Source organism: Saccharothrix coeruleofusca (genome assembly GCF_014648515.1).
In the GTDB taxonomy this organism is placed as follows: domain Bacteria; phylum Actinomycetota; class Actinomycetes; order Mycobacteriales; family Pseudonocardiaceae; genus Actinosynnema; species Actinosynnema coeruleofuscum.
Genome location: NZ_BMRG01000004.1, coordinates 620548 through 664521, shown reverse-complemented (window position 1 = coordinate 664521; position 43974 = coordinate 620548). Strand labels below are relative to the sequence as shown.

34 protein-coding genes (1 of these 34 only partly in view) are annotated in these 43974 nt (G+C 72.0%); 15 read left to right on the top strand and 19 right to left on the bottom strand.

Annotated features, from left to right (window positions below):
* The 9 genes from IEZ00_RS15210 to IEZ00_RS15170 form a co-directional block, all read left to right on the top strand.
* A partial coding sequence (locus IEZ00_RS15210) for a non-ribosomal peptide synthetase (protein WP_189223853.1) occupies positions 1–895 on the top strand: 895 nt, incomplete at its 5' end.
* Positions 892–6621 carry a type I polyketide synthase gene (locus IEZ00_RS15205; protein WP_189223852.1) on the top strand — a complete coding sequence of 1910 codons (5730 nt, stop codon included), beginning with the start codon at positions 892–894 and terminating at the stop codon, positions 6619–6621. The genes IEZ00_RS15210 and IEZ00_RS15205, both read left to right, overlap by 4 nt.
* Before the next feature lie 64 nt (positions 6622–6685).
* Positions 6686–7990, top strand: coding sequence for a condensation domain-containing protein (locus IEZ00_RS15200; protein ID WP_189223851.1), 1305 nt, complete (start codon positions 6686–6688; stop codon positions 7988–7990).
* The gene (locus tag IEZ00_RS15195; protein ID WP_189223850.1) at positions 7984–10509 is read left to right on the top strand and encodes an amino acid adenylation domain-containing protein; all 2526 of its coding nucleotides are present in this window, start codon (positions 7984–7986) and stop codon (positions 10507–10509) included. The genes IEZ00_RS15200 and IEZ00_RS15195 overlap by 7 nt, the downstream gene beginning before the upstream one ends.
* Positions 10490–11659 carry a cytochrome P450 gene (locus IEZ00_RS15190; protein WP_189223849.1) on the top strand — a complete coding sequence of 390 codons (1170 nt, stop codon included), beginning with the start codon at positions 10490–10492 and terminating at the stop codon, positions 11657–11659. Before IEZ00_RS15195 ends, IEZ00_RS15190 begins: the two co-directional genes overlap by 20 nt.
* The gene (locus tag IEZ00_RS15185; RefSeq protein ID WP_189223848.1) at positions 11656–12765 is read left to right on the top strand and encodes a 50S ribosomal protein L11 methyltransferase; all 1110 of its coding nucleotides are present in this window, start codon (positions 11656–11658) and stop codon (positions 12763–12765) included. Before IEZ00_RS15190 ends, IEZ00_RS15185 begins: the two co-directional genes overlap by 4 nt.
* A gap of 71 nt (positions 12766–12836) precedes the next feature.
* Positions 12837–14132, top strand: a complete 1296-nt coding sequence (locus IEZ00_RS15180; RefSeq protein WP_189223847.1) for an MFS transporter — start codon at positions 12837–12839, stop codon at positions 14130–14132.
* Positions 14125–15231: a MupA/Atu3671 family FMN-dependent luciferase-like monooxygenase gene (locus tag IEZ00_RS15175; protein ID WP_229795685.1), complete on the top strand. Its 1107-nt coding sequence runs from the start codon at positions 14125–14127 to the stop codon at positions 15229–15231. Before IEZ00_RS15180 ends, IEZ00_RS15175 begins: the two co-directional genes overlap by 8 nt.
* A 229-nt stretch (positions 15232–15460) precedes the next feature.
* The gene (locus IEZ00_RS15170; RefSeq protein WP_229795683.1) at positions 15461–16996 is read left to right on the top strand and encodes an amino acid adenylation domain-containing protein; all 1536 of its coding nucleotides are present in this window, start codon (positions 15461–15463) and stop codon (positions 16994–16996) included.
* 62 nt (positions 16997–17058) lie between these two features.
* On the opposite strand, the gene IEZ00_RS15165 is transcribed toward IEZ00_RS15170, so the two are convergent.
* The 10 genes from IEZ00_RS15165 to IEZ00_RS15120 form a co-directional block, all read right to left on the bottom strand.
* Positions 17059–18741 (bottom strand): aminotransferase class V-fold PLP-dependent enzyme, encoded by a 1683-nt coding sequence (locus IEZ00_RS15165; RefSeq protein ID WP_189223845.1) that lies wholly within the window; start codon positions 18739–18741, stop codon positions 17059–17061.
* Positions 18742–18987: 246 nt separating this feature from the next.
* Positions 18988–20046 carry an alpha/beta hydrolase gene (locus tag IEZ00_RS15160; protein ID WP_189223844.1) on the bottom strand — a complete coding sequence of 353 codons (1059 nt, stop codon included), beginning with the start codon at positions 20044–20046 and terminating at the stop codon, positions 18988–18990.
* Positions 20043–21152 (bottom strand): serine hydrolase domain-containing protein, encoded by a 1110-nt coding sequence (locus IEZ00_RS15155; RefSeq protein WP_189223843.1) that lies wholly within the window; start codon positions 21150–21152, stop codon positions 20043–20045. The genes IEZ00_RS15160 and IEZ00_RS15155 overlap by 4 nt, the downstream gene beginning before the upstream one ends.
* Positions 21149–21952, bottom strand: coding sequence for a WXG100 family type VII secretion target (locus IEZ00_RS15150; protein WP_229795681.1), 804 nt, complete (start codon positions 21950–21952; stop codon positions 21149–21151). Before IEZ00_RS15150 ends, IEZ00_RS15155 begins: the two co-directional genes overlap by 4 nt.
* Entirely contained in the window at positions 21949–22275 is a 327-nt protein-coding gene (locus IEZ00_RS15145; RefSeq protein WP_189223842.1) for a type VII secretion target, read from the bottom strand. The genes IEZ00_RS15150 and IEZ00_RS15145 overlap by 4 nt, the downstream gene beginning before the upstream one ends.
* Entirely contained in the window at positions 22272–22616 is a 345-nt protein-coding gene (locus IEZ00_RS15140; RefSeq protein ID WP_189223841.1) for a YbaB/EbfC family nucleoid-associated protein, read from the bottom strand. The genes IEZ00_RS15145 and IEZ00_RS15140 overlap by 4 nt, the downstream gene beginning before the upstream one ends.
* A 36-nt stretch (positions 22617–22652) precedes the next feature.
* Complete coding sequence (locus tag IEZ00_RS15135) at positions 22653–23444, bottom strand: ESX secretion-associated protein EspG (RefSeq protein WP_229795679.1); 792 nt, start codon at positions 23442–23444, stop codon at positions 22653–22655.
* Entirely contained in the window at positions 23438–23800 is a 363-nt protein-coding gene (locus tag IEZ00_RS15130; RefSeq protein WP_189223840.1) for a hypothetical protein, read from the bottom strand. The genes IEZ00_RS15135 and IEZ00_RS15130 overlap by 7 nt, the downstream gene beginning before the upstream one ends.
* Positions 23797–24909, bottom strand: coding sequence for a hypothetical protein (locus tag IEZ00_RS15125; protein WP_189223839.1), 1113 nt, complete (start codon positions 24907–24909; stop codon positions 23797–23799). Before IEZ00_RS15125 ends, IEZ00_RS15130 begins: the two co-directional genes overlap by 4 nt.
* A 122-nt stretch (positions 24910–25031) precedes the next feature.
* On the bottom strand, positions 25032–27302 hold the full coding sequence (locus tag IEZ00_RS15120; RefSeq protein ID WP_189223838.1) for a helix-turn-helix domain-containing protein: 2271 nt from the start codon (positions 27300–27302) through the stop codon (positions 25032–25034).
* A gap of 238 nt (positions 27303–27540) precedes the next feature.
* Between IEZ00_RS15120 and metG the strand changes: the two genes are divergently transcribed.
* Positions 27541–29037 (top strand): methionine--tRNA ligase, encoded by a 1497-nt coding sequence (gene metG / locus IEZ00_RS15115; protein WP_189223837.1) that lies wholly within the window; start codon positions 27541–27543, stop codon positions 29035–29037.
* Here metG and IEZ00_RS15110 read toward each other — a convergent pair.
* Together IEZ00_RS15110 and IEZ00_RS15105 are read right to left on the bottom strand one after the other, a co-directional pair.
* Positions 29032–32031 (bottom strand): alpha-mannosidase, encoded by a 3000-nt coding sequence (locus IEZ00_RS15110; protein ID WP_189223836.1) that lies wholly within the window; start codon positions 32029–32031, stop codon positions 29032–29034. The two genes, metG and IEZ00_RS15110, sit on opposite strands and share 6 nt — an antisense overlap.
* A gap of 59 nt (positions 32032–32090) precedes the next feature.
* The gene (locus tag IEZ00_RS15105; RefSeq protein ID WP_229795678.1) at positions 32091–32747 is read right to left on the bottom strand and encodes a pentapeptide repeat-containing protein; all 657 of its coding nucleotides are present in this window, start codon (positions 32745–32747) and stop codon (positions 32091–32093) included.
* A 151-nt stretch (positions 32748–32898) separates the two neighbouring features.
* Between IEZ00_RS15105 and IEZ00_RS15100 the strand changes: the two genes are divergently transcribed.
* Complete coding sequence (locus tag IEZ00_RS15100; RefSeq protein WP_229795676.1) at positions 32899–33834, top strand: glycosyl hydrolase family 18 protein; 936 nt, start codon at positions 32899–32901, stop codon at positions 33832–33834.
* Between the two features lie 119 nt (positions 33835–33953).
* Here IEZ00_RS15100 and IEZ00_RS15095 read toward each other — a convergent pair whose 3' ends face one another.
* Positions 33954–35228, bottom strand: a complete 1275-nt coding sequence (locus IEZ00_RS15095) for an MFS transporter (RefSeq protein WP_189223835.1) — start codon at positions 35226–35228, stop codon at positions 33954–33956.
* A gap of 101 nt (positions 35229–35329) precedes the next feature.
* Here IEZ00_RS15095 and IEZ00_RS15090 point away from each other — a divergent pair, with 101 nt between their 5' ends.
* Together IEZ00_RS15090 and IEZ00_RS15085 are read left to right on the top strand one after the other, a co-directional pair.
* The gene (locus tag IEZ00_RS15090; protein ID WP_229795675.1) at positions 35330–35908 is read left to right on the top strand and encodes a TetR/AcrR family transcriptional regulator; all 579 of its coding nucleotides are present in this window, start codon (positions 35330–35332) and stop codon (positions 35906–35908) included.
* A 273-nt stretch (positions 35909–36181) separates the two neighbouring features.
* The gene (locus tag IEZ00_RS15085) at positions 36182–36856 is read left to right on the top strand and encodes an HAD family hydrolase (protein WP_189223834.1); all 675 of its coding nucleotides are present in this window, start codon (positions 36182–36184) and stop codon (positions 36854–36856) included.
* Positions 36857–36871: 15 nt separating this feature from the next.
* Here the strand turns inward: IEZ00_RS15085 and IEZ00_RS15080 are convergent, their stop codons facing one another.
* Both IEZ00_RS15080 and IEZ00_RS15075 read right to left on the bottom strand, forming a co-directional pair.
* Complete coding sequence (locus IEZ00_RS15080; RefSeq protein ID WP_189223833.1) at positions 36872–37075, bottom strand: hypothetical protein; 204 nt, start codon at positions 37073–37075, stop codon at positions 36872–36874.
* 547 nt (positions 37076–37622) lie between these two features.
* A complete protein-coding gene (locus IEZ00_RS15075) occupies positions 37623–38828 on the bottom strand; it encodes a helix-turn-helix domain-containing protein (protein ID WP_189223832.1) in 1206 nt (401 codons plus the stop codon).
* A 79-nt stretch (positions 38829–38907) separates the two neighbouring features.
* Between IEZ00_RS15075 and IEZ00_RS15070 the strand changes: the two genes are divergently transcribed.
* Positions 38908–39630, top strand: a complete 723-nt coding sequence (locus tag IEZ00_RS15070) for a haloacid dehalogenase-like hydrolase (protein ID WP_189223831.1) — start codon at positions 38908–38910, stop codon at positions 39628–39630.
* Between the two features lie 83 nt (positions 39631–39713).
* Here the strand turns inward: IEZ00_RS15070 and IEZ00_RS15065 are convergent, their stop codons facing one another.
* Positions 39714–40127: a winged helix-turn-helix transcriptional regulator gene (locus IEZ00_RS15065; RefSeq protein WP_189223830.1), complete on the bottom strand. Its 414-nt coding sequence runs from the start codon at positions 40125–40127 to the stop codon at positions 39714–39716.
* A gap of 100 nt (positions 40128–40227) precedes the next feature.
* Here IEZ00_RS15065 and IEZ00_RS15060 point away from each other — a divergent pair, with 100 nt between their 5' ends.
* Positions 40228–41085, top strand: coding sequence for an alpha/beta fold hydrolase (locus IEZ00_RS15060; RefSeq protein ID WP_189223829.1), 858 nt, complete (start codon positions 40228–40230; stop codon positions 41083–41085).
* Positions 41086–41092: 7 nt separating this feature from the next.
* Here IEZ00_RS15060 and IEZ00_RS15055 read toward each other — a convergent pair whose 3' ends face one another.
* The 3 genes in view from IEZ00_RS15055 to IEZ00_RS15045 are tightly spaced (at most 9 nt apart) and all read right to left on the bottom strand, a layout consistent with a single transcriptional unit that may run on beyond the window.
* Positions 41093–42073, bottom strand: coding sequence for an alcohol dehydrogenase catalytic domain-containing protein (locus IEZ00_RS15055; RefSeq protein WP_189223828.1), 981 nt, complete (start codon positions 42071–42073; stop codon positions 41093–41095).
* Between the two features lie 9 nt (positions 42074–42082).
* Positions 42083–43351 carry an aspartate aminotransferase family protein gene (locus IEZ00_RS15050; protein ID WP_189223827.1) on the bottom strand — a complete coding sequence of 423 codons (1269 nt, stop codon included), beginning with the start codon at positions 43349–43351 and terminating at the stop codon, positions 42083–42085.
* Positions 43351–43974, bottom strand: the 3' portion of a protein-coding gene (locus IEZ00_RS15045; RefSeq protein WP_189223826.1) for a trehalose-6-phosphate synthase. The gene runs 804 nt beyond the window's last position; only the last 624 of its 1428 coding nucleotides appear in the window; its start codon lies beyond the right edge, outside the window; the stop codon is at positions 43351–43353. The genes IEZ00_RS15050 and IEZ00_RS15045 overlap by 1 nt, the downstream gene beginning before the upstream one ends.

Here is a 43974-nt window from a genome sequence, read left to right as displayed (position 1 = left end):
GGTCAGGCCCGCCGCGGACGACGCCAGGCTGCTCGTGTCGTGCGGCCGCCCGGTGCCGGGGCTGGAGGTGGCCATCGTCTCGCCCGACACGTACGACGCACTGGGGGACGACACCGTCGGCGAGATCTGGATCGCCGGGTGGGCGGTCACCACCGGTGTGCACGGCGACCAGGGCAACGTCCGGGGCAAGCTCTACGGGCACTTGAGGGGCGACCCGGAGCGGCTGTACCTGCGAACCGGGGATCTCGGGTTCCGGCACGGCGGCGAGATCTACATCAGCGGCCGTCTGAAGAACGTGATCATCGTCCGAGGGCAGAACTACGACGCGATCGACCTGGAGCACGTCGCCGAGCGGGCGCACCCGGCGATCCGGCCGGGTGGAGCCGCCGCGTTCCCCGAGGAGGGCGCGCTGGGGGAGGAGGTCGGTGTGGTCTGCGAAGTGGTGGACTCCTGCTCCGACGAGGAGTTGCCCGCGGTGGCCGCGGCCGTGCAGCGCCGCCTCGGTGAGACCTTCGAGCTCAGGGCCCAGATGATCGCCCTGGTCCGGCCGAGGAGCGTGCCCAAGACCTCCAGCGGGAAGGTCCAGCGCGCCGAGTGCGCCCGCAGGCTGCGGAGCGGGGCGATCGAGGTGCGCCACCGGTACCCGCTCGCCGAGGACCGGCCCCGCGCGAGCGGCCCCGAACTGCGCCCGATGGTCAGGTGGCTGGTGGCCAGGACCGTTGGAGTGCAGGCGGCGGAGATCGACGACCACGCGCCGCTGTCCGAGTACGGGCTGGATTCGCTGCGTGCCGAGCAACTGGCCGGTGAGCTGGCGAAGGTGCTCGGGATCAGCGTGCCGGAAACCCTCGTCTACGACCACCCCACCATCGCCGACCTCGTGCAGGCGCTGGAATGAACGCCGAGCCCATCGCGATCACGGCCATGTCGTGCCGGTTCCCCGGTGACGTGTTCGCACCGGAGGACCTGTGGCGGGTGCTGATGGACGAGACCGACGCCATCACCGAACTGCCCGGCTCCACGGGACCGCTCGACCAGTACGTCCCAGCGGGGATCTCCGCACCGGGCACGACCGGCACCCGTTGGGCCGGTCGGGTGCCCAGCGCGGCCGACTTCGACGCGGGGTTCTTCGGGATCTCGCCCGCCGAGGCCGAGAGCGTGGATCCCCAGCAGCGGATGCTGCTGGAGGTCTCGCACGAGGCGATGGAGCGGGCAGGTCTGCCCGCTCGCGGTGACGAAGCCCGTGACTGCGGTGTTTTCGTCGGTATCAGCGGCAGCGACTACGGGCGGCTGCTGGGCGCCGACCTCGCACGTGTCGGTCCGTACTTCAGCACTGGTCAGTCCCCGGCCATCGCGGCCAACCGGTTGTCGTACGCGTTCGACCTCCGAGGGCCCAGCCTGGCGGTCGACACCGCCTGCTCCTCCGGCCTCGTCGCCCTCGACCTGGCCGTGCAGCACCTGCGGCGGGGCACGTGCGGCCGGGCGCTCGTCGGCGCGGTGAACCTCGTGCTGGCCCCGGACAACTGGGTGTCGCTCTCGGAATTCGGCATGATGGCGTCGGACGGTCGTTGCCGGCCCTTCGGCGCGGACGGCGACGGTTATGTGCGCTCGGACGGTTGCGCGGTGCTCGTGCTGGAGCTCTTGACGTCGGCGCAGCGGCGCGGCAGCGAGGTCCTCGCGGTGATCCGTGGAACAGCGGTCAACCAGGACGGCAGGAGCAACGGCCTCACCGCCCCCAGCGGGCCCGCGCAGGAGGAGGTCATCAACCGCGCTCTGGTGGATGCCGGATTGCCCTCCTCCGCGGTGACCTACGTCGAGGCGCACGGCTCCGGCACTCCGCTGGGGGATCCCATCGAGTTCGGAGCGCTGCTGCGCACGTACGGCAAGCGGCAGCCCGCGGACGGGCCGTGCTACGTGGGCTCGGTCAAGTCCAACATCGGCCACACCGAGGCGGCGGCGGGCCTCGCCGGCCTGGTCAAACTGGTCCTGTGCCTCCGCAACCGGAAGCTGCCCGCCTCGCTGCACACCGAACGGCTCAACCCCCGGCTGCCCGCGACCGGTGGCTCGGTCGAGATCGTCACGAGCACGCGCCCGTGGGACACCGGCAAGGAGCTGGTCGGAGCTGTCAGCTCGTTCGGGTACGGCGGCACCAACGCGCACGCCGTCGTCTCCGAGGGCGTGCCCGCACCGACCACGACGATCCCTGACCACCCCGCCCTCGTCCTGCCCCTGTCGGCTCGCAGCGCCGCGGCCCTGCGTGCGCTGGCGGGCCGCTACGCCGACACGCTGGAAGCCGGGGACGGCCCGTCGGTGGCGGACGTGTGCTACACGGCAGCGGTCCGACGCGCGCACTTCGACCACCGTCGGGGTTTCGTCGCCGTTGACCGGGACGGACTGGTCGCCGAGCTGCGCCGTGCCACGGCGGACAACGAGCGGCGCGAGAAGCGGTTCTGGCGTGAGAGCGTTCTGGTGTTCCCCGGACAGGGCGGCCAGCACGCCGCCATGGGGCGCGAACTGCTCGCACAGCCCGCGTTCCGGCAGGTGGTCGACGCGTGTGAGCCGATCTTCGCCGAGACGCTGGGAGTGTCGGTACACGGGTTGCTGGCGGGGTGGAACCGCGGCGGGGCGGAGCGTTTGCGGAACACGGCCGTGGCCCAGGCCGCGCTGTTCGTCTACCAAGCCGCGCTCTACGCGGTGTGGCGATCGTTCGGCGTGCGGCCCGCGGCCGTCATCGGCCACAGCGCGGGAGAGGCCGCGGCGGCCTTCGCAGCGGGCTTGTTCGACCTGGAGTCCGCGGCCCGGTTGGTGGCGGAACGCGGTACGGCGATGGCTGACCTGCGCGGGTCCGGTGGCATGCTGGCCGTCACCGGGCAGTCCGCGGACTCGCAGGACATCAGGCGAGCCGCTGAGCAGGCCGGACTGGTGCTGGCGGCGGAGAACAGCCCGCGCGGCTGCGTCCTGTCCGGGCCGGAGGAGCGACTGGCCGTCGCGGCCGGGGTGCTGACCGGGGCTGGTTACCGCTGCACGCGCTTGACCATGGACTACGCCTTCCACAGCCCGGCCATGCGTCCGGCCGCGGACCGGATGCGGGCGATGGGGGTGGGGGCGGCCACCGGTTCCGGCACAGCCCTGTTCTGCTCCAGCGTCACCGGTGACGTCCTGGACCCGGCGGCGCTCGGGCCGGATTACTGGGCTCGCGGCGTCGTCCAGCCGGTGCGGATGCGGCAAGCCGTGGAGGCGCTGCTGCGCCGGGGTTTCACCAGCTTCCTCGAGATCGGTCCGGCCTCCGCCCACGCCGTGGACATCGCCGTCACCGCGCGGTGGGCAGGCACGACGCCGGTGGAGGTCGTCCACGCGGGCGGCGACCTCCCGGAAACCCTCGCGCGCCTCTACTCGGTCGGGGCCGACCTGGACTGGACGGCTGTGTACCCGCACGGCCGGTTCGTCCAGGGCCTGCCCACCTATCCCTGGCAGCGGCAGCGGTACTGGGGCCTCGATCCGACCCCGAAGGGGAGCGAAATGACACACCCGGCGGTCGAAGACCTCGGTACGTGGGTGAAGGGCGAACTCGCCGGGCAGTTGGGCCTCGACGTCCGGGAGATCTCCGACGACGACCGGTTCCTGGAGCTGGGAGCGGACAGCCTGGTGATGCTCAAGCTCGTGGCGCGGCTCAACGCGCGTTACGGCACGCAGATCGAGGTCAGGCAGCTCCTGGAGGAGTACATGACCATCCGTGAGCTGGCTGGGGGGCTCAGCGGCGTGCGGGTGCTCGACGGTGCAGACGCCCAGGAGGGGGAAACCGCGCCTACCACCGCTGAGGAAATCGCGGTTCCGACGACGAGTGCGCCGGCCGTGGACGTCGCGCCACTTGACGCGAGGCCGGTCGACGGCTTGCCCGCCGTAGTCGCCGAGCAGTTGAAGCTCATGCGCGATCAACTCACCCTCCTCGGTGCGCGAGCGCGGATCTCCGCCGATCCACCGGCGAGCACGGCCACGTCAGCGAGTGCGGGCGCCAAGCCCGCCGAGGGCGTTCCAGCGGGCGGGACGCGGACCGGTTCGTCCGCAGGGCGGCCTCCCGAACCGCCGAAGTGGCGGCCGAGCAAGTTGACACCCGCCCAGGAGCGCTTCGTCAACGACCTCGCGTCGCGGACCAGTTCCCACGCCCGGCAGCTCGTGCGGCGGTACCGTCCTCGCCTGGCCGAGAGCAGGCCGTTCAGCCACTTCCGCCCGGAGCTGAAAGACCTGCACGTCCCGCTGGTCGCCGAGCGCACGGCAGGCGCGAAGATCTGGGACGACTCCGGCCGCGAGTACATCGACTACGGCATGGGCTTCGGTGTTCACCTGTTCGGGCACAACCCGCCGTTCGTCACCAGTGCCATCCGACGGCAGCTGGACAGGACGTATTCGCTGGGCGTCCAGCTCAAGCAGGCATACGAACTGGCCGAACGGCTGGGCGACCTCACCGGCCACGAGCGGGTGACGTTCTGCAACACCGGGTCCGAGGCCGTCATGGGAGCGATCCGGCTTGCCCGGCTGGCCACCGGACGCCCCAAGGTGGCCTACTTCGACCGGTCCTACCACGGGTTGACCGATCTCGTGCTGGCCAGAGCGGATGCCGGTGGCGCGACCCCGATCGCGCCCGGCCTGTCCGCCGCGGCGGCGAGTGAGGCGGTTGTCCTGCCGTACGGGCAGGAGTCGGCGCTGGAGTACCTGCGGGCAGCCGACGATGTCGCGGCCGTGGTCGTCGAGCCGGTGCAGAGCCGCAACCCCTCGTTGCAGCCTGCCGCTTTCCTCGCGGCACTGCGCAGGCTTACCGGCGAGCGCGGCATGGTTCTCGTCTTCGACGAGATGATCACGGGGTTCCGCATCGGTCCGGGTGGTGCCGCCGCGCACTTCGGCGTCACCCCCGATCTGGCCACCTACGGGAAGATCATCGGTGGTGGCCTGCCACTCGCGGTGATCGCCGGGAGGGGCGACCTGATGGGTGGGATGGACGGCGGCGTGTGGCGTCCGGGCGACGGCAGCATGCCGACGCACACCACGACGTTGTTCGGCGGCACCTTCCAGAAGCACCCGCTCGCCGTCGCGGCGGCCACTTCGGTCCTCGACCACTTGGCCGATTCCGGTCCGGGGCTCTACGAGGACCTGAACGCGCGTGCGGACCGCCTCGTCGAGGGGCTGCGCGAGATCTTCCGCGAAGCGGCCGTCCCCTACACCGTCGCGTCCTTCGGGTCGATGTGGCGGTTGGAGTACCGCGGTAACCCCAGCCTCCACCAACCGCTGGAGATGGAGCTGCTGTACCACACGCTGTTGTCGGAGGGAATCCACGTGCAGGAAGGGCGGACGTTCTTCCTGTCGACGGTCCACGAGGACACCGACGCCGAACGGTTGCTCGACGCGGTCGACGCGAGCCTGCGGCGCCTGCGCGAGCCGGGGTTCCTGACGGCCGCGCAACCCGCTCCCCGGCTGGAGTGGGCGATGACGCCTCAGCAGAAGCAGCTGTGGCAGCTGCAGCGCCACCACGGTCCTCAGTGGACTGCCTACCACGAGAGCGTGCTGGTTGACCTCCGCGGTGATCTGGACCGCGACGCCCTCCGCAGGGCCTGGCGGGATGCCGGGCGCAACCACCCAGCGCTACGCGCCGCGGTGACCGCTGATGGCGAGTGGTTGAGGTGCGACCGGAGCACGGATCTGACGATCCGGGTTTCCGATGTCCCGCCGACGCCTGAGGCCATCGCCGACGACGCCGCCGCGCCGTTCGCCCCCCTCGACGGCTCGTTGTGCCGCGCGACCCTTTTCGAACACTCGCCACAGCACCACGCGCTGCTGGTGTCCGCGCACCACCTCGTGATGGACGGCACGAGCTTGTCCTTGCTGCTCGACGACCTGGCGGGGTTCTACAGCGGGCACGTGGCGGGGGAATCCCTTCCGCCGAGTCGGCCTGCTGTGCCCGTACGCCTGCGGCAGCAGGTCACCTCGGTCGCGGAACCGCTTCCCCGCACGCCGGACGCCTTCGACCCGGCGCGTCGGCACACCGTCCCGCTGGCTCCGGATCTCTGGGCCGCTCTGCGCACCGGGGCCGCTGAACTCGGTTGCACCCCTTTCGCGCTGGCGTTCAGCGCGTTCGCCTACGCCCTGCACCAGGTCACCGGTGAGGCCGAACTGGGCCTGGGTGTCCACGTGGACCAGCGGCCGCTCGACGAGCACGACTTCGCGGGCCACTACGTGCTGGTCGCCGGGGTGCGGACAGCTCTGTCCAGGGGAGAGTCGTTCCGCGATCTCGAGGCCCGGACGCGACCGCACCTGGTGAACCTGCTCGACCGCCCCGCGGCCGCCGGAGAACCGGACGCCGTCTTCAACCTCAACCCCGCTGTCCCCGAGCCGCGCATGAGCGGCCTCGACGTCTCGATCGACCTCCCGCCGGTCAGGCATGCCAAGTACCCGTTGTTCTTCGACGTCATCAGCATCGGCGAGAACCGGTTCGTGGACATCGTGCACCGGCCGTCGTTCGACGCCGAGACGGTGGAGAAGCTCCACCTCTGCTGGGAGTCGTTGATCAGGCACGTGGGTGCCGAAGGGAGCGACTTCGCAGAACAGCCGCACTCCGATCCCAGGGAAGGTTGAGTTCCATGGTCCTCCACCCCATCCGGGCGACGGCACCCGGCGGCGCCGAGCCCCACCGCCGGTCATGAACGTATCCCCTGCCCAGCACCGGCTGTGGTTCCTGCAGCAACTCGATCCGGGCGCGACCGAATACAACGGGTGCGTCGCGTACGAACTGCGCGGTGCGCTCGACCGGCGTGCCCTGCGCCTCGCGGTCAGTGATCTGGTGGACCGGCACGAAGCCCTGCGCACGAGTTTCCCGGCCCAGCGCGGGGTGCCCAGGATGGACATCGCTCCGCCCGGTGGAGGCGTCGACATCCCGGTGGTGGACATCTCGGACGCCGAGGCCGCCCTCTTCGTCGAGGAGCGGATCAGCACGCCGTTCGAGCTCGCCGCCGGGCCGCCGATCCGGATCTGGTTGCTGTGCCTCGACCGCGACAGGCACGTCCTGGTCATCGTCGTGCACCACATCCTCATCGACGCGTGGTCGATCGAAATCATGGCCGAGGAGCTCAAAGTGCTGTACACGGCTCACTCGAGTGGCACTCCGGTGCGGCTCCCGGCCCCCGAGGCGCAGTACTCGGACTTCGCGGCCTGGCAGCGCGCCACGCTCACGCGGGAGCACGTCGAACGGGAGTTGTCCTTCTGGCGGGAACGGCTCGACGGTGCGCCCGCGCTGCTGGATCTCATCGCCGACCGGCCACACCAGGTGGATTCATCCGCGGCCGGTGAGGAGCTGCTCCGTCCCATCCCGCCGGATCTGGTCGAACAAGTGCGATCACTGGCTGCCCGGTACCGGCGCACGATGTTCGTCACCGCGTTGACGGCGTTGACGGCGCTGCTGTCCCATGTCTCCGGAACGGATGACATCGTCCTCACCGTCCCGGTCTCCGGGCGATCCCGCGCCGAGTTCCAGTCCACGGTGGGGTTCTTCGTCAACACCGTCCCCCTCCGCATGGACATCCCCCGTGGGCTGCCGTTCGACCGGATCGCCGAACGGGTGAGCGCGGCCACCTTCGACGCGATGGAGCACTCGTCGGTCCCCTTCGACGTCCTGGTGAGCGAAAGCCGCGATCGGCGTGGTGAGGGGAGCACACCACTGGCGGACATCGCGTTCCAGCTGCTGCACACGGGAGCGGGCCGCACGCGCTGGGGCGGTCTCGAAGTGGCCGAGTGGGGTGGCGCGCGCCAGGCGGTCACGCGATTCGCACTGGAACTGCACGTGCTGGACCGAGCACCACGGGCAATGGATCAAGCGCTGTGCTACCGCACCGACCGGTTGCTGCCCGGTACCGCTCGACGGCTGCTCGACGGCTACGAAGGAGTCCTCTGGGCAGCAGCGGCCGATCCGGGGGCCCCGCTGTCCGAACTGGGGAGCCGCGCGTGGTGACCGGCAGCCCCGCCGATCCGGCCGATCCGTCCACCGTCCCGGCCCCGCGCCTGGCAGGGGAGTGGTTCTGGCTCCCCGCTCCACGGCCCGCGAGCAGGCTGCGCCTGTTCTGCCTGCCCCACGCAGGCGGCGATGTGGCGGCATTCGGGGAGTTCGGTCGGGCGTTGCCCGACGACATCGAGTTGTGGGCCGTGCGGCTTCCCGGCCGAGGGGGCCGGACGGGGACACCCATGCCCGCGACGCTGGACGAACTGGTCCAGCGGATCCGGACAGCCATGCACCCGCACATCGAGCACCCCTACGCGATCCTCGGTCAGAGCCTCGGCGCGCTGGTCGCGTTCAACGTCGCCGCCTGCCTCGACCGCCCGCCGGTCGCCTGCGTGCTGGCCGCACTCCTGCCGCCCCGGTGCTGGCAGGAACCCCCCGGCCCGGCCGCTGGGCAGGATCTGCTCCCGTTCCTGGAGGCCACCGGCGGGTTTGACGCCGCGGCGCTCGCCGAGGCAGGCCTCCTCGAACGATCCCTGGCGGTCACGGCAGGCGACCTCGACCTGTGCGCGGGCTACCGCCACCCCGAGCAGACGCTGCTCGACTGCCCGGTACTGGTCCTGTCGGGTGAGGACGACCCCACCGCGAGTCCCCCCGAGATGGCCGAGTGGCGCCACCACGTCGGCGGATCGTTCACCCAGGCCACGCTCCCCGGCGGCCACCTGGTGATCGGTGAGGCTCCCGCGGCCGCGGCCGAGCTGGTTTCCCGGTTCCTGACCTCTGCCCAAGGATTCGACATGACCGCAGTGCCCACCGATCGCCCGGCCGTCCTGTCGGCAGAGGGCGTGCTGACCCGTGCCGAACTCGACGACCGGACGGCCCGGTATGCCACCGCCCTCAGCGAGGCCGGACTGCGGCCTGGCGATGTCGTCGCCATCTCCCTCCCCGACGGCGCGGACGCCGTGTGCGCGCTGTTGGCCGCGCGGCAAGCAGGCGTCGCATTCGTCTGGCTCGACGAGAACCAGCCCGGCGAGCGGCGAGCCGCGACCGTCGCCGACTGCGCTCCGTCCGGGCTGATCGCGCGCCCGAACGGCATGACGTCCGTTTCCGAGGGCGCGGCTCTGTTGTCGGTGGACGGAGCGGCGGTCGAGGTACTGCGCCCCAAGGCCCCTGGCTTAGCCAGGCCGAGCGTGCCTACGGACACCGAGTACCTCGTCTACACGTCCGGGTCCACCGGCACGCCCAAGGGCATCGTCCAACGCGCGGGCAACCTGGCGCAGTTCGCCGAATGGCTCGCCGCCGAGCTGGCGCTCGACGAGCGGGCCCGCGTTCTGCAGTGGGGCAGCCTGGTCTACGACGGTGCCTACGTGGAGATCGCGATGGCCGTGCACGCCGGTGCGACGCTTGTCGTGCCGCCAGCCGAGGTCAAGGCGGACCCCGCGAAGGTCCATGCTTGGATGGCCGAGCACCGGGTTACCCACCTCCTGGCGGTCCCCAGCCTGTGCCGTCCGCTCGTCCAGTGCGGTCCGCTCCAGCACGTGCGCGCGGTCTCCCTGCACGGTGAGGCGCTGCGGGCCGACCTCGTGCACGAGGTCAGGCGGAACTTCCCAGGGGCAGTGGTCCGCAACCTCTACGGTCCGAGCGAGTGCATCTCGGCGACCGTCCACGTCGTCGCCGATCCCGCCGAGGACCCCATCCCGCTGGGGACGCCCATCCCCGGCAGGGAGATCGACCTCACCGACGAGTCCGGCCTGCCTGTGCCGACCGGCGAGGTCGGGGAGGTCAGGATCCGCAGTCCGCACCTCGCGCACGGCTACCTGAACCGCCCCGCGGAGACGGCGAGCGCGTTCCTGGCGGGCGACGTCTACCGCACCGGCGACCTCGCCCGTCGCACGGCCGACGGCAGGCTGCTGTTCTCGGGCAGAGCCGACGACCAGGTCAAGATCCGGGGAGTCCGGGTGGAACTGGGCGAACTGGAGGCCGCACTGGGCAAAGCCGCGGACGTGGCCAGGACGGCCGCTCGGACCTACGGGGACGACCCGGAGAACCCGAGGCTGGCGGCCTACCTGCAACCGCGCCGGGGACGCCGTGTGGACATCGCGGCGGTGCACCGGCAACTGATCAACACCCTGCCCACCTACCTGGTGCCCGGCGCCTACGTCGTGCTCGACGAGTTCCCCCTGGCGGCCAGCGGGAAGATCGACCGCCGTCGGTTGCCGATCCCGAACGCCGCCGAATCGCCCTCGGAGCCGTACTTCGCGACCGAGACGGAACGACGCCTCGAGGCCATTTGGCGGGAGGTCATCGGCTGTGCCAGGGCGCGGCCCGATGACGACTTCTTCACCGCTGGCGGTCACTCCCTGCTGGCCCCGCGGATCGTGGCCGAGGTGGCCGTCGAGTTCGGTGTCGAGCTGCCCGTACGCGCGGTTTTCGACCATCCGACAGTGCGCGAGTTCGCCACGCGCATCGACCTCGGGACGGAGGCCGTCGCCGAGCGGGCCGAAAGGAGCTCAGGTGCTGCTGGACCAGCATGACATCACCAGTCCGGAGTTCTGGGCGAGGCAGGATGCGCACGCGCTCGTGGACGAAATACGCCGTGAAGGCACCGTCCAGCGCCATGAGACACCCGACGACGGCCCTGTTTGGTCGGTGCTGGCCCATCGTGAGGCACTGGCGGTCCTCGGTGATCCGGTCGCGTTCAGCTCCCAACGCGGGTCGCTGCTGGGATCGGGCCGACGGCCTCCGGCGGGGGCGGGGAAGATGATGGCCCTCACCGACCCCCCGCGACATCGCGCCTACCGCGAGTCAGTCGCCCCGTTCTTCTCCACGAGTGGCGCCGCGGCGCTCGAGCAGCACGTGGTTCACTTGACGCGGCGTGTGTTGCGAGAGCTGCCCGAGGGCGAGGACATCGACTTCGTGCACGAGATCGGTGCGGTCGTCCCCTTGCTGGTCATGTGCGAGCTGATGGGTGTCCCCGCCGAAGATCGCGACGATGTCGTGGCCATGTGCGACGAGGCTTTCCTGGGTGACACCGCGCTGCGGCGGCAGAAGGCCCACCAGAAACTCCTGCCGTACCTGTTCTCGCTGGTCACCAGGAAGCGGCGGGAGCCGGGGCGAGATGTCGCCAGCGCGCTGGCTGGTGACCTGGACGTGGAAGAAGCAGTGCTCAACTGCGACAACATCATCGTCGGCGGCGTCCAGACGGTGCGGCACACCGCCGCGATGGCGATGCTGGCCCTGACACAGCACCCGGACGCTTGGCAGACCCTGCGCGCAGGCGCCGACATGGGTGTTGCCGTCGAGGAACTGCTGCGCTGGACATCCGTCGGGCTGCAGGTGCTGCGCAGCGCCACCCGTGACGTCGAACTCGCGGGTTGCCACATCCGGGCGGGGGATGCCGTGGTGGTCTGGACACCTGCGGCCAACCGCGATCCGGCCGTTTTCCAGCGGCCCCACCACCTGGACCTGCGACGCAGTCCGAATCGGCACGTGGCCTTCGGCTGGGGAGCGCACTACTGCATCGGTGCCCCGCTGGCGCGCATCGAGTTGCGCGCGTTGTTCACGGCGCTGGCCACGACGCTGGAGTCCGTGGAGGTGGTGCGCTCTCCGGTGCACAACCGCTCGATCATCAACTTCGGGCTCGACCGGTTCACCGTCCGACTTCGTCGAAAGGTCCGCGGATGAAGCTGCCATGGGCCCCCGAGGACCTCCCGAACGCCGCAGCGGACCGGTTCGGCTCGCTGAAGCCCGCCCTGCGGGAGGCGGGCTTCACCGATGACGTCGTCGCGCGCAGGCTCGGCGCGGCGGACGCCATCGACCTGCTGAGCCACTCGGCGATGTACGCGGTGTACTCCGCCCTCGACGTCGAGTCGCTCACCACGGACACCGCCGGTGCGCTGATCCAGTTGTTCGTCCGGAACGGCCCCCTGCCGCGGGACCGCTACGAACACGTCGTGTCCGCTCCGCTCGCCCGTGTCCTTGAGGCGCTCGCGCTGGTGCGGATCGACGAAGGCCAGGTGTCGCCGACGGTCTCCATCTCACCGGTGCGGTCCTTGTACCTGTTGTCGGACGCCCTGTTCACCACCGGGCCCGGTGATGTCGCGATCACCATGGCCACCGGGGCCGGGCTGGTGATGCCACCACATGCGTCGAGCTTCACCCTCCTCGACGCCATCCGCACCACGGCGTCGGAGACCCTCCTCGACATCGGCTGCGGTAGCGGCATCCTGGCGCTGGCGTCGTGGACCTCCTGCGCAAGCGTCATCGGTATCGACGTCAACCCCCGCGCTGTCGCCTATTCCCGTGTCAACGCAGCGGTGAACGCCATACCCGCAGCCTTCACCGTCGCCGACATGAACCGCAACCCGCTGCCCGCGGAGCGGGCCGATCGCTTGGTCTTCAACAGCCCGACGGGCCCGCGGCGGTCACCCGAAACGGGCTGGACGTCCGCCCAGGGGGCGCTGAGGTCGGTCGTCCGAGCCATGGGCACCGTCCTGGTACCCGGCGGAACGGCCGACGTCCTGGTGATAGCCGAGCTACCGCAGGGGCGCGCGTTGCCGGACCTCGTTGACGAGTGGCTGGCCGACCTGCGTGGCTGGAAGGAGGTACGGGTGCGCGAGGTGCCCGGCTCACCGCAGGCGGTTTCCGCTCGCGACCTGGCCAGCGGGCGCTTGTCCCCGAAGTGCCTGCTGGCGGACGGACCCGAAGACAGGGCACGTCTGCTCCACTCCCTGCGCGTCCGGGGTATCGAATCGGTCGTTCCGGCAGTCGTCTCGATCACCTCGGTGTGACTGTGCGTTGCCGGTGACGGCGCGGTCCTGCGCCTACCCAGGTCGCGGGTACTCTGTGAAAGGGGATCCACTTGCCATCACCCGACGGCACTGCCAGCCGAGGGGGAAGCGGCCTTGGCGCCAGTGGTTCCCCGCTGCGCATACGGGACTTCCGCCGCCTGCTGTGCGCTCGTTCGCTCTCTTTCGTCGGCGACGGCATATCACAGGTGGCGGTGACCTTCGCCGTCCTCGAGGTCACGCGGTCGGCGGTCGCGGTGGGCGTGGTGATGGCGGCCCGTGCCGTCCCGATCGTCGGTTTCACGCTCGTCTCGGGTGTGCTGGCGGATCGGTACTGCCGGCGAAGGTTGATGGTGATCTCGGACGTGATCTGCCTGGCTGGCCAGGCGACTCTGACCGTCCTCGTCCTGACGCACAGTGCGACCGTCGTCGCCGCGGCCTGCCTGCAAGCTCTCCACGGATTCGGAACGGCGCTGTTCCAACCCGCGTCCAGCGGCATGATCCGCGATGTGGTGCCGGATCACTCGCTGCGCAAAGCGAACGCCCTGCTGGGCGTCTCGGGGGGAATCAGCGTCGCGATCGGACCCGCCGCGGGCGGTGCGATGATCGCGGCCACGTCTCCGGCGTTCGGGCTCATGGCCGACAGCGTCACCTTCCTCGCGAGCGGTGCGCTGCTGCTGACGATCCGACGACCGGCCGGGCGCATCCCTGACGGTCGCGGCTCCCGTGCCCGCGCGGACTTCCGACAGGGCTGGCGGGAGTTCGTCACGCGCCGATGGGTGCTCGTCAGTGTGGCGTACTTCGCCCTCTACCAGATGGTGGTCCTGGCCCCGCTGCTCGTGATCGGTCCCGTCCTGTTCGCGGGCACCGAGGACGGCTCGCGCAGCTGGGGCCTCCTGCTGACTTGCTCGGGTCTCGGCAACGTCGTCGGTGGTCTGGCCGCCTACCGGCACACCGCCGGGCGGATACTGGTCACTGCCTACGCGCTCACCTTCCCGACGCTGCCTCCGCTGGTCCTCCTGGCGGCTGAGGCGCCGGTGCCGCTGCTCGCGGCCAGCATGGTCGTCTTCGGCGCTGGCCTGTCCTATGCGGACACATTGTGGAACACGGCCCTGCAGGGCAACGTGCCCGCCAACCTGGTCGGCCGCTTGTCGTCGTACGACTGGTTCGGGTCCACTGCCTTGCGACCGCTGGGTTTGGCGCTGGCCGGTCCCCTGGCCGGAGCGATCGGAAGCCATGCCCTGCTCTACACCGCGGCGGCCGCGGGAACGGTGATGACGATCGTGGCTCTCATGCCCGCGGAGGTGAGAAACCTGCAAGGGGTGGAACGCGGGTTGCCCGCCGGTGGGCCGGTGCGGGCGGATGAGTGAGCGGCGACAACTGGCCGATGCGGACCGGCGTGTGCGAAAGGAGTTCCTGACGATGGACTTCGGACTGTTCTACTTCTCCGCCGACAGCACCACAGTGGACGAGGGGGATCGCTACGGGTTGTTGTTGGCAGGGGCCCGGTTCGCCGACACGCACGGTTTCAGCGCCGTGTGGACCCCCGAACGGCATTTCCACCAGTTCGGTGGGCTCTACCCCAACCCCGCGGTCACCGGCGCGGCGATAGCGGCCGTCACCGAGCGAGTCGCCATTCGCGCGGGCAGCGTGGTCGCTCCCGCGCACCATCCCGCGCGGATGACCGAGGAGTGGGCTGTCGTCGACAACCTCTCCCATGGCCGGGTGGGGGTTTCGTTCGCCTCCGGCTGGAGCGCGGTCGATTTCTCCTTCACCCCGGAGAACTACTCCCGGCGCCGCGAGTTGGTCTTCGAGCACGCGCAGGCGGTGCGCCGCCTGTGGCGGGGGGAGGACCTCGACGTCGTCGACGGAACCGGAGCCCACAAGCGCGTCCGGGTCTTCCCACCTCCCGTGCAGGCGGAGTTGCCGGTCTGGATCACCAGCAGTGGTGACGTCGAGACGTTCCGGCGGGCGGGCCGCATCGGGGCGGGGCTGCTCACCCACCTGCTCTGGCAGGACGTCGAAGAGCTCGATCACAAGATCCAGCAGTACCGTGCCGAGTTCCGCGCGGCGACCGGTGGCGGTCACGGGCACGTGGCGCTGATGGTTCACACCTTTCTGGGTGACAGCGACGACGAGGTCCGGGAGCAGGTGCGAGGCCCGCTCTGCGCGTACCTGCGCAGCTCGCTCAACCTGTTCGCGGGTTCCGGGAACAAGGGGGCGCAGCAGTTCGATCCGGCCACGATGCGTCCGACCGACGTCGACTTCCTGGTCCAGAACGCCTTCGACCGGTACTACGCCGAGAACGGCCTGCTGGGCGATGTCGAGAAGGGGCGGAAGCTGGTGGACAGGCTGCGCGGCGTCGGGGTCGACGAGGTGGCCTGCCTGATCGATTTCGGACTGCCTGCCGTCGACGTGCTGAACGGGTTGAACCACCTCGACGAGCTCCGTCAGCTCTGCCGGTCCTGATGCGCCCCTGACCCACCTGGAGAGACCATGAACCACCCCCGCAGGGGCTCCGCAGACCCCACGCTTGCCACCGCCGAGGGCTTCCTGGACGATCGCGAGGCCACCCGCCGCACCGGGCAGTTGATCGCGGGCCCGGCGGTCTGGCCGCATGGTGGGACGGATGCGCCGGGGAGCGCACCCGTGCAAGGCGGGGACGCGGGCCATGTCTGATCGCGTCATCCACGAGGCCGTGGCCCGGCATGCCGTCGAGCGGCCGTACGCCCCGGCATTGGTGTACCGCGGCCGTCCGGTCAGCTTCCGAACCCTCGACGCGGCCGCCGACGCCTTCGCCACACGCCTGGCCGCTCAGGGGGTGACCCGCGGGGACCTGATTCCGGTGCTGATGTTCCGGACACCCCAGACCGTGGCTCTCCAATTGGGCATCCTGAAGTGCGGTGCCGCCTACACATCGCTGGACAGGCGGTGGCCGCGCGACAGGATCGAGAAGCTCCTGCGCTGGATCCGGCCGCGTTTGTCCGCCGTCCCGGCCGGATCCGCTGAGGCGGAGGCCTGGAACCGCCCCGTGTTCGCCGTGCCGGACGAAGACCTGCACGAGGTGGCGGCGGGAGCGCGGAAGTCGGTCGCGGTGCCGGTGGCCCCGCACGACCCGGCCACCGTGTTCTTCACTTCCGGGACCACAGGCGTGCCCAAGGGGGTGGTCGCTCCGCACGCGGCGGTGACCAGGCTCTTCGGGCACGGAGGGCTGCCCGGTTTCGGCCCTGGTCATGTGATGCCCCAAGCGGCCTCGCCCGCCTGGGACATGTACGCTTTCGAGGTATGGGGACCGCTGACCAGCGGCGCGACCAGCGTTGTCACTGACAGCGATTACCTGCTGCCCGACGACCTGCGTCGCGCGGTGGGCGAACTCGGCGTGACGACCCTGTTCCTGACCACATCGCTGTTCAACCTCATGGTGGACGAGGATCCGGGGTGCTTCGCCGGGCTCGGGCACGTGTACATCGGTGGTGAGAAGCTCTCCCCGCGACACGTCGCGACCTTCCTGCGGCATCACCCGCGCACGCCGTTGTTCAACGGGTACGGACCAGCCGAGAACACGATGTTCACCACTGTCCACCGCATCAGGCCCGAGGACTGCCTGATCCCCGGAGGCATCCCGGTGGGCACGGCAGTGCCGGGGACCGAGGTGGTCCTCCTGGGACGGGATGGGAACCGGTGCCCGCCGGGCACCGTGGGCGAGATCTGGATCACCGGCCAAGGGCTGGCCACCGGCTACCTGCACGACCCGGAGCACACCCGCCAGCAGTTCAGGATGATCGGCGTCAACGGGCAGCTCGTCCGCGCCTACCGGACCGGTGATCTCGGACTGACCGACGAGCACGGCACGCTCCACTTCCGAGGCCGGGCCGATCGGCAACTGAAGATCCGCGGCCACCGGGTGGAACCGGGCGAGGTGGAGAACGCCGCCTTCGACGTGCCCGGCGTCCACAACTGCGTGGTGGTTCCGATCGACGACCAGGACGGCACGGTCACCGGACTGGCCCTGTTCTACCTCTGCGAAGAGGGGAACGCCACCGACGAGCCGGACCCGCGGGGTGTGCAGGAGCACCTGGCGCGGACGCTTCCGTCCTACCTCGTTCCCGCGGTGGTGCGAGTGTTGGACTGTTTCCCTCTGACAGCCAACGGAAAGCTCGACCGCGTCGTCCTCGGACGTCTCGCCCACCGGTTCCCCCCGACAGGTCGCCGACCCGGACCGGCGGGTCCATGACGGCCCAAAGGGCTGTTCCCCGGACAACCTTCGTGCTCTCTCGTGCGGTGGGCGGAGAGCGCTCAGGCCAGGCAGGCGCGGGGGAGCGGGAACCAGCGCAGCGCCTCGAAGTCCGCGGCAGGCCCGGCGGGGTCCTCCTCGGCCGGGTCGGCGCGAGCCGCCAGCAGGCGCCGGGCGTCCGCCAGGTGGCGGGCGAGGGCGTCCTCGCCCAGGCGCGCCTCGTCGGGCACCGCGCCTTCGACCGCGGCCCGCCGCAGGTCGGGCAGTGGCACCGGTGTTCCCAGCGCGGCGCGGTGGCGCCACAGGCCGGTCTCGGGCTCGAAGAGGTAATCGGTGAGCAGGCGCCCGCCGTACCGGGCGATCAGCGCGACGGCCTCGACGAGGTAGTCGCGGACGGTGTCGGAGATGAAGTAGTTGAAGTTCAGCCGCACCCAGCCTGGTTTCACCCCGTGGCACCCGCGCCGCACCTGGTCCTCGTAGGCGCGGGACCGCTCGGCGTCGATGGCCAGCAGCCGGTGCCCGTAGGGACCGGCGCACGAGCAACCGCCGCGCGCCTGGATGCCGAACAGGTCGTTGAGCACGGCCACGACGAAGTTGTGGTGCAGGTACCGATCCCGACCCGCCCGGATGAGGAAGGACGCGATGGACAGCCGGGCGGAGCGCTGGTCACCGAGGACCTGGATGTTCGGTTCGGCCCGCCACCGCCGCAGCGCGTGGTGCCACAGCCGCTCCTCGCGCGCCTGGATCAGCTCGGCGCCGACGGCGTCCTTGAGGGCGAACGCCAGTGCCGCGCGGATCGACTCGACGATGGCCGGTGTGCCGCCCTCCTCCCTGGCGACCGGGTCGTCCAGGTAGTGGTGGCTGGTGGGGCCGACGAACGCGACGGTGCCGCCGCCGGGCGCGGTCGGCACGGCGTTGGCGACCAGCCCGCGGCGGACCACCAGCACGCCGGGGGTCTGCGGCCCACCGATGAACTTGTGCGGCGACAGGAAGATCGCGTCCTTGTGGTCCCGCCGTCCCGGTGCGCTCTCGCGCACGCGGATCGGCACGTGCGGCCCGGCCGCGGCGTAGTCCCAGAACGACAGCGCGCCGTGCTCGTGCAGCAGGGCGGCGATCCGGTCGGTGTCGGTCAGCGTCCCGGTGACGTTGGAGGCCGCGGAGAAGCTCCCGATCCGCAAGGGGCGGTCCGCGTGCCGGGCGAGCTGCTCGGCCAGCTGCGCGGCGTCCACACGTCCCCCGCCGTCCTCACCGATGACGACGACGTCGGCGATGGACTCCCGCCATGGCAGCTCGTTGGAGTGGTGCTCGTACGGCCCGACGAACACCACGGGTCGCCGGTCGGTGGGAATCCGGTGGTCGAGCCCGCGCGGGATGCGCAGCTCCAGGACGCCGATCAGCTTGGTGATCGCCGCGGTGGCCCCGGAGCCGCAGAAGATCACCAGGTCGTCCTCGGTACCGCCGACCGAGTCGCGGATGAGCAGCCGGGCCTGCTCGCGCAGCCGCCCGGTCCGCAAGCCGGTGCCGGAGCTCTCGGTGTGGGTGTTGGCGTAGTGGGGCAGCACCTGGTGGCGGATGAAGTCCTCGATGAAGTCCAGCGCGCGGCCGGAGGCGGTGTAGTCGGCGTAGGTGATCCGCCGCCTGCCGTACGGGCCGTCGAGGGTCCACCCCTCGCCGACGACTCCTCGTCGGATGCGTTCCAGCAAGAGGTCGACCGGGGCTCCGCCTAGTTCGTTCGGAACCGTCATCTCGCCATGGTGTATCGCGAATCCCCGCCCGAAGTGTCGTCCGTCACAATGTTGCCCCGGTGAACCCGGCCGGCTGCCCGCCGGTCCCGACCGCACTGGAGGACCGGGCGACCGAGGTGTACCTTCCGCGCGGTCCGGCGGTTCTCCACTCGTGGCGGCCGTGCTCCAGCGCCTCCGGCGAGGCGAGCGCGGCATGCCGATCACCGGGGGCCGGAACGCGACACCCGGTGATCGGCGCGGTGGGGCTCACGGGTGGGTGAGTGTCCCCATGAGCAGGGACACGAAGTGCTCCATGTCGGCCAGCAAGCAGGGCAGCTGCGCGTGCTTGCCGGTGCACCCCTCGGCCCAGCCGCTGCCGTCGCCGTAGTCGACGAAGGTGTGCGGGATGCCCGCGGCGAGCAGGTGGTCACGGGCGACGAGGTTGGTCGCCCGCGCCCGGTTCTCGGTCACCGCCCGCACGGGGTCCACGAGGAGGTCCCCGCCGTCGCCGGTGTACATCGCCACTCCCGTGCCGCGCAGCGCGCCGACGTGCTGGGCGGGGCTCTGCGCGTTCCACACGCCGTCCAGCGGCCACACCGGGGGACCGAAGATGGCGTCCACCGGGACGGTCGGCGTGCCGCTGCCGGGCAGTTGCGTGGTCGCCACGACCGCCGCCCGCTGCTCCTGGCTGAGCAGGTCCAGCCCGCCGGAGAAGCTGCCGACGTAGCCGAACAGCTCCGGTCGGTGCTCGGCGTAGTGGAACGCGCCGAAGCCGCCCATGGAGTGCCCGGAGACGGCCCGGCCGTCGCGGGTCGGGATGGTGCGCAGGTTCGCGTCGATGAACGGGATCAGCTGGTCGAGGTGGAAGTTCTCCCAGTTCTGCGGACGCAGACCGGCAGGCGGGGCGACCCAGTTCGAGTACCAGCCCCGGCCGGAACCGTTGGGCGCCACCGTGATCAGCGGGACACCGACCGTGGGCTCCTCGAACAGCCGCTGGTTCGCGGCGGTGTCCGGGCGGTCGGGGTGCCCGTGCAGGTGGTAGTGCACCGGGTAGCGGGTGGCACCGGAGACGGCGTAGTCCTCCGGCAGCGTCACCACGACGCTGTGCTCCCCGGAGACCTGGCCCGGCAGCACCGAGTACGCGGGCACCTGCCCGGTCCGCACGGTGAGCACGAACGTGCGCTCGTTGTGGTCCACCCACCTGGGCTGTGCCACCACGGTCAGCCCGTGCCCGTCGGTGAACGCGGGCGGCGCACCGTCCGCTCGGGCGGTGGGCACGGGCAGGCCGAGCGCGGTGATGGCGGCCAGTGCGGTCAGCTTCTTCACGACTGCCCCTCGCACAGCGCGGAGTCCAGCACGTCGACCGCGGACGGCGTGGCGTTGACGATGTTGGTGTTGGTGACCACCGACGCGAACCGGCCGTCGTCGGTGACCAGCGTGGTCGAGTTGTGCCCGGTCGGCAGTATGCCGTTGTGCCCCCACGCCGAGCCGCCGCACGACAGGGACACGCGCGTCAGGGCGAGGCCGTAGACGTCGGCGGGCTGGAAGGTCCGCCGCATCTCGGCGAGCGCGGCCGCCGAGACGACCCGGCCGTCGAGCAGCGCCCGGTAGAACGCCGCCAGGTCCTCCGGGGTGGACGCCATCGCCCCGGCGCTGCTCCAGAACGACAGCTCGATCGCGGTGGTGGCCTCGACCCAGAAGAACAGCGGCCCCAGCCTGCCGCCGACGTAGCCGGGCAGGTAGGGGGTGTCCAGGGCGCGCACGCCCGGTGCCGGGAATGAGGTCTCGTCCAGCCCGAGCGGTGTGATGACGCGCTCGGTGATCGCGGTGCCGACCGGTTCGCCGGTGATCCGCTCGACGAGCATCCCCAGCACCAGGTATCCCACGTTGGAGTAGCCCTGGGCGGTGCCCGGCGGGAACTGCGCCCGCTCGTCCATCGCCGAGCGGACCAGCTCGGCCAGCGCGTAGGTCCCGTCCGAGCCCGCGGCGGCGTCGCGGACGTCGCGGACCAGGCCACTGGTGTGCTGGAGGAGCTGGCGGACGGTGATGGCGTCGCCGTCGTAGTTGCCGGTGACCACGCCGGGCAGGTACCGGCTGATCGGTGCGTCCAGCTCGACCGCGCCCTCGTCGACGAGCTGTAACACCACCGCCGCGGTGAAGGTCTTGGTCTGGCTGCCGATGCGGAAGTGGTCGTCGGAGGTGATCGGTCGGCTCTGGTTCACCACCGCGGTGCCGCTGCTCAGCGTCCACGTCCCGGCGCGGTCCCCGGCGTGCAGGGCAGCGCCCGGTCCGGCCTGCGACCGGTACCGGTCGAGCAGGGCTTGGGTCGCGGTGTGGTCGTCCGGCGCGGCGGTGGCGACCGCCGGAGTGGTGAGGCAGGCGGCGAGCGCGCAGGCGAGCGCGATCAGCCGGGCTGGGGATCTCCTGGTCATGCGGGTTCCTCCGAAGTGGGGTCGGTGTCCGGCGTGGTGCTCTCGCTCCGCTCGCTGATGAACGACAGGACCTCCTTGACCACGCTGAGCACGCCGAGCGCGCCCTCGATGAGTTTGATCAGGTTCTCGCCGCTGGTCAGCAGCGCGGCCAGCTGCGCGGCGATGCGCACGCCGCAGTCCACGGCGATCCGCACGCACTGCGGGATCGCCACCGCGAGGCTCTGCCCGAAGGTCGCCGGGGCCTCGGCGACCGCCTTGGCCATGATCGGCCCGATCTCGGCGACCGCCTCGGCGATCAGCCCGGTGGTGGTGGCGACCACCTGTGCCACCACCTCGCCCGCGCCGACCAGGGCCTTGGCCGCGGTGAGCGAGGTCTCGGCGATGGAGAGGACGCCGTCGGCCAGTTCGGTGCCGGTCCTGAGGTAGTCCGAGGCGGCACTGCCGGACCACTGGTCGGTCTGGTCGCCAGCCGAGGAGCGGTACTCCTCGGCCACGGCCGTGGCCTCCCCGGCGGCCCGGTCGAACTCGGCCGCGCCGCCCGCCACGGCGTCGGGGTCGCCGCGCAACCGGTCCAGCGGCTCCTCCAGGAACGAGATCAACGGAGTGAGGAAGCCGAAGCCCGCCTCGTCCAGGGCCGACAGCGGTCGCTCGGTCGAGCCGAGCGCGTCGAGCGGGGCGGCCGGTCCGCCCGCCAGCTCGTCGGAGAGCCACTGCTTGCCGCTGATGGCCTCGCCGGTGGCGCGCAGCCCGGTGAGCAGGTCGCCGATCCGCGCGGCGGGCCGGTCCAGCGCCGTGGTCACCGGGCACCCCCTGCCGCGTTCTCGTCGAGGCGGGCGAACCCGGCTGCCTGGTCGTCGTCGGTGCGCTGGTAGTCCTCGGCCGTGCGCCGCAGGCCGGTGCCCACCGCGTCCACAGTGGACGCAGCGTGGGTGAATGCGTCGAGCGTGGCGGCCATCGCGGCGCCCAACCCGGCGGTGAGGAAGCCGGTGAAGGCACCGAGCGATTGCTCGCCGAGCCCGTCGGGCAGTCGGGCACCTGTGGCGGCCAGTCGGTCGGCGTAACCCGCCAGGCCGCTCGCGTGGGCGCGCAGCCGCTCGGGGTCGGCGGAGAAGGCACCGGTCATCGCGCGGCCTCCGGCAGGTGCGCGGTGATCCGGGTCAGCGCCTCACCTTCGCCGAGGTGCTCCGCCACCACCTCGGCCGCCCGCGCGCCCGCCAGCCGCTGGGCCTCGCGCGCGGTGGAGACGATCAGCAGGGCCAGTGCGTCCACTTCCAGCCTGCGCGCCGCCGGGGTCAGGCCGACCCGGTCGAGCACGCCCCCGGCGGTCACCGTGACGCTGACCTCCCCGCGCGGCGACGTCGCGGTCGCCCCCACCTCGCGCAAGCCCGCGCTCGCCGCGCGCGCACCGCGTGCCGCGCGTTCGAGGCGTTCCCGGTAGTCCGCCAGCCACTGAGCTGGTTCCATGTCGTTTCCCTTCTCCTGTGGTGTTCTCCGGTCGCCTCAAGCGCGGGCGACCGCCGCGGCCTCACCGAGGACGCGGAGAAGTTCGTCGTGCCGCAACGGGTTGAGGCTGATCCAGCCCGAGTCCGCGCGGTCCACCCGGACTCGCCCGCGCGGGCCGTCCAACCAGGACAGCTCGACCGGCCGGGCACCGGACCGCAGGACGAGCCCGAGCTGGCCCCGGCCGGTCACCGCCGGGAACAGCCCGACCAGCCGGTCGACCGAGCTCGGGTCACCGCCGCGGGTGCGGACGAGGTCGCGCACGCACCGCTGGGTGGCTTCGGTGTCGGGCGCGTCGTCGAGCAGCCGCAGCGCGTCCTCGACCACGCCGGGCGGCAGCGTGATCGGCAGGATCGCCGCCGCCGGGACCGCGGAGACCACGGCGGCCAGCTCGACGCCCAGCGCGGTGGCCCCGACGGGGGTCACGTGGACCGCTCCCGCCCGCCCACCTGGCCGTGGTTGGCGGCACACCACCGCTCGGTCGCCGTGGACCACGGCCACCGCGCAGTCCTCACCGGCGGGGCCTACCACCACCACGTCGACCGCGGCCCGGTAGCCGCGCAACGCCTCGACCAGTTCCCGCGCGACACCAACGGGGCCGCGCTCGGTGGCCAGGCCGCGGGCGCACAGGGCGTGCGCGGCCGAGGCGAGCAGCGCGTCCCGCTCGTCGGCGCTGCGCCCGGACGAGGGCACCCGCAGCGGGAACGGCGGGCGCACGCCGGCGTGGGTGGCCAGCAGGTCAAGCTCGACGGGGGTGAAGGCGGTCCCGCGCGCCGCGGCGGGGATCACCACGCCCCTCCTGTCGAGGATCGCGCCGTGCCCGGTTCACCGATGGCGCGCACCGCCGCCCCGGTGTCGGACTCCCGCTCCGCGTAGGTCGCCCTGACCTCGGCCAGGGTCCGCAGGAACGCCTCCAGCTCCCGCTCGGCCGCGCCCAGCACACCGGCCAGGCCGCTCTGTCCCGCGGCGGCGCGCAGCCGCCCGGCCAGCTCCACGGCGGGCGGCGCGGTGCCCAGCATCGGCTGCCGCTCGGCCAGCTCGCGCACGCGCGCGACCAGGTCACCGGTCAGCCCGCCCAGTCGGGTCAGCGCGCTGATCCGCGCGTCCACCAGATCCAGCTCGACGTGGTACCCCTGCTCCGCGCTCACAGCCGTGCTCCCGTCGTCTCGCCGATGACCGCCGGGCAAGCCTCCTGCTCCACGTCGAACAGCTCGTGGTCGATCGTGGGCATCCGGTTCTCGTGCGGTTCGTCCTCGGTGTCGCCGGGCCTGCTGCCCGCCGGGGCCAGCGCCCCCACCTGACCGGTCGCCGCGCGGGCCGTGCTCGGTCCGGCGGGGTGCCCGGTCGGCGTGCCCGCGCCGCCGACTGCGCCGGTGAGCACGCCGGTGAGCACCCCGCTGTGCGACCCCGCGCCGAGCGGCGCGGCGCGACCGGTGTCGGATGCGGCGGGGCCGGAGACGACCGCACCGGTGACCCCGCCCGTGATCGGGCAGGCAACCGGGTCGCGGCCTGCTGCCGCTGGGCGGACCGGGGTGCTGCCGAGCAGGCGCGTCCACGGCACCCCGTCCACGGGCGGGGGATCGGTCCGGGGGAGCGGGGCGGGCGGGGGCGCTGCCGTCCGCGCCGCGTCGATCAGCCTGCCGCAGCCGGTGAGGGTGGTCTCGTAGGCCCGCATCGCCCGCACCGCCTCGGCTTTCCCCTGGTCCGCCGCGATCGCGCCGAAGTAGAAGCTGAAGCCCGCGCCGCCGACCGCGCCGAAAGCGGTGCCGATGGCCCCGAAGGCGGCCCCGAAGGCGGCCCCGAAGGCGGCACCGGGGCCGGACGCGCTGAGCGTCGGGGCGGACACCCCCGCGTAGTTCGGCGCGGCAGGCGGAGCGGGGGGTGTGGTGAAGGACGGGGTGGTCGTCGCGGGCGGGGGTGGCATCATGGCTCTGGCCGTGGCCAAGGCCTCGGCGGCCTCCTGCGCGGCCCGCTGACCCGCGCGCGCCAGCTCGCCGATCCGCTCCACCCCGGCGGCCAGCGCGTCGAGCCGGTCGGCCGCCTCCTCGGCGGCCCGCCCCCGCCAGCCGTCCAGCAGCGCGGCCCGCTGCTCCCGCAGCACCTCCGCGTGCGCCTCCAGCGCGTCGCGGTGCCAGCCCCACTCGGCCGCGATCGCGCCGACGTCGGCGACATCCGCGTCCTGCCACACCATCCGGTACAGCTCCTCGTGGCTGTACGCCTCCCAGTTCACCCGGCCCGTCGGCTCCTCGATCGACACCGCGCCCCCTTCTCGTCACCGGCCCGGCCGATGGTGGGGTCGGCGCGGCGCGGCGGAACAGGCCGTCACCGGCGGCCATATCTGGCCGGTGGCGTTGACCTGCGGAAAGGGGGAGCTCCCGGTCAGGTGGGCAGGCGGTGGGTCCGGGCCAGGTGCTCCTGGAGACGGGCGTGCCGGAACTGGTAGACCGCGCCCGCCCGGCGCAGCACACCCCGCCGGTAGGCGTCGTCGAGGAACGCGGGCACGGCCCACGGCAGCCGCCCGGTCAGCGGCAGCCACAGGCGGGCGAACACCACCCACTGACCCCACGCGGTCAGGCCGAGCACGTAGCCGATGCCACCGCCCAGACCGCCCACCAGCCCCAGCAGCAGACCGGTCAGCGGGGTCCAGATCACCGCGACCCCGAACAGCCTGCCGCCGGGCAGCCCCGCCACCGCCAGCGCGACCAGCCAGGTCACGCCCGCGATGAGCACCGCGAACAGCGGCACGAACAGCACCACCTGGACCAGCACGGCCGTCCGGTTGGCCCGCAGCAACCCGGTCGGACTGCCCGCCGACCGGACGTCCAGCGGCGCCTCCATCACCGTGACCAGCCCCAGGACCAGCGCCGCCGCGGCCCCGAACACCGCGGTGAACAGGACCGCGTCGAACAGCGTGGTCGCCGGTGTCACGGGCAGGCCGAGCAGCGACCACTGCGCCAGCTTGTGCAGCACGCCATAGCTGCAGCCGACCAGCGCACCGCCCAGCAGGCCGAGCCGGACCCTGGACCGCACTCGCGGCCACCCCGGTCCGGGGCCGCCGCGCAACCGCAGCCGGAACCGGACCGGCTCCAGCGGCTGGACGCCGACCACGTGCCAGTGCGCCACCGCGAACCCGACGCCCGCGTTCACCCCGATCATCGCCGCGAGCAGCGGCAGCAGCACCGGGGGGACCTCCAGGAACGGGCCCTCGACCAGCACGTCGGTCAGCGCCACGGCGAGGAAGACCGCGCACCCGACCACCAGCGCCCTGGCCCCGCGCCGCGCCGAGGTGCCCAGCTGCCACCAGGCCAGGTCGTGCGTGCCGAGCCTGCTCAGGTGGTCGGCGAGGTAGCCGAGGCCCCGCCGGGCGCGGTCGAGGTCGACCGGTCCGCCGTCGGGCTCCCGGTAGACCGCCGGCACGAACTCGGCCAGCAGGTGCCGCTCGACCGCCTCCGGCGTGCCGAACCGGTCCGCGTCGAGCAGCTCCGCCGGGTCGTGGTCGGGCGTGTCGCTGTAGATCCGACGCGCCAGCGACACCATCAGCGGCGTGGTCAGCACGGCAGCGAGGGCGCCGTCCGGGTCTCGGCGCACCTCGTCCAGCACCGGTTGCCAGGCGTTGCCCGCGGGGCCGGTCCTGCGGGTGGTCCGCGGCAGGTAACCCGCCAGGTCGTCCGCGGTGAGGTCGACCAGCTCCACCGCCGCGGCGGCGGTGAGCACATCGGTGGCGTCGACCGCCGCGCGGTACTCCTCCGCCCGGCTGGTCAGCAGCACCGGCAGGGTGGTGGCGTTCAGCGCGGCCAGCGCCGCCCGGCGCAGACCACCCGCCACCTCGTCGAACCCGTCCAGCACGGGCAGCACGCGGTGGTCGTCCACCAGCGCGGCGGCCAGCGTCGCGCCACCGGGGCCGGGCGCGGCCAAGTCCGGGGCGTCGCGCACCAGCTGCTCGGCCAACCAGTCCCGCAGCCCGGCGCGTTGGGGGTTCCACGCGCCGAGCCCGAAGATCACCGGCACCGGGTCGGCCGGACCGCGAGCGGCCAGCAGGTCCAGCACGAACCGTGTGGTCAGGATGGTCTTGCCCGCCCCGGCGCGGCCGAGCACCACCAGCCTGCCGGACGGAATCCGCCGGTAGACCGGCACGACCTGGTCGAGCCGCCCGGTCAGGTCAACCCCCGGCGCGGTGCCGCCCGCCCCCGCCCCCGCCCCGCCGACCTCGACCCGGCCGATGTTGGCCCAGTCGTCCTGCAGGGCGGCGGGCGCCGCTCGCCAGCGCACCGGCAGCGGGACGGGGTCGTGGACCTGCCGGTGCTCCTCTTCCCGCTGCCAGCGGGCGCGCATCAGGTGCGCGAGCGCCTTGAGCGCGTCGAGCAGCGGATCGGCATCGGGGGGAGGCGGACCCGCCTCGTCCGCGGACCTCTCCTCGGCTGGGGGCTCGGCCCGGCCGGTGGCGGCGAAGAGCTCGGCGCGCTCGGCGCCGGTCAGCTCCAGCGCGTCGGCGAGTAATCGCAGGGTGCCCACCCGCGGGTCGCCGCGCTCGCCGGTCTCCAGGCCGCGGATGGTGCGCACCCCCAGTTCGGCGCGCTCGGCCAGCGCCTCCTGGCTCAGACCGGCCCGCTGCCGCCACTGCCGCAGCAGTACGCCGAACCGGCTCGCCACACCCGCCCCCTCAAGCACCGCCCGCTGGAACCGCATCCTAGAGGTCAGCCCCGGTGCGGTTCCGAAAACCGGGCGGGGTCCGCGCGGTTGCGCCGCTACCGTCGCGGTCGTGTCCTTCCCGACGCCGGTCATGTCGCCCCGCCACGCGGGGCTGCCGGTGCTGGACGGGTAACACCGTCCGAGGCCCCCGCCCAGGGGCCTCGGGACCGCCGGAGCCCCGTCACCGCAGGAGGTTCCGATGCCGCGGTTCTACGTGACCACCGCCATCCCCTACGTCAACGCCCGCCCGCACCTGGGGTTCGCGCTGGAAGCCGTGCAGGCCGACGTGCTGGCCCGGCACCACCGGCTGCGCGGTGACCGGGTGCGGTTCCTGACCGGCACCGACGACAACTCGCTCAAGAACGTGCTCGCCGCCCAGGCCGAGGGGCTGTCGACCGCGGAGCTGGTCGACCGCAACGCCGAGGCGTTCGCCGCGCTGCGCGAGCCGCTGGCGCTGTCGTCCACCGATTTCATCCGCACCAGCCGGGACACCCGCCACCGCGTCGGCGTCGAACGGCTGTGGCGCGACTGCGAGCAGTCCGGCGACATCTACCGCAAGCGCTACGAGGGCCTGTACTGCGTGGGCTGCGAGCAGTTCTACCGCCCTGCCGAGCTGCCCGGCGGCAAGTGCCCCGAGCACGGGGTCGAGCCGCGCCCCGTCGCCGAGGAGAACTGGTTCTTCCGACTGTCCCGGTACACCGAGCGGCTGCACGAGCTGATCAGCGGCGGCGAGCTGCGCGTCGAGCCCACCGCGCGGCGCAACGAGGTGCTGGCCTTCATCCGGGCCGGGCTGCACGACTTCAGCATCTCCCGCTCCACGGCACGGGCCCGAGGCTGGGGCATCCCCGTGCCCGGCGACCCCGACCAGGTCGTCCACGTGTGGTGGGACGCGCTGGCCAACTACATCAGCAGCCTGGGCTACGGCACCGACGGCCCGCACTACCGGCGGTGGTGGGTGGAGGGCGACCGGCGCGTGCACGTGGTGGGCAAGGGCGTGGCGCGGTTCCACGCGGTGCACTGGCCCGCGATGCTGCTGTCCGCCGGTGCGCCGCTGCCCACCGACGTGCTCGTCCACGACTACCTGACCACCGACGGCCACAAGATCAGCAAGTCCGCGGGCAACGCCGACGACCCCGCGCAGCTGGCCCACCGGTACGGCACCGACGCGGTGCGGTGGTGGCTGCTGCGCGAGGTGCCGCGCGTCGGCGACGCCGACTTCACCTCCGCCCGGCTGGTCGCCCGCGCCAACGAGGAACTGGCCAACGGCTTGGGGAACCTGGTCAACCGGGTGGTCGTGATGGTCCACCGCTACCGCGAGGGCCGGCCTCCCGCCGTGGCGCCCGAGCAGGCGGGGGAGCTGCCTGCCGCGTGCCGGGAGGCGCCGGAGCTGGTGCACGAGGCGTTGACCGCCTTCGACTTCCGGAGCGCGACCTCGGCGGTGTGGCGGATCGTCGAGGAGGCCAACCGGCACGTCGAGCGCGAGCGGCCCTGGGAGCTGGCCCGTGCCGAGCGCGCGGGCGACCGGGCGGCGGGCAGGCGGCTCGACGCGGTCCTCGCCGCGCTGCTGACGGCCTGTCGCGCGCTGGCCGTCCAGCTCACGCCCTTCCTGCCCGTGCTGGCCGCGCGGATCGCCGAGCAGTGCGTCACGCTCTCCGACTCGCTGGCCCAGCCGCGGGTCCTCGTCCGGCGGCTATGACCGTGCCAGCCGCAGCGTCAAGACCTGGAACGGGCGCAGGCGCAGTTCGGCGAGGTCGGCTGCCGCGTCGTCGAGCGGGCGCTCCAGCAGATCGGTCACCCGCACCGCGGCCACCGGGAAGGAGGTGGTCAACCGGGTGGTCGCGCGACCACCCAGCGACTCGTACAGCCGCACCACGACATCACCGGAGCGGTCGTCGGCCAGCTTCACCGCCTCGACCACCACCGCCGGGTCGTCCACCGACACCAGCGGCGCGACCGTCCCGGAGCCGGTGACCTCGCGCGGCGGCAGGTTCGCGCGGTAGCCCTCGCGGACCGCGTCGGCGATGTCCGCGCCGACCACGAGGGCGTAGCTCATCCGGTGCACGCCCTGATCGGCGTGCGGGTCGGGGAAGCGGGGCGCGCGCAGCAGCGACAGCCGGACGGTGGTGCCGCTGCCGTGCGCGTCCCGGTGCCGGGTGACGTCGTGGCCGTAGGTGGAGTCGTTGACCACGGCGAAGCCGTAGCCCGGCTCGCCGACGTGCAGCCAGCGGTGGGCGCAGATCTCGAACTTCGCCGCGTCCCAGCTGGTGTTGGCGTGCACGGGCCGGTGCACGTGCCCGAACTGGATCTCCGCGGCGGACCGGTCGGCGTGCACGTCCAATGGGAAGGCCACCTTGAGCAGCTTCTCCGCCTCGTGCCAGTCCACCTCGGTGTCCACGTCCAGCCTGCGCTGCCCGGCCCCCAGCCGCAGCCGCTGGCTGACCCGCGACGAGCCGAAGGCCCGGTCGACGCGCACCACCGCTTCCGCGCCCGCCCACCGCTCGACCTCCACGGCCGTCGTCGCCACCAGGTCGACGCGGGTGTTGCGGTAGAAGGAGTCCACGTCCCAGGCGTCCCAGTCGTTCGGCAGGTCCGGGTGCAGCTGGAGCTGGTTGGCCACAGCGCCGGGCGGCAGCGCTTCCCGGTCCGCGTCGAGGTCGAGGATCGAGGTGACCAGCCCCCGCTCGTCGACCACGATCCTGAGCAGGCCGTTGTCCAGGACGAATCCGTTGTGCTGTGCGGAGACGACGGCCCGGCCCTCGGGGGCGCGCACCGGACCGGCGCCGAGCGCGGGCACGCCGTCACGGGCGTGCGGCGCGGCGTTGAACGACAGCACGTCGGTTCCCTCGCCCGCCAGGGCGCGCTGGCGGGCGTCGATCAGCTCGGTCAGCTCGCGGACGAGCCCGGCGTAGGCCGCGTCGGCCTCGCGGTAGACCCAGGCGATGGAGCTGCCCGGCAGGATGTCGTGGAACTGGTGCAGCAGCAGGACTTTCCACAGCCGGTCCAGCTGCTCGTACGGGTAGTCGGCCAGGTCGGCGACCGCGGCGGTCGCCGACCACAGCTCCGCCTCGCGCAGCAGGTGCTCGCCACGCCGGTTGCCCCGCTTGGTGCGCGCCTGGCTGGTGTAGGTGCCGCGGTGCAGCTCCAGGTACAGCTCGCCGGACCACACCGGGCGATCGGGGTACTCGGCCTCGGCGGCGGTGAAGAACTCGGCCGGGGTGCCGATGCGGACCTTCGGCGAGCCCTCCAGGTCGGCGGTGCGGCGGGCGCGGGCCAGCATCTCGCGGGTCGGGCCGCCACCGCCGTCGCCGTGGCCGAAGGGCACCAGCGACGTGCGCGCCCGGCCCTTCTCGGCGAAGTTGGCCGAGGCGTGCGCCAGCTCGGCCCCGCTCAGCTCGGAGTTGTAGGTGTCCACCGGCGGGAAGTGGGTGAACACGCGCGTGCCGTCGATGCCCTCCCAGTCGAAGGTGTGGTGCGGGAACCTGTTGGTCTGGTTCCAGCAGATCTTCTGGGTCAGGAACCACCGCGCGCCCGCCAGCCGCACCAGCTGGGGCAGCGCGCCGGAGTAGCCGAAGGAGTCGGGCAGCCACACCTCCCGGCACTCGACGCCGAACTCCTCCAGGAAGAACCGCTTGCCGTGCACCAGCTGCCTGGCCAGCGCCTCACCGCCGGGCATGTTGGTGTCCGACTCCACCCACATCCCGCCGACCGGCACGAAGCGGCCCGCCTCGACGTGGTGGCGGACCCGCTCGTAGACCAGCGGACTGTGCTGCTTGAGCCAGGCCAGCTGCTGCGCCTGCGACATCGCGAAGACCAGCTCCGGGTGCTCGTCCATGAGCGCGGTGACGTTGGCCGCGGTCCGGGCGACCTTGCGCACGGTCTCGCGCAGCGGCCACAGCCACGCCGAGTCGATGTGCGCGTGCCCCACCGCGACGACCCGGTGCGCGCTGGCGTGCGCGGGGGAGGCGAGCACGTCGCCCAGCTCGGCCCGCGCCGCCTTCGCCGTGCCCGGCACGTCGGCCGGGTCCAGCCGGTCCAGCGCCCGCTCGACCGCGCGCAGCACCTCCCACCGCCGCGGCTGCCGCGCGTCGAGCGCGGCCATCAGCTGCTGCAGCACTTCCAGGTCGTGGACCAGCTCCCACACCTCGACCTCGCGCACCGCCAGGTCCACGCGGGTCAGCACGTACAGGGGCGCGTCGCCCGAGGTGGTCACGTCGCCGAGGGCGGTCGGGCCGCCGCCGAACGCGATGGTCGGGTTGGCGGCGGCCTCGACCAGCAGGTCCACCCGCTCGCCGCCGTCGACCGGGGAGCCGACCGGCACCCAGGTGTTGCGCGGGTTGACGCCCTTGAGCGGCGTCCCGTCCGCCAGGTAGGCCATGCCCTCGCACTGGAAACCCGGCATCGGGGGAGTGAAACCGAGGTCCACCAGCGCTTCCACGGTGCTGCCCGCCCACGCCTCGGGGACCCGCCCGGTCAGCCGGAACCAACTGGTGCCCCACGCGGGCCCCCAGCGGTCGCCGACGGCGGCGGGCGCGTAGGTCGCGGCCAGGGCGCGGTCCACCGGCACGGGTTCCAGGCCCGCGTGCCACACCTCGACCTGCAGCGGCACCGCCCGCGCGTGGACGGCGGGCCGGACGCGCTCGGTCAGGACGCGGTCGAGGCGCCGTTCCACCAGAGCCCGGTCGTCATGCATACCGACCACCGTAGGTCGCCCGCCGGGCGTGGCGGCCGAAGTGAACCCGGTCGGGCCAGTCAGCGGTCCTTGACGGTGACGCCGAGCGCCCGCGCGAAGGCGGGCGCGAGGTCCAGCGCCTGGGCGAGGCCGATCGTGGCCCCACCCAGGCAGTCGTGCCCGGTGGCGATGCCGAGCGCGGCGGCGTCGCGGAAGTCCACCTTCTTCAGCCGGGCCCCGTCGAACCGGGTGTCCTCCAGCGTCGAGCCGGGGAAGGTGACGCCGGTCAGCTCCGCGCCGCCGAAGTCCACGTCGCGCAGCACCGAGTCGACGAAGGCGACCTCGCGCAGCCGGGCGTCGCGCAGGTTGACCGAGACCAGCTTGCAGCCGAAGAAGGCCACCCTGTTCAGCTCCGCGCCGAACACCGCGGTCCCGGCGAGGGCGCTGTTGACCACCTCGGCGTCCAGCCACCGGGTCTCGACCAGGTCGGTGCCGATGAACTGCACCGCGTGCAGCCACACGTCGTTGAACCGCGCGCGACGCAGCACGCCCCCGCTGAGCTTCACGGCGGTGAACGCCGATTCGGTGAAGCGCGCGTTGCCCGCGTCGGGTTCGTCGAACTCCCGTCCGCGGAAGTGGACGACGTCGTAGTCCTCGTCGCGTTCCAGCCCGCCGCCCGCGTGCGCCTCCAGGTGCGAGGCGTACGGCAGGTCGACCAGCTCCCTGGGTGCCCGCACGGGCAGACCTTGCCACCGACCGCCCCGTGGATCAAGCTCCGCGTGCCCGGAGTGGCGTAGCGTGCGTTCCGCACCACCTGGACTCGGGAGCTCGCCGCCCCGCCGCCCGCGCGGACCTCCCGAGCGGAGCACTCGAACCGGGAGAAACCCTGTGAAACCGACCTTTCTCCGGCTGGCGGGCGGCGTGGCGGGTGTCGCGCTCGCCGTGCTGGGTGTCGTGGCCCTGCCCGTCGCCGAGGTCTCGGCGGCCACCACGGAGCCCAAGCGCACGGTCGTCTACTACCAGACCCAGTACCGCGGCAGCACCTACGTCTCGCCGAAACCCCTGCTGGACAACAACACCGGCGTCACCGACGTGCTGGTCGCCGCGCTGCACCTCAACGGCGACGGCACCGTCCACCTCAACGACCACCCGCCCGGCCACTCCCGCTACGCCCAGATGTGGGCGGACTTGGCGGCCATGCGGGCCAGGGGCGTGCGCGTCTCGGTCATGGTCGGCGGTGCCGCCCAGGGCAGCTTCCAGCGCCTGGACCGCGAGTTCGCCACCTACTACCCCCGGCTGAAGAACGTCATCACCACCTACGGCCTGGACGGCGTCGACCTCGACGTCGAGGAGAACATGTCGTTGGCGGGCATCGAGCGGGTGATCGACGCGCTGCGCGCCGACTTCGGCCAGGACTTCGTGATCACCCTCGCGCCGGTGGCCTCCGCGCTCAGCGGCGGCGGCAACCTCTCCGGCTTCGACTACGAGACCCTGTACCGGGAGCGCGGCAGCCAGATCGACTGGTTCAACGCCCAGTTCTACTGCGGCTGGGGCTCGCTGGCCAACACCAGGGGCTACGACGCCATCGTCAACCGCGGCCTGATCCCCGCCGCCAAGGTGGTGGCGGGTTCGCTGACCGACCCGTCGCTGTGCGGCAGCGGCTACGTCGAGGTGACCACGACCCTGCGCGACACCGTGCGGTCGCTGGTGGCCAAGTACCCGACCTTCGGCGGCGTCGCGGGCTGGGAGTACTTCACCTCGCGGCCCGGCGGCACCGCCCGCCCGTGGGAATGGGCCGGCCTGGTCTCCTCCTACCAGCGTTAACTCGCCCCCGTCTGCGCGAACTGAGCGTTCGGACACCGCGAACCGAGCGTTCGGGTAGTGCGAACCGCGCGTTCGGGGATACCAGTCGGCGGTCGCGGGCGCTGCAGGGGCGGAACCGGTCAGGCCGGTTCCGCCCCGCGCCGTCCGCGCAGGGCGTAGATGCCGATCACCAGCGCGCCGACGGTCAGCGCGGCGGCGCTGAGCCCCATGGACCAGTGGACACCGACGACGGCCCCGAGCAGCCCCACGGTGAAGCCGCTGCCCGCCCGCAGACCGCCGGAGGACATGCTGTAGAGGCCGATCACGCGACCCCGGTCCGACGGCGGCGCGAGCAGCTGCACCACGGTCTGGCTGATCGACATCGAGGCCAGGTTCGCCACCCCGCCCACGACGAGCATCAGCAGTGCCAGCGGGTAGCTGCCGGTGATGGCGAAGATGAAGCTGGTCAGGCCGTAGACGGCGGTGCTGGCCACGGCCGCGGCCACGTTGGGCTTGACGCGCCCGGTGGCTTCGAGCACCAGTCCGCCGATGACGCCGCCCGCGCCGTTGGCGAACAGCAGCACGCCGTAGGCGGTTCCCTCGCTGCCCGCGCCCAGGTCGTGGGCGAAGATCGGCATGGCGGACTGCATCGAGGCGCCGATGAAGAACGAGCCGAGTCCGGCCAGCGCGATCATGCTGACCAGCGTCGGGTTGGACCGCACGTCGCGCAGGACGCGCAGCGCGTCGCGCACCCCCATCCGCGATCGCGGGGCGGCGTCGCGGACGTGGCCGGTGTACCGGGTGCGGAACAGGAACAGCGTCAGCGGCAGGTAGAACGCGATGTTGGCGAAGATCCCCGAAACCGGCCCGAGGCCGAGCAGCAGGGCCGAGCCGACCACGGGTCCGAACAGGACGCCGAGGCTGCGGAAGGTGGCGTTGAGCCGGACCGCGCTGGGCAGCTCCTCGCGGCTGACGAAGTCGTGCAGCATCATCTGCTCGGCCGGACCCCACAGCGCGCCCGCGCAGCCGTGCAGGACCAGCAGCACGCAGGCGTGCCACACCTCCAGCGCGCCGGTCAGGAACAGCACGCCCCACGCGGCGGAGACGAACATGAACAGCCCCTGCGCGGCCTGGATGAGGCGGCGGCAGTCGTAGCGGTCGGCCAGCGCGCCGAACCACACCGAGAGCAGCAGGAACGGCACCCAGTGGCTGATCACCTGGAACCCGGCCAGCGCGGGGGAGTGGAACTTCTCCCACAGCACCCAGTAGGTGATGACGTGCTCGATGTTGTCGGCCATCATCGCCAGGCCGGTGCCGACGAGGTACGTGCGGCAGTCCCGGTTGCGCAGCGCCGCGAACCGCGCGGGCCTGGGTGGGACGGGCGCGGCGTCGGTGGGGTTGCAAGCGGCGCACACGGATGGGTCTCCAGCGGGGTCGGGAGGCGATTTCGAGTCACTGTGCCTCGTTAAGCGGACGCTAGCACATTACGAGACACGGTGACTCGTATACTGCGGGGGTGCAGCGCAGCTCAGCCGGTGCCCCTGGTCGTCCCCGCAGCGAGGCGGCCCGGCGCGCCGTGCTGGAAGCCGTGGACGACCTGCTGGTGGACGTGGGCTACGCGGCGATGACGATGAAGGGCATCGCCGAGCGGGCAGGCGTGGGGCGGCAGACGGTCTACCGGTGGTGGGCGACCAAAGCCGAGATCCTGCTCGAGGCGTGCGCGGAGGACGTGCGGGAGGAGCTGGTGGCGCCCAGGGTGGGCGAGGCGCGGGAGGATCTGCTCGGCTACCTCGTGGTGCTGGACCGCTTCCTGGTGGAGTCGCCCGCGGGTCTGGCCTTCCGGGCGCTGCTGGGCGAGGCCCAGCACGACCCCGCCGTGCGCGCCCTGGTCCGCGACGCCGACCTGCTCGCGCTGGCCGCGCGGGACGTCCTCGTGCGCGTGCGCCCTTCCGCGCCCGCCATGCCGGACCTCCCGCTGGCCGCGGTGCAGCTCATCGGCCCGGTCGTGACGCAGGTCCTGGCCACGGGCGAGGGGCTGCCGCGCGACCTGCTCGCGACCCACGCGGCCACCCTGCTTCGCGCCTGGCAGCCCTGACCACGTCGGCAAGTACTACCCGGCACGCCCAGGACGGCCGGTAACCACTACCCGATCAACCACTGCCCGGTTCGGCTTCGGGTAGCAGTTATCGGCCCGATCGGGTGCCACGGGTAGTACTTGCCGACGTGGGGTAGCAGTCGTTGGTGACCAGGCCGTCGCGTTGGACGGTCCGCGCGACCTGCTCGAGCAGGCCGTGCGGCTGACGTGCCTCGGCGGCATCACCCGGTGATCCGAACGCGCGGTCCCGGGCCGAGCGCTAGCGTCGGAGGGGTGGATCACGACAGCACTTTCGACGCCGTCCTGTTCGACTTCTCCGGCACGCTGTTCGACGACACCTCCGTCCTGGACCCCGACGCCATCGCCGCCAGCGGTGCGGACCTCGGCGGCCTGACCGCCACCGAGGTGGTCCGCTCGGTGCTCGCGCACGTCGACTCGCCCGCCTCCCTGGAAGCCCGCCGTGGCTGCGACCTGTCACAGGAGGCGCACCGGGCGGTGTGGACGCGGCTGATCGCCGAGTCCGGCCCCTTCGCGCCGGACGTGGTCGACGCCGTCTACGCCGCGCTGACCGACCCGGCCGCGTGGACGCCCTACCCGGACACTGCGGTAGTGCTGAAAGCCCTGCACGACCGTGGTGTCCGGATAGGGGTGCTGAGCAACATCGGTTGGGACATCCGACCCGCGCTGGCCGACGCCGGTGTGCTGGACCTGCTCGACGCCGTGGTGCTGTCCTGCGAGCACGGCCTGGAGAAGCCGGACCCGGCCCTGTTCGCGCTGGCGTGCCAGGAGATGGGGACGCCGCCCGGCCGCACGCTCTACATCGGCGACGACCCGGTCAAGGACGGTGCCGCGGTGCGCGCGGGGTTGCCGGTGTACCTGCTGCCGACCGAACGCGCGGTCAATCGCGAGCGCGGTCTGGGTGCGGTGCTGCGCCTGGCCAGTGCTTGAGCCCGGAACGGTCTTCTATGTGCTCAGCCCGAGGGTGGACAGCACCTTGATGGCCTCACTCATGAACCTTCTGAAAGCGTGCTCGTCGGTGAAGTGGAGACAGAACGCACCGTCGGCGAACGAGAGGAATACCTGTCCGCCGCTGATCTCGTGCTCGACCACGCAGTTGACATCGATTTCCGTGCTCGTTCGAGTGCGTATGCCGAAATCATTTTTCACGGGTCCGGTCGGTCCTTTTCGTATGTGCTTCTGCCACCTGGTGGTTCGGTGGTCACGAGAATGGCCGGGCAGGTGCAATACGTGCACTGGCACCGCCATCGCCACAGTCTGAAGCGGTCGCCGGCCCTGGGTAGTTCGACGTCTTCGGCGGTCGGAACGTGGAATGTGTGCGCCAGGGCGAGGCAGTTCGCGCAGGCGCGGCTGTGGTTCGCGCGATACAAGTACTGCCGCATCGGCATCTGTTCGGCATCTTGATCGCGTGTCACGGCGCAGTCAGATTTCCGGTAAGATGCCCGCAAGGTGCGGGGTCGACAAGCCTTAACATTTATTTGACCTCCTGTCGGGGCTGATTCGGGCATCGGGCGGTGATTTCAGGAGGAAGTGCGCGCAGGGCACTGCAAGATCGGAAAGAGTCGACACGTCGCATCCCGCCTTCGCTGTTCCCGCGTGCTTCGGATCTGCCTTGGACAGGCGAACCGCAGATGATGCTATGGCAATTACCTGGGAGTAACCCGAGCTGTCGGCTCGAGTTGGCCAGGGGAGTGGGCTAGAGGGGTACTCCCGCCCGAACAGCAATACGAGCGGCTTCGCCTGCCAAGGTCCGACGACCGCGTTGCACGAGCTGGCGCAGCACGGCATGGGCGGCAGGGCGGTGGCGCACGTCTTCTGGTGCCTGGCGTTCGGCGGCGGCAAGCATCACCAGCGCGCCCATGAAGTCACGGCGCTGTTCGTACCCCTTGGCTTGGTCCAGCAGGAGCGCTACGCGCCGCTCGATGGATGGTGAGCGGTCGTGGTCGATCTGTTCCGCGAGACGCAAGCCCTCGGCCCCGTCGCCCGTCTCGACCTCCACTGATACGGCGAACATTCTGACGTTGGTCGGACCGAACGCGGTCCACAGGGTATTGCGCTCGCCGGTGCACCGAGCGAGGAATTCCGCCAGGTGCAGGCGGTCGCGAGCTACCCACCGGTCCCCGCGACGCGCGGCGGCGATAGCCGCCACCAGCAGGAGCGAGCCGCGCAGGGCGAGCACATCGGCGCTGTCATCCGCCGTGGTGTTCGCCAGTTCTTCGATTCCGTGCATGGCGAGGGCTTCGGCACCCGCCAACTCTCCGCTCGCCAGCAAAACTTGCGCCAGATTCCACCGGGCAACGGCAAGTCGTGATGAATCATCGGCTACCTCGGCGGCCCGGATGGCGCGATCTGCGGCCAGGAGGGACAAGTCCGCGCGCCCAAGCCGCTTGGCAACTGTGCGAACGAGAGCGTAGAGGTCGGCCGCGTGCCGGTGAACCTGTTGCCGGCTGGCTGCTTCACTCGGGCTGCAGTGCGCTGCAAGCGCACCTTCGACCATCGTGACGAGCCGGGGCAGTGTGCGCGTGAGTTGGCTGTAGCGGTGCGGTGATGTCTGCCACTCGTGCCAGGCAACCGCAATGGCGGCATTCACTTCATCCGGACTGGTGGTGCAGGTCTCGGTGACGGGAAATGTCAAAGCCCGGTGCAGTTCATCCCCTGTGGCCTCCGCCGTCCGTCGAGGAGGAGTGGGCACGTGGTGGAGTAGTGCGTCCACGGGTTGCTTCAGCACGTTGGCGAGATCAGCGAGCACGCTGATCGTCGGCAGTTTCGTGCCGCGTTCGATCTGGTACAGGTAATCTACTGTGATACCGGCCAGGCCCGCGGTGACCGGTTGCGTCTTGCCCGCAGCGACACGGTAGAACCGGACCCGCTCCCCGATGCGCCGCGCAAGCTGCTTGTCCATACCCGTCGCTCCCGTTCATCGAGGTCGGATCGGCCCGATGCTACGAGCCGGACCAACGCCACCACCGGGTGACAAACTGATGGTCGTGATCACGCCTCGGTTGCTCGTGTTGTGGGACATCGACCACACGCTGCTCGCCTCGCACGGCTTGGGGCGTGAGATGTACGTCCGGGCTGTGCCCGCCGCGTTCGATCGGCCGTTCGTGGATCTGGCCGACGTGAGCGGCCGGACGGAACTGGACATCATCGCGGACACCCTCGTCCTGCACGGCGTCGAGCCGACGCGGGCCAACGCGACCCGACTGGCCGAGGCGCTGACTGCTTGCTACGAAGCCGCTCGCACCGAGCTGGCCGAGCGGGGGCGGGTGCTTCCCGGCGCGCGGGAAGCACTTGTGGCGCTGGCTGATGACCCGACCGTTTACCAGGCTGTGCTGACCGGCAACCTGCGGTCGGTGGCACGCGTGAAGTTGGAGGCTTTCGGGCTCGACCGGTACGTGGACCTCAACTCGAGTGCCTACGGCGACGACCACAACGTACGGGCCGGGCTGGTGCGCATCGCCCAGCGGCGGGCCGCCGAGCGGACCGGTGGCAGCTTCGACGGCGCCGACACCGTGCTCATCGGGGACACGCCCAGGGATGTGGAGGCCGCGCGCACGGCCGGAGTGCGAGTGATCGCGGTGGCGAGCGGGGGAAGCGGTGTCGACGAGCTGAAGCGGGTCGGCGCTGAAGCCGTGCTCCCCGATCTGACGGACGTTGCGGCGTTGAAGAAGGCGGTCACTCGGAAGGACACCAAGGACGGCTGAGTGCCATCGCGGATGCGTGCCCACGATGGTCGGTTTCGGGCCCGCTGCGCGCTCCGGGGAAGAACGGGGTGCGCCGTCCTCGATCACACCCCTTCAGCGGCCTGCCGGTCGGCGGCTTCGTTGGCGTGCTTGATCTCGGCCATGTGCTCCTCCGCCCAGGTCCGCAGTCCCGCGAGCGCGGTTTCCAGGGACAGCCCGAGGCCGGTGAGCCGGTAGAAGACCTGCGGCGGCACGGTCGGTTCGACCCGGCGGGCCACCAGCCCGTCGCGGGTCAGGGCGCGCAGCGTCACGGCCAGCATCTTCTGCGAGACGCCGGGCATCCGACGCTTGAGCTCGGCGAAGCGCACCTCCTCCGGCGCGGCGTCGGCGAGCGCCTTGACGGCCATGGACGTCCACTTCGTACCGATGCGGTCCAGCAACTGCCTCGTCGGGCAAAGGGGGTCGAACAGGTCGCCGCGCGCCCCGCGACCGGCGACCCCGGCTCCCGGGGTGGTCACCTGCGGCTCACCACCTTCCCTGAAAGTGCCTTCTACCGAGCGGCACAGCGGTTACCTATCGTTTTGTGGTAACCAATGGTAACCACGTGGAGGAGCCGTCGTGCCCGTCACCACCGCACACCACCTGCGCCGCGTCGAGGTCAACGGCGTCGAGCTCAACGTCGCGATCGCCGGGGGTGGGCCCGCGGTCCTGCTGCTGCACGGCTTCCCGCACACCTGGCGGCTCTGGAGCGGCACCATGGACCGGCTGGCCGGGCGCTACCGGGTCATCGCCCCGGACCTGCGCGGCTTCGGCGCCAGCGCGCGGGCCGTCGAGGGCTACGACGCGGGCACCCTCGCCGCCGACGCCGAAGCGCTGCTCGACGCGCTCGGCGAGTCCTCGGCGGCGGTGGTCGGCATCGACGCGGGCGTCGCCCCGGCCGTCCTGCTCGCGCTGCGCAGGCCGAACCTCGTCCGTCGCCTGGTCGTGATGGAGGGCGTGGTCGGCGACCTGCCCGGAGCGGAGAACATCGTCGGGCGCGGCCTCCCGTGGTGGTTCGGCTTCCACGCCGTCCCCGGCCTTGCCGAGACCGTCCTGGCGGGCAACGAGGCCCCGTACATCAACTGGTTCCTCGACGCGGGGACGCTCGGGCGAGGGGTGCCCGACGACATCCGCGCGGCCTTCGTCCAGGCGTACACCGGGAGCGAGGCCCTGCGCTGCGCGTTCTCCTACTACCGGGCCCTGCCCACCAGCGCGCGGCAGATCCGGGAAGCGGTCGCGATGGCCCGGTTGACCACGCCCACCATGGCCGTCGGCTCCCACCCCGTAGGCACCGCGCTCGAACGCCAACTCCGTCCCATCGCCGACGACCTGGTCGGGCACCACCTCCAGGACTGCGGCCACATCATCCCGCTCGACCGCCCCGACGCGCTGCTCGCGCTACTCGACCCCTTCCTGGCCGCAGATCTGCCGGGGTGAGCGCGGATCAGGGGGTCACCAGCACCTTGCCCAGGTGCCGCGTCACGGCCAGTTCGCGCAGCACGTCCGGCAGGTCGGCGAGGTCGACTGCCCGCGTCACCAGGCGTTCCACGCCCAGCCCGTCGTCCACCAGGGCTTCCAGCGCCAGCGCGAAATCGGCCGTGCTGGTGCCGTAGCTGCCGCCCACGACCACCGGCTTGCCCCGCCACCGCGCGGGAACCGCCCGCTCGCCGCGCCGCACGCCGTCCAGGTCGCAGTCCAGCCCCGGCAACCGGTCCCCGGCGCGGGTGCCGCCGTAGAGCAGCACCAGCCCGCCGGGGCGGAGCAGGCGCAGCGCCTCCTCCAGCAGGTCCGGGAAGACGAAACTGGCCGCCACGACGACGACGTCCTGGCTGTCCGGGGCCACCGTGCGCGACACCTCCTCCGGCAGGACCCCGTTGTCGCGCAGGAAGTCCAGCCGGTCAGGGGTGCGGTTGCGCAGCGACGCCACCGCCCCCGCCCGGCGGGCCAGCGCCGCGATCAGCACCCCGGCCACGCCCGCCCCCAGCACGCACACCGCCGCGCCGCGCAGGTCCGCGCCGCGATGGCGGACAGCCGAGGTCAGGCAGTGCGCCGCGCACGCCGCGGGCTCGGCGAACACCAGGCGCCGCGCGGCCACCCCCGGTGGGGCGACCGGCAGCGCCCGCGCCACGGCGTCCTCCTCGCCGCACACCCACAGCTGTTCGGCGAAGCCGGTGCCGCGCCGCACGGGCGGGTTGGGGTCGAGGCACACCCGCGTGCCCGGCGGCAGCCGCGCCGTGGTGCTGTCCACGACCTCGCCCACCAGCTCGTGCCCGAACTGTCCCGGTCCACCGCGCGTGCCCGTGACCTCCTTGAGGTCGGAGCGGCACACGCCCATCAGCTCGGTGCGCACGAGCACCCCGTGCGCGCCCTCCGGTCGCACGGGTGGACCGGCGGAGAGCACCGGCCCCGCCGTCGACAGGTGCACCGCGCGCACCTACAGCATCTCCAACGCCTCGCCGAACCGGTCGGCGATCAGGTGGGCGTCCTCGACGGTCAGCACCAGGGGCGGGCGCAGCTCGATCACGTTGCCCTCGCCGTGCTCGGAAACCCTGGTGATCACACCGCGCTGGGCCAGCGCCCGGTTCAGCGCGGCGGCCAGCCGCGGCGAGCGCGACCCGTCCGGCTCGGCCAGCTCCACGCCCAGCATCAGGCCGACGCCGCGCACGTCGTCCACGCAGGGGTGATCGGCCCGCAGCGCGGTCAGCCGCTCCAGCAGCACCGCGCCGGTCGCGCGCACGTTGGCCAGGAACTCCGGCTGCCGCACGATCTCCAGCGTCACGGTCGCGGCGGCGGCCGAGAGGGTGTGGCTGCCGTAGGTGAAGCCGTGCATGGACCTGGGCATCCCGGTCAGGCGCTCCTCGGTGAGGATCGCGGCCAGCGGCAGCCCGCTGCCGGTCAGGCCCTTGGAGGTGGTGATGATGTGCGGGCTGACGCCGAAGTGGTCGGCCGCGAACAGGTGTCCCGTGCGGCCCATGCCGGTCTGGTTCTCGTCGAAGATCAGCACGATCTCCCGCGCCTCGCAGAACTCCTTGAGCCGCTGGAGGTAACCCGGCGGCGGCACCACGTTGCCGCCGACACCGCTGATCGGTTCGACGACCATCGCCGCCACGCTGCCGGAGGAGGCGTAGGTGATGAAGTCCTCGATGCGGTCGACGCACCACAGCCCGCACGAATCCGGTGTCTGCCGGTAGAAGCAGCGGTGGCAGTAGGCGTCGGGCACCCGCACCGCACCGGGCAGGTGGTAGGGGAACGGGGCGCGCATCCGCGAGGTGCCGTTGTAGCTGGCGGTGGCGATGCTCTGCCCGAGGTGGCCGCGGAAGGGCACGATCACGTCGCGCTTGCCGGTGTGCCACTGGGCGATCTTGATCGCGCCCTCGTTGGCGGTGGAGCCGCCGGAGCTGCGCAGGTTGACCCGCGTGAGGTTGGCCGGGCTGAGCTCCACCAGCTGCCGCATCACCTCGTTGGTCGGGCCAGTCTGGAACGAGGAGCTGGCGAACACCAGTTCCTCCGCCTGCTCCTTGACCGCCGCGACCACGGCCGGGTGGTTGTGCCCCAGCACCAGGTTGAACGTGCCGGACACGCAGTCGAGGTGCTCGCGGCCGGTGGAGTCCCAGACGCGCACGCCCTCGCCGCGCACCAGCAGCGCGTCGCCCAGCTCGTAGTAGGCGTGCTCGCGGGGGTCGACGCCGGTGAGCGGGTTCATCAGCGCAGCCCCAGGCTTTCCAGCTGGGTGTCCACCCACCGCTCCAGCGTCCACGGCCGGGCGGTGTCGCGGCGCACCTCGGCGGCCCGCGCGCGTTCCTCCGGAGAGGACAGCAGGCCGGCGGCGATGGCCTCGGCCTGCTCCACGACGTCCTGCGGGTTGACCGTGCGGCACACCGGGGCCAAGATCTCCGCCGCGCCGGTCATCTCCGACAGCACCACGTCCGCGTCGCGCCGGTTGACCAGCGGCGCCTCGAACACGCTGAGGTTCTGGCCGTCCACAGTGGAGTTGAACACCAGCAGGTCGGCTCGCTCGAAGCAGCCGAAGGTGTGGTCCACGTCGTTGTCGCAGTGCGTGCGCACGGTGTCCTCGCCGAGCTCGGCGTTGGCCGCGGCGACCTCCTCCTCGACCCGCCGCACGTAGTCGGCGTTGGCCGGGACGTAGAGCCGGTTGGGGTTCATCCGCACCAGCATCCGCGTGCCGCGCAGCTCCGGGTTGTCCCGCACCGCCTGGACGAACGCCCGCACCGCGCGCCAACCGTTCTTGATGGGGTCGGTCCGTCCGGAGTGGACGACCAGCCGGTGCTCACCCGCCCACTCGGCGATGCCCTCCGGCAGCTTGGA

Bases quoted from the DNA above. Each gene is read 5' to 3' on its own strand.
- IEZ00_RS15205 (WP_189223852.1), top strand. From the start codon at position 892: ATGAACGCCGAGCCCATCGCGATCACGGCCATGTCGTGCCGGTTCCCC.
- IEZ00_RS15200 (WP_189223851.1), top strand. From the start codon at position 6,686: ATGAACGTATCCCCTGCCCAGCACCGGCTGTGGTTCCTGCAGCAACTC.
- IEZ00_RS15185 (WP_189223848.1), top strand. From the start codon at position 11,656: ATGAAGCTGCCATGGGCCCCCGAGGACCTCCCGAACGCCGCAGCGGAC.
- IEZ00_RS15175 (WP_229795685.1), top strand. From the start codon at position 14,125: ATGAGTGAGCGGCGACAACTGGCCGATGCGGACCGGCGTGTGCGAAAG.
- IEZ00_RS15165 (WP_189223845.1), bottom strand. From the start codon at position 18,741: ATGACGGTTCCGAACGAACTAGGCGGAGCCCCGGTCGACCTCTTGCTG.
- IEZ00_RS15155 (WP_189223843.1), bottom strand. From the start codon at position 21,152: ATGACCAGGAGATCCCCAGCCCGGCTGATCGCGCTCGCCTGCGCGCTC.
- IEZ00_RS15145 (WP_189223842.1), bottom strand. From the start codon at position 22,275: ATGACCGGTGCCTTCTCCGCCGACCCCGAGCGGCTGCGCGCCCACGCG.
- IEZ00_RS15140 (WP_189223841.1), bottom strand. From the start codon at position 22,616: ATGGAACCAGCTCAGTGGCTGGCGGACTACCGGGAACGCCTCGAACGC.
- metG (WP_189223837.1), top strand. From the start codon at position 27,541: ATGCCGCGGTTCTACGTGACCACCGCCATCCCCTACGTCAACGCCCGC.
- IEZ00_RS15110 (WP_189223836.1), bottom strand. From the start codon at position 32,031: ATGCATGACGACCGGGCTCTGGTGGAACGGCGCCTCGACCGCGTCCTG.
- IEZ00_RS15075 (WP_189223832.1), bottom strand. From the start codon at position 38,828: ATGGACAAGCAGCTTGCGCGGCGCATCGGGGAGCGGGTCCGGTTCTAC.
- IEZ00_RS15070 (WP_189223831.1), top strand. From the start codon at position 38,908: ATGGTCGTGATCACGCCTCGGTTGCTCGTGTTGTGGGACATCGACCAC.
- IEZ00_RS15050 (WP_189223827.1), bottom strand. From the start codon at position 43,351: ATGAACCCGCTCACCGGCGTCGACCCCCGCGAGCACGCCTACTACGAG.